The organism is Microbaculum mangrovi, from assembly GCF_051390635.1.
In the GTDB taxonomy this organism is placed as follows: domain Bacteria; phylum Pseudomonadota; class Alphaproteobacteria; order Rhizobiales; family Tepidamorphaceae; genus Microbaculum.
The window spans coordinates 1,074,107-1,131,777 of record NZ_JBPODT010000002.1; the positions used below are offsets into that span (position 1 = coordinate 1,074,107).

The 57,671-nt window shown below is 64.6% G+C and carries 47 protein-coding genes, 1 tRNA gene, 1 pseudogene and 1 other annotated feature (2 of these 50 running past the window's edge); of the genes and pseudogenes, 33 read left to right on the forward strand and 16 right to left on the reverse strand.

Translation table 11 applies throughout. The annotated features are described in order from the left end of the window. The 5 genes from ACSF9G_RS11445 to ACSF9G_RS11465 all read left to right on the forward strand — a co-directional run. Positions 1-10, forward strand: partial view of a sarcosine oxidase subunit beta family protein gene (locus tag ACSF9G_RS11445; RefSeq protein ID WP_436641601.1) — the 3' portion only. Its footprint begins 1,253 nt before the window's first position; the window shows 10 of its 1,263 coding nt (coding positions 1,254-1,263); the start codon falls outside the window, past its left edge; its stop codon occupies positions 8-10. A gap of 14 nt (positions 11-24) precedes the next feature. Beyond that, positions 25-297: a sarcosine oxidase subunit delta gene (locus ACSF9G_RS11450; RefSeq protein ID WP_436641603.1), complete on the forward strand. Its 273-nt coding sequence runs from the start codon at positions 25-27 to the stop codon at positions 295-297. Beyond that, positions 294-3,293: a sarcosine oxidase subunit alpha family protein gene (locus ACSF9G_RS11455; RefSeq protein ID WP_436641605.1), complete on the forward strand. Its 3,000-nt coding sequence runs from the start codon at positions 294-296 to the stop codon at positions 3,291-3,293. The genes ACSF9G_RS11450 and ACSF9G_RS11455 overlap by 4 nt, the downstream gene beginning before the upstream one ends. Continuing rightward, positions 3,286-3,861, forward strand: coding sequence for a sarcosine oxidase subunit gamma (locus tag ACSF9G_RS11460; protein ID WP_436641607.1), 576 nt, complete (start codon positions 3,286-3,288; stop codon positions 3,859-3,861). The genes ACSF9G_RS11455 and ACSF9G_RS11460 overlap by 8 nt, the downstream gene beginning before the upstream one ends. Before the next feature lie 184 nt (positions 3,862-4,045). Beyond that, the gene (locus ACSF9G_RS11465) at positions 4,046-6,481 is read left to right on the forward strand and encodes a mechanosensitive ion channel family protein (RefSeq protein WP_436641609.1); all 2,436 of its coding nucleotides are present in this window, start codon (positions 4,046-4,048) and stop codon (positions 6,479-6,481) included. A gap of 36 nt (positions 6,482-6,517) precedes the next feature. Here ACSF9G_RS11465 and ACSF9G_RS11470 read toward each other — a convergent pair whose 3' ends face one another. Then, a complete protein-coding gene (locus ACSF9G_RS11470) occupies positions 6,518-6,868 on the reverse strand; it encodes a transmembrane 220 family protein (RefSeq protein WP_436641611.1) in 351 nt (116 codons plus the stop codon). Between the two features lie 135 nt (positions 6,869-7,003). Here ACSF9G_RS11470 and ACSF9G_RS11475 point away from each other — a divergent pair, with 135 nt between their 5' ends. Genes ACSF9G_RS11475 through ACSF9G_RS11485 form a run of 3 tightly spaced genes read left to right on the forward strand, consistent with a single transcriptional unit; the run spans position 7,004 to position 10,271 of the window. Next, positions 7,004-8,206 (forward strand): 3-dehydroquinate synthase, encoded by a 1,203-nt coding sequence (locus ACSF9G_RS11475; protein ID WP_436641613.1) that lies wholly within the window; start codon positions 7,004-7,006, stop codon positions 8,204-8,206. Continuing rightward, on the forward strand, positions 8,206-9,408 hold the full coding sequence (gene eboE, locus ACSF9G_RS11480) for a metabolite traffic protein EboE (protein ID WP_436641615.1): 1,203 nt from the start codon (positions 8,206-8,208) through the stop codon (positions 9,406-9,408). Before ACSF9G_RS11475 ends, eboE begins: the two co-directional genes overlap by 1 nt. Further along, positions 9,405-10,271, forward strand: a complete 867-nt coding sequence (locus tag ACSF9G_RS11485) for a UbiA family prenyltransferase (RefSeq protein WP_436641617.1) — start codon at positions 9,405-9,407, stop codon at positions 10,269-10,271. The genes eboE and ACSF9G_RS11485 overlap by 4 nt, the downstream gene beginning before the upstream one ends. A gap of 6 nt (positions 10,272-10,277) precedes the next feature. Here ACSF9G_RS11485 and ACSF9G_RS11490 read toward each other — a convergent pair whose 3' ends face one another. Next, positions 10,278-11,660 (reverse strand): alkaline phosphatase family protein, encoded by a 1,383-nt coding sequence (locus ACSF9G_RS11490; protein WP_436641619.1) that lies wholly within the window; start codon positions 11,658-11,660, stop codon positions 10,278-10,280. Between the two features lie 19 nt (positions 11,661-11,679). On the opposite strand from ACSF9G_RS11490, the gene ACSF9G_RS11495 reads away from it, so the two are divergent. From ACSF9G_RS11495 to idi, 4 genes are all read left to right on the forward strand, one after another. Further along, complete coding sequence (locus ACSF9G_RS11495) at positions 11,680-12,657, forward strand: EboA domain-containing protein (protein ID WP_436641621.1); 978 nt, start codon at positions 11,680-11,682, stop codon at positions 12,655-12,657. Positions 12,658-12,731: 74 nt separating this feature from the next. Beyond that, on the forward strand, positions 12,732-13,658 hold the full coding sequence (locus ACSF9G_RS11500; protein WP_436641623.1) for a TatD family hydrolase: 927 nt from the start codon (positions 12,732-12,734) through the stop codon (positions 13,656-13,658). Then, positions 13,655-14,329, forward strand: coding sequence for a TVP38/TMEM64 family protein (locus ACSF9G_RS11505; RefSeq protein ID WP_436641625.1), 675 nt, complete (start codon positions 13,655-13,657; stop codon positions 14,327-14,329). Before ACSF9G_RS11500 ends, ACSF9G_RS11505 begins: the two co-directional genes overlap by 4 nt. Positions 14,330-14,391: 62 nt before the next feature. Next, on the forward strand, positions 14,392-14,913 hold the full coding sequence (gene idi, locus ACSF9G_RS11510) for an isopentenyl-diphosphate delta-isomerase (RefSeq protein WP_436641627.1): 522 nt from the start codon (positions 14,392-14,394) through the stop codon (positions 14,911-14,913). A gap of 17 nt (positions 14,914-14,930) precedes the next feature. Here the strand turns inward: idi and ACSF9G_RS11515 are convergent, their stop codons facing one another. The 5 genes from ACSF9G_RS11515 to ACSF9G_RS11535 all read right to left on the reverse strand — a co-directional run bounded on the left by ACSF9G_RS11515 (position 14,931) and on the right by ACSF9G_RS11535 (position 26,838). After that, positions 14,931-15,299 (reverse strand): c-type cytochrome, encoded by a 369-nt coding sequence (locus ACSF9G_RS11515; RefSeq protein WP_436641629.1) that lies wholly within the window; start codon positions 15,297-15,299, stop codon positions 14,931-14,933. Positions 15,300-15,446: 147 nt separating this feature from the next. Beyond that, a complete protein-coding gene (locus tag ACSF9G_RS11520) occupies positions 15,447-16,736 on the reverse strand; it encodes a PQQ-dependent sugar dehydrogenase (protein WP_436641631.1) in 1,290 nt (429 codons plus the stop codon). Between the two features lie 393 nt (positions 16,737-17,129). Beyond that, positions 17,130-18,395: a hypothetical protein gene (locus ACSF9G_RS11525; protein WP_436641633.1), complete on the reverse strand. Its 1,266-nt coding sequence runs from the start codon at positions 18,393-18,395 to the stop codon at positions 17,130-17,132. Continuing rightward, on the reverse strand, positions 18,349-25,212 hold the full coding sequence (locus tag ACSF9G_RS11530) for a DUF4082 domain-containing protein (RefSeq protein WP_436641635.1): 6,864 nt from the start codon (positions 25,210-25,212) through the stop codon (positions 18,349-18,351). Before ACSF9G_RS11530 ends, ACSF9G_RS11525 begins: the two co-directional genes overlap by 47 nt. 522 nt (positions 25,213-25,734) lie before the next feature. Next, positions 25,735-26,838: a LysR family transcriptional regulator gene (locus ACSF9G_RS11535; protein WP_436641637.1), complete on the reverse strand. Its 1,104-nt coding sequence runs from the start codon at positions 26,836-26,838 to the stop codon at positions 25,735-25,737. A 330-nt stretch (positions 26,839-27,168) separates the two neighbouring features. Here ACSF9G_RS11535 and ACSF9G_RS11540 point away from each other — a divergent pair, with 330 nt between their 5' ends. The 10 genes from ACSF9G_RS11540 (at position 27,169) to ACSF9G_RS11585 (ending at position 38,364) form a co-directional block, all read left to right on the forward strand. Further along, positions 27,169-28,233, forward strand: a complete 1,065-nt coding sequence (locus ACSF9G_RS11540; protein WP_436641639.1) for a metal-dependent hydrolase family protein — start codon at positions 27,169-27,171, stop codon at positions 28,231-28,233. Between the two features lie 45 nt (positions 28,234-28,278). Beyond that, a complete protein-coding gene (locus ACSF9G_RS11545; RefSeq protein WP_436641641.1) occupies positions 28,279-29,190 on the forward strand; it encodes a branched-chain amino acid transaminase in 912 nt (303 codons plus the stop codon). A 16-nt stretch (positions 29,191-29,206) separates the two neighbouring features. Further along, positions 29,207-30,364, forward strand: coding sequence for a M24 family metallopeptidase (locus ACSF9G_RS11550; protein ID WP_436641643.1), 1,158 nt, complete (start codon positions 29,207-29,209; stop codon positions 30,362-30,364). Between the two features lie 9 nt (positions 30,365-30,373). Continuing rightward, positions 30,374-31,354, forward strand: coding sequence for an ornithine cyclodeaminase family protein (locus ACSF9G_RS11555; RefSeq protein ID WP_436642136.1), 981 nt, complete (start codon positions 30,374-30,376; stop codon positions 31,352-31,354). 55 nt (positions 31,355-31,409) lie between these two features. After that, positions 31,410-32,396, forward strand: a complete 987-nt coding sequence (gene dctP / locus ACSF9G_RS11560; RefSeq protein ID WP_436641645.1) for a TRAP transporter substrate-binding protein DctP — start codon at positions 31,410-31,412, stop codon at positions 32,394-32,396. Between the two features lie 33 nt (positions 32,397-32,429). Next, positions 32,430-32,957, forward strand: a complete 528-nt coding sequence (locus ACSF9G_RS11565) for a TRAP transporter small permease (protein WP_436641647.1) — start codon at positions 32,430-32,432, stop codon at positions 32,955-32,957. 6 nt (positions 32,958-32,963) lie between these two features. After that, on the forward strand, positions 32,964-34,274 hold the full coding sequence (locus ACSF9G_RS11570; protein WP_436641649.1) for a TRAP transporter large permease: 1,311 nt from the start codon (positions 32,964-32,966) through the stop codon (positions 34,272-34,274). Positions 34,275-34,313: 39 nt separating this feature from the next. Next, entirely contained in the window at positions 34,314-35,603 is a 1,290-nt protein-coding gene (locus tag ACSF9G_RS11575) for a metal-dependent hydrolase family protein (protein ID WP_436641651.1), read from the forward strand. Between the two features lie 272 nt (positions 35,604-35,875). Then, positions 35,876-35,933: a sequence feature (sul1 is cis-regulatory element that is thought to sense ions involved in sulfur or methionine metabolism; They are found in Alphaproteobacteria), on the forward strand. A gap of 98 nt (positions 35,934-36,031) precedes the next feature. After that, entirely contained in the window at positions 36,032-37,489 is a 1,458-nt protein-coding gene (locus tag ACSF9G_RS11580; RefSeq protein WP_436642138.1) for a SulP family inorganic anion transporter, read from the forward strand. A gap of 14 nt (positions 37,490-37,503) precedes the next feature. Beyond that, positions 37,504-38,364, forward strand: a complete 861-nt coding sequence (locus ACSF9G_RS11585; RefSeq protein ID WP_436641653.1) for a universal stress protein — start codon at positions 37,504-37,506, stop codon at positions 38,362-38,364. Positions 38,365-38,451: 87 nt separating this feature from the next. Here ACSF9G_RS11585 and ACSF9G_RS11590 read toward each other — a convergent pair whose 3' ends face one another. After that, positions 38,452-39,432: a GlxA family transcriptional regulator gene (locus ACSF9G_RS11590; RefSeq protein WP_436641655.1), complete on the reverse strand. Its 981-nt coding sequence runs from the start codon at positions 39,430-39,432 to the stop codon at positions 38,452-38,454. Positions 39,433-39,634: 202 nt separating this feature from the next. Here ACSF9G_RS11590 and ACSF9G_RS11595 point away from each other — a divergent pair, with 202 nt between their 5' ends. Both ACSF9G_RS11595 and ACSF9G_RS11600 read left to right on the forward strand, forming a co-directional pair. Then, complete coding sequence (locus ACSF9G_RS11595) at positions 39,635-40,294, forward strand: HD domain-containing protein (protein ID WP_436641657.1); 660 nt, start codon at positions 39,635-39,637, stop codon at positions 40,292-40,294. An 80-nt stretch (positions 40,295-40,374) separates the two neighbouring features. After that, positions 40,375-40,659: pseudogene (locus ACSF9G_RS11600) on the forward strand (DUF3363 domain-containing protein); the annotation flags it as partial. A gap of 38 nt (positions 40,660-40,697) precedes the next feature. On the opposite strand, the gene ACSF9G_RS11605 reads toward ACSF9G_RS11600, so the two are convergent. Further along, on the reverse strand, positions 40,698-41,192 hold the full coding sequence (locus ACSF9G_RS11605) for an Rrf2 family transcriptional regulator (RefSeq protein ID WP_436641659.1): 495 nt from the start codon (positions 41,190-41,192) through the stop codon (positions 40,698-40,700). A 101-nt stretch (positions 41,193-41,293) separates the two neighbouring features. Here ACSF9G_RS11605 and ACSF9G_RS11610 point away from each other — a divergent pair, with 101 nt between their 5' ends. Beyond that, a complete protein-coding gene (locus ACSF9G_RS11610; RefSeq protein WP_436641661.1) occupies positions 41,294-41,767 on the forward strand; it encodes a carboxymuconolactone decarboxylase family protein in 474 nt (157 codons plus the stop codon). A gap of 342 nt (positions 41,768-42,109) precedes the next feature. Here ACSF9G_RS11610 and ACSF9G_RS11615 read toward each other — a convergent pair whose 3' ends face one another. Both ACSF9G_RS11615 and ACSF9G_RS11620 read right to left on the reverse strand, forming a co-directional pair. After that, the gene (locus ACSF9G_RS11615; protein WP_436641663.1) at positions 42,110-43,342 is read right to left on the reverse strand and encodes an acetamidase/formamidase family protein; all 1,233 of its coding nucleotides are present in this window, start codon (positions 43,340-43,342) and stop codon (positions 42,110-42,112) included. A gap of 400 nt (positions 43,343-43,742) precedes the next feature. Further along, positions 43,743-43,832 (reverse strand) — tRNA-Ser (locus ACSF9G_RS11620). 577 nt (positions 43,833-44,409) lie between these two features. Here ACSF9G_RS11620 and ACSF9G_RS11625 point away from each other — a divergent pair. From ACSF9G_RS11625 to ACSF9G_RS11655, 7 genes are all read left to right on the forward strand, one after another. Then, positions 44,410-45,252, forward strand: coding sequence for a septal ring lytic transglycosylase RlpA family protein (locus ACSF9G_RS11625; RefSeq protein WP_436641665.1), 843 nt, complete (start codon positions 44,410-44,412; stop codon positions 45,250-45,252). Positions 45,253-45,454: 202 nt separating this feature from the next. After that, complete coding sequence (locus ACSF9G_RS11630; protein ID WP_436641667.1) at positions 45,455-46,609, forward strand: D-alanyl-D-alanine carboxypeptidase family protein; 1,155 nt, start codon at positions 45,455-45,457, stop codon at positions 46,607-46,609. A gap of 9 nt (positions 46,610-46,618) precedes the next feature. Further along, positions 46,619-47,329, forward strand: a complete 711-nt coding sequence (gene tmk, locus ACSF9G_RS11635; RefSeq protein ID WP_436641669.1) for a dTMP kinase — start codon at positions 46,619-46,621, stop codon at positions 47,327-47,329. 3 nt (positions 47,330-47,332) lie between these two features. Beyond that, the gene (locus ACSF9G_RS11640) at positions 47,333-48,394 is read left to right on the forward strand and encodes a DNA polymerase III subunit delta' (RefSeq protein WP_436641671.1); all 1,062 of its coding nucleotides are present in this window, start codon (positions 47,333-47,335) and stop codon (positions 48,392-48,394) included. A gap of 52 nt (positions 48,395-48,446) precedes the next feature. Beyond that, positions 48,447-50,003 (forward strand): methionine--tRNA ligase, encoded by a 1,557-nt coding sequence (gene metG / locus ACSF9G_RS11645; protein WP_436641673.1) that lies wholly within the window; start codon positions 48,447-48,449, stop codon positions 50,001-50,003. 51 nt (positions 50,004-50,054) lie between these two features. Next, the gene (locus tag ACSF9G_RS11650) at positions 50,055-50,855 is read left to right on the forward strand and encodes a TatD family hydrolase (protein WP_436642140.1); all 801 of its coding nucleotides are present in this window, start codon (positions 50,055-50,057) and stop codon (positions 50,853-50,855) included. Further along, positions 50,852-51,664, forward strand: a complete 813-nt coding sequence (locus tag ACSF9G_RS11655; protein WP_436641675.1) for an MBL fold metallo-hydrolase — start codon at positions 50,852-50,854, stop codon at positions 51,662-51,664. Before ACSF9G_RS11650 ends, ACSF9G_RS11655 begins: the two co-directional genes overlap by 4 nt. Before the next feature lie 3 nt (positions 51,665-51,667). Here ACSF9G_RS11655 and ACSF9G_RS11660 read toward each other — a convergent pair whose 3' ends face one another. After that, positions 51,668-53,209, reverse strand: a complete 1,542-nt coding sequence (locus ACSF9G_RS11660) for a diguanylate cyclase domain-containing protein (RefSeq protein WP_436641677.1) — start codon at positions 53,207-53,209, stop codon at positions 51,668-51,670. Between the two features lie 398 nt (positions 53,210-53,607). Between ACSF9G_RS11660 and mazG the strand changes: the two genes are divergently transcribed. Next, the gene (gene mazG / locus ACSF9G_RS11665; RefSeq protein WP_436641679.1) at positions 53,608-54,462 is read left to right on the forward strand and encodes a nucleoside triphosphate pyrophosphohydrolase; all 855 of its coding nucleotides are present in this window, start codon (positions 53,608-53,610) and stop codon (positions 54,460-54,462) included. On the opposite strand, the gene hflX is transcribed toward mazG, so the two are convergent. The 4 genes from hflX to ACSF9G_RS11685 all read right to left on the reverse strand — a co-directional run. After that, positions 54,425-55,846: a GTPase HflX gene (gene hflX, locus ACSF9G_RS11670; RefSeq protein WP_436641681.1), complete on the reverse strand. Its 1,422-nt coding sequence runs from the start codon at positions 55,844-55,846 to the stop codon at positions 54,425-54,427. The genes mazG and hflX overlap by 38 nt on opposite strands. After that, complete coding sequence (gene hfq / locus ACSF9G_RS11675; protein ID WP_436641683.1) at positions 55,847-56,104, reverse strand: RNA chaperone Hfq; 258 nt, start codon at positions 56,102-56,104, stop codon at positions 55,847-55,849. A 154-nt stretch (positions 56,105-56,258) separates the two neighbouring features. Next, a complete protein-coding gene (locus tag ACSF9G_RS11680) occupies positions 56,259-57,119 on the reverse strand; it encodes a D-amino-acid transaminase (protein ID WP_436641685.1) in 861 nt (286 codons plus the stop codon). Between the two features lie 72 nt (positions 57,120-57,191). Further along, positions 57,192-57,671, reverse strand: the final stretch of a protein-coding gene (locus tag ACSF9G_RS11685) for a TrkH family potassium uptake protein (protein ID WP_436641687.1). The gene runs 972 nt beyond the window's last position; the window shows 480 of its 1,452 coding nt (coding positions 973-1,452); its start codon lies beyond the right edge, outside the window; its stop codon occupies positions 57,192-57,194.

The following is a 57,671-nucleotide window of genomic DNA, read 5'->3' on the forward strand; positions in this document are numbered from 1 at the left end:
GCATCACTGAGGGGCTGACGGACAATGCGCATCTCCTGTCCGGTTTGCGGCGAACGCAGCGTGGCGGAGTTCGCCTACGGGGGCGACGCGACGGTCCCGCGTCCAGCCCTCGACGCCTCCGCCGAAGAATGGTGTGTCGCCGTCTATGACCGCGAGAACCCGCGTGGGCCGCACACCGAGTACTGGCAGCACGCCCAGGGCTGCCGCTCCTGGCTCAAGGTCGAGCGCGATACCCTGACCCACGAGATCCTCGGCGTGACGCTGCTCGGCCGGTTCGCCGGAAGGGTGGCGGAATGAGCGGCTACCGGCTTTCATCCGGTGGCGCGCTGATCGACCGCGATCGGCCATTGGCCTTCACCTTCGATGGCAAGGCGATGCGCGGCGTGGAAGGCGATACCGTCGCCTCGGCCTTGATCGCCTCCGGCGCGCGCGTCGTCGGCCGCAGCTTCAAGTATCACCGCCCGCGCGGCATCGTCTCCTGTGGGGTCGAGGAACCCAACGCGCTGCTGACGATCGGGGAGGGGGCGCGTGCCGAACCGAACGTGCGCGCGACGGTCGCCGAACTCCACGAGGGCCTGGTCGCCACCAGCCAGAACCGCTGGCCGGGCCTCACGTTCGACGTGATGGCGCTCAACGGTCTGCTGTCGCCGATCTTCACCGCAGGCTTCTACTACAAGACATTCATGGGGCCGACGCGAGGGGCCTGGCGCTTCTACGAGCGTTTCATCCGCCGCGCAGCCGGCATGGGCAGGGCGAGCCGCAAGCGCGATCCGGATCGCTACGAGAAGTCCCATCTGTTCTGCGACGTGCTGGTGGTCGGCGGCGGCGCGGCGGGACTGTCGGCCGCGATCGCTGCGGCCCGATCCGGGGCCCGTGTCGTGCTGGCCGACGACGGGGGCGAGCCCGGCGGCTGGCTGTTCGCCGAGGCGGGCAGGATCAACGCACTGCCCGCGGGCCAGTGGGCCAGGGCGACGGTGACGGCGCTCGCGGCCTTCCCGAACGTTCGGGTGATGCCGCGCACCACGGTCTACGGCTACTACGACCAGAACCAGCTCGCCGCCGTCGAGCGGGTGACCGACCACTTGGCGAGCAAGCCCGCGCACCTGCCGCGTCATCGCCATTGGACGATCCGCGCGGCCGAGGTCGTGCTCGCAACCGGCGCCTTCGAGCAACCGGTCCTCGTCGACGGCAACGATCTCCCCGGCGTCATGCTCGCCGGCGCGGTCGGGCGCTACGCCCATGCCTATGGAGTCGGCGCGGGCCGAAGCGTCGTCTTCTTCGGTGGCCACGACGGCATCTGGGAAACCGCGCTGGCGGCGGCGGAAGCCGGCGTGGGTGTCAGCGCGATTGTCGATCCGCGCGACAACGCTCCGGCCGATCTTGCATCGCGAGCCGAGAAATCCGGGATTGCCGCACGAACCGGGGCCGCCGTCGTCCGCGTCGCCGGTTCACGGGGCGTATCCGGAGTGGAGATCGCCTCCGTCGACGGCGAAGGCCGCAGCGCCGGCAAGGTCGAAACGCTGTCCGCCGATGTCTGCGCGACGAGCGCGGGCTGGATGCCGGCCGCCCACCTGCACAGCCAGGCCGGTTCGCGCCCGGTCTTCGACAAGGATCGGGACATCTTCCTGCCCGGCGAGGCGCGCGAGCGTTGGCGCTCGGCCGGCGCCTGTCACGGTGTTTTCGGCCTTGCCGCCTGTCTTCAGGACGGCGCGAAGGTCGGACGGGACGCCGCCATCGCGGCGGGTTTCGACGTGGAGGCTGACGCAACGGCCGAGACCGAGCCCCCCCGAACGGACGATGCCCCGCTTTCCTTGCGTGTCGTGGAAAGCCCGCGCGGCGCCAAGGCCAAGATCTTTGTCGACCAGCAGCACGACGTGACTGCAGCCGATGTCAGGCTCGCGCACAGGGAGGGCTACCGCTCGGTCGAGCACCTGAAGCGGTACACGACACTCGGCATGGCGACAGACCAGGGCAAGACCTCCAACGTCGCCGGGCTGGCGATGATGGCGGCACTTCGTGGCGAGGCGATCGGTGCCGTCGGCACCACGACCTTCCGCGCGCCGTACACGCCCGTCAGCCTCGGCGCACTCGGCGGCCGCGAGCCCGGGCATCATATCCGCCCGGTGCGCAAGACGCCGATGCACGACTGGCATCTGGCGAATGGCGCGACGATGATCCCGGCGGGCATGTGGCTTCGTCCACGCGCCTATCTCCGACCCGGCGAAACCCTAGAGCAGGCCTATGTCCGCGAGGCCCGCAGCGTTCGCGACAGCGTCGGCATCGCCGACGTGTCGACGCTCGGCAAGATCGACGTGCAGGGCCCCGATTCAGCCGAGTTCCTCGACCGCGTCTACACGAACACGTTTTCCACGCTCGCCGTCGGCAAGGCGCGCTATGGGCTGATGCTGCGCGACGACGGCGTCCTGTTCGACGACGGCACGAGCTGGCGGCTTTCCGACTCCCGGTTCCTGATGACCACCACGACGGCAAATGCCGGCGCGGTCATGCAGAAGCTCGAATTCCTGCTTTCAGCCGTCTGGCCCGAGTTGAAGGTGAACCTCACGTCTGTGACCGACGTCTGGGCGAGCGTCGCCCTGTCGGGGCCGGACTCGCGCGCGGTGCTGTCGCGCATCGTTGAGGATGCCGACATGTCCGACGAGGGGCTGCCGCATCTCGGCGTTCGCAAGGCCACGATACTCGGCTGGCCGGGCATGGTCGCGCGGCTTTCCTTCTCCGGTGAGCTCGCCTACGAGGTCTATGTCCCGGCCCGCTTCGGAACCGCGCTGTGGGAAGGCTTGCTTCTGGCCGGAAAGGATTTCGGTGTCACGCCATATGGCCTGGAAGCACTGGGCACGCTGCGCATCGAGAAAGGCCACGTCGCCGGCTCCGAAATCGACGGCCGCACGACCGCCGCAGACCTGGGCCTGTCCGGCATGCTGTCGAAGAAGAAGGATTTCATCGGGAACGCGATGGCGAGCCGGCCGGGTCTTATCGGCGACAGGCGTCAGACACTCGTCGGACTCGTATCTCCCAGCCGCCAAAGCATTCCGAACGGGGCGCAGATCGTTCGTAGCTCCCGACCGAACGAGCCCGAACGCAGCCTCGGCCACGTGACCGCCAACGCCTACAGCCCCGCGCTGGAGCAATACATCGCGTTGGCACTCGTCGAGACCGGCCGGGAAATGCAGGGTGAAACGCTTTACGCGGCCGATCCCGTACGCGGCCGCCATCTGCCGGTAGAGGTCCGCGATCCGCGGTTTTACGACCCCGACGGGAGCAGGATGCATGTCTGAGCGTTTCCCGCTTGCTTCGCTCGCCGTTCCCGGCACAGGAAATCCGGTAGGCGGTACCGCTGCCATCACTCTCTCCGAGCGCCGTCCGGGCTCCGTCGTGGAAATCGCGCTCTGGAGCGAAAAATCGAATATTGCCGGCATATTGGGCGTTTCGGCACTACCCGAGCCTAGCCGCGTGGTCGCCGGTCCCGGCATTGTCTGCCTCTCGACCGCGCCCGGCCGAATTACCGTGATCGCTCAGCAATCCGGACTGGCGGGTCGCCTCGAAACGGGGATGATCCTGGACGAAGGCACGGTCGTTGACCACACCCACGGGCGCGCCGGCGTGCGCATTTCCGGCGAACCGGCCGCGACGCTGATGCAGAAGGGCGTCTCGTTCGACATTTCCCGGTTCGCGCCGATGTCGGCGACGAATGCCGGCATCCACCATATGGGCGCCACCATCATCCGCCTCGACGACGACAGGTTCGACCTGTTCGCCATGACGAGCCTTGCGAATTCGCTGTGGGACTGGGCAACGGACGCCGCCGTCGAATATGGCTGGCAGGTCGGTGCGCCGGTTGCATAGACGGCCCGGCTTGAATCGGCACGGCAATTGCCAAAAGGCGTCAATGCCGGAGGAAAGGCCAATTGCATCTTACGTCACGCGAGTCGCTGTTGTAGTTGTACAAACCAGCGCCTTGAATCCGAATGTAGGCGCCTAAAATTTTAATTGGTTGGCGGTTACAATAAGGTGCGGGAGGTCTGAACCGATGGTCACGCTTGGCAAGGTGAGCGAATTGCTCCTTCGCAGATTGGCTCCCGCGGCGATTTTCCTCGCTTTCCTGCTCGCCACACCGCTTCTCGTGTCCGCCCAGGAAGCGGCGTCCACGGACGCGAACGCGCCCCAGACGGTGGCTGACGAGCTCGCGCCGCTCTCGGTCAGCGAACGGCAAGCCCTGGTCGGCCGTCTGACCGACGCGCAGACAAGGGACCTTCTGCTGTATTATCTCAAGGTTTCGGCCCCCGCGGCCGACGCCGACGCAGGGCAGACCACGGCCGTCCTGTCGGTCGCCACCCTCAAGTCCAATATCACCCGTCTTCGCGACAACCTGGCGGCCGTCCTTTCTCGGTTCGACGACCTGGTCGACCAATACGTCGGCCATATGGAACAGAAGCTGGGGATCACCGTCGGCGCCGGCGGTGTCTGGTTCGTGATCCGGTTCCTCGTTCTCTTCGTCGCGGTCGGCGCCGCCGTCGAGTACGCCTATCGGTTCGTCACCCGCAAGATGGTGGAGCGCTACGAGGCGAACCCCGCCGACACGGAACGGCAAAAACTGACTCACGCGGGTGGACAGCTCCTCCACGGACTCGGCGCGATCATCGCGTTTGCGGTCGGCTACGTCGGTATGTTCTTCATGGTCTGGGATGGGGGGCTGGCCCGCCGCGACTTCGTAGTCGTGGTGCTTCTGGCGATACTCATCACCCGCATATCCGTCGCCGTCGTCCGGTTCATATTCCTGCCCAAGCATCCCGGCTGGCGCATCATGCCGGTCGACGACGAGGCCGCCGCCCATTTCGTTCGCGGCACACGGCGGCAACTAACGCTGGGCACGACCCTTCTGTTGTTCGCCACGCTCGGCCTTATGTGGGAGGTCGATCACGACGTCTGGCGGCTTTGGGCACTCATCAGTGCCGTCATCTTCACGGCCTCGGTGTGCGTGTTCATAACCCGGTATCGCAATCACCTGTTGCGCGCCGTCGAAACCGCGATCAAGGACGGATCGGTACCGCGCTGGGCCGAGGATGCCGCCGGATGGAGTTGGTTCGCCCTGGCCCTCGGCTACGTGATCGTGGCGTTCCTGATCGGGATCTACGACCTTCTTCTGGGGATCGGGTTCGATCCGGTCGACGCGGCCATCGGTTTCTTCATCCTGTTCGTGCTCAATCCGTATGTCACCGCCGTGGCGAGCGGCATTCTGGCCCCTGACAGGCCCGTGACCGTGAAGGCTAGGCCGGTCGTCTACGTCACCGATCCCGACGACGGCGAGCGGGTAAAAACGACGATCGAAGCGCAACCGTCCGAGCCGGCAGAACCTTCTGCCGAGGATATCGATGCCGCCGTCGAGTCCTCGCCTGCCGTTTTGCACGACCGGCGCGTGCTCAAACGGGTGATTTCGATCACGGTCCTGATCCTGTCGCTGGCGGCTTTCGCCATGGTGATCGGGGTCAACGTTTTCTCGAAGACGCAGGATTATCCGATCGCCCAGTTTGTACTGCGTGTCCTCCTGAACGTCGGCATCATCGCTCTGCTCGGCTATATCGGCTGGTCGTTCGCCGCCAGCTGGATCGACCGCAAGCTGGCCGAGGAACGGGTCAAGTCGCCGGAGCCCGAAGAGCAAGGGGAAGGGCCGATGATGTCGAGCGGCACGCGACTGCAGACGATCCTGCCGATCGTCCGCAAGTTCGTGCAGATCTCGATCGCCGTCATGGCCGTTATGGTGATCCTGGCATCGATGGGGGTGAATATCGCGCCGCTGATCGCGGGAGCGGGCGTTATCGGCCTTGCCGTCGGTTTCGGCGCCCAGACCCTGGTCAAGGATCTGATCTCCGGCCTGTTCTTCCTGATGGACGATGCCTTCCGCATCGGCGAGTACATCGAATGCGGCGACGTTGCCGGCACGGTCGAGAAGTTCAATGCCCGCTCGCTGGTGCTGCGCGGCTATCTCGGCGCGGTCTACACCGTGCCCTACGGCGATCTCGGCAAGGTCACCAACTACAGCCGCGACTGGGTGATCATGAAGCTGCGTTTCCGGGTTCCCTACGACACCGACATCGACCTGGTCCGCAAGATCTTCAAGAAGATCGGCCAGGAGATGCTCGACGACCCCGATCTCGGTCCGAACTTCATCCAACCGTTCAAGTCGCAGGGCGTCATCAAGATGGACGACTCCGCCTTCATCGTCTCCGGCAAGTTCATGACCAAGCCCAACAAGCAGTGGGGCGTGCGCAAGGCGGTCTACGAACAGGTGCAGCAGAAGTTCAAGGAATTCGGCATTAAGTTCGCGCCGAAACGCGTCATCGTCGACGTGCCGCAGGCCGAGGACATTGAAGACCACGAAGACGACAAGCAGGCGGGAGAAGCCGCCAAGCCCACGGCGGCCACCGCAACGGCGGCGGCTGGCGCAGCGTTTGCCGCGGAGAACTAAACCGGGGACTTATGGGCGCGGGCGGTCGATCGTCGATCATCCGCGCCGCAGCATCAATGGCAACGCCAGGATGAGCAGCCCGGCGGCCATGATCATCACGCCCAGGCCTTCGCGCGCCGTTTCCTCGACCCACCACACCTGCATGTTCCAGAAACCCGGCATCGTAGGCCAGTAGTAGAGCGTGCCGGCAACGGCCAGGCCGAGGCAGACGAGAAGGGCCGCCCGGCCGATCCCCTGGTGCACGATCGCCGGCCGCCATGCGGCCAGCCCCGCCAGGAGCGCCGGGACGCCGTAGATCAGCATCCACAACGGACCGTCCGGATCGTTGTACTGGACGCCCACGAACAGCAGCATGATCACACAAATGACGCCGTAGACGATCCGCATCGAATTCCTCCCGCTTTTGGCCAATCAGTTACGCCGCCGACGGCCATTGAGCCCTTATTTGATCTGGCATAACGTATTCATAATCGGTCGCGAAGACCACAAAGAACAAGGGCGGCGAGTAGGGAGAGAGCGCGGATGGGACGGGATCGGTCGGGCCTGATCGTTACGCCGGAAACGCATACCTACGAGCAGGACTTCACGGTCACGTTCCGCTATCCGGTGGTATTCACGAGCGGACTGTTCGATCCGGACAATCCGGTCCTGGCCGATACGCTTGCGCGCCAGGAACCCCAAAAGCGCCACCGTTGCATCGTTTTCGTCGATGACGGACTTCTCGCCGCGTGTCCCGCGATCTCGGACGATATCGTCGCCTATGCCACCCGCCACGGCGACCGCATCGATCTCGTCGCCAAGCCGTTTCCGGTGCCCGGCGGTGAGCGCATCAAGGTCGATCTGCATTTCGTCGAGCAGATCCAGCAGACCTTGTTCGACCACCATATCGACCGCCATTCCTATGTGCTGGCAATCGGCGGCGGCGCGGTACTCGACGCCGTCGGGCTCGTCTCCACCACGACCCATCGCGGCGTTCGCCATATCCGCGTGCCGACCACCGTGCTGTCGCAGAATGACTCCGGTGTCGGCGTGAAGAACGGCGTGAACCTGAACGGCGTGAAGAACTTCGTCGGCACCTTCGCGCCGCCGTTCGCCGTGCTCAACGACCTCGATTTCGTCGAGGCGTTGCCGGATCGCGAGAAGATCGCCGGCATGGCCGAGGCGGTTAAGGTGGCGCTGATCCGCGACAGGGAGTTCTTCGAGTGGCTCGAACGCCATTGCGACGATCTCGTCGTCTTCGAGCGCGCGGCCATGTCCCATATGATCCGGCGCTGCGCGGAACTGCACATGATCCAGATCGCAAAGGGCGGCGATCCGTTCGAGACCGGTAGCGCGCGGCCGTTGGATTTCGGACACTGGGCGGCACATCGGCTGGAGACGATGACCCGCTATCATCTGCGCCACGGCGAAGCGGTAGCGATCGGCATCGCGCTCGACACCCGGTATTCGGTGCTCTCCGGCATGCTGGAACCCGGCACCGACGTGCGCGTCGCCTGTCTGCTGGAACAGCTCGGCTTCCGGCTCTGGCATCCCGCGCTCGACAAACGCAACGCCGAGGACGGCCACGTCGTGATCGACGGCCTGCGCGAGTTCCAGGAACACCTGGGCGGCGAGTTGACGATCACGCTGCTCGAGGACGTCGGCGTTGGCGCCGAAGTGCACGAGATGGATCATGCGCTGATCGCCGGGTCGATCGATTGGTTGCGCGATAGGGCCTCCGGCTGATGCGGATCGAGGGTCGCCCGGACCTCGGGCTTCTGACCTACTGCACAAACATCCACCCCGGCGAGAGCTGGCCGGCGCTTCTCTACTCCCTGCACCTGCACGTGCCCGCGGTGAAGCGTATGGTCTCGCCCGATCGCCCGTTCGGCCTCGGCCTTCGGATTTCGGCGGAAGCCGCCGATGCGCTGGTCCATCCGCAGGCGCAGGAGGAACTGAGTGCCTTCCTGGCCGAAACCGACACCTACTGCTTCACCATCAACGGCTTTCCCTACGGCTCGTTCCACGGCGACCGGGTAAAGGAAAACGTGTACACACCGGATTGGTCGACCCCGGAGCGGCTGACCTATACCAACCGGCTCGCGGACATATTGGCCGCGATCCTGCCGGCCGATGTCCCCATGGGCTCTATCAGCACGGTGCCGGGCAGCTTCAAGGGCTGGATGGACGAGGAGGGCAGGCTCGATCGGATTGTCGAGAACTTCGTTGCTCACGTCGCCCATCTCGTCGACCTGGAACGGAAAACCGGCCGCCACATCGCCCTGGCGCTGGAACCCGAGCCATGCTGCTTGCTCGAGACCATCGAGGAGACCGTCGGTTTCTTCGAGGACGGCCTGTTCGCCGGCGCCGCGCGACAACACCTGGCCAATGCGACCGGCCTGTCCGACTCCGACTGCGAGGCGGCGCTGCGCCGTCACATCGGCGTCTGCTACGACGTCTGCCACGCCGCCATCGAGTTCGAGGATCCGCGCCAAAGCGTCATGGCGCTGAAGGACGCCGGGATTTCGATCCCGAAGCTGCAGCTCTCCTCCGCGCTGCGCATCCATCGCATGGACGACGGCATGGCCGCAGCGCTGATGCCCTTCGACGAGCCGACCTATCTGCATCAGGTCGTCGAACAGACGCCGGCCGGCCTCGTCCGCTATCTCGATCTGCCCGAGGCCCTTGCCAAGAGCGACAAGGCCGCCGGGCACGAGTGGCGCGTGCATTTTCACGTGCCGGTCTTCCTGCACGATCTCGCCGCCTTCTCGACGACGCAGGCATTCCTTGGCGAAATCCTCGCGCTGCACCGCGAGGAGCCTATCGCGCCGCATCTCGAGGTCGAGACCTACACCTGGGACGTTCTGCCCGACGAGTATCGCGCCGTTGCGGTAAGCGAGGCGATCGCCCGGGAACTCGATTGGGTCGCCGACGAGTTGCTCAGATGAGCTGGCAGATTGCGCTGAGGCTCGGCCGCGTCTCCAACGTGCCGACAGTCTGGACCAACACGCTCGCGGCAATCGTCCTGGCCGGGGGAGAGGCGACCGCGTGGAGTACGCTGGCGTTGCTGCTGGCGACGTCGCTTGCCTATGTCGGCGGCATGTATCTCAACGACGCCTTCGACGCTCGCATCGACGCGAGGGAACGGCCGGAGCGGCCCATTCCGTCCGGCGTCGTCTCGCGCGGAACGGTCTTTGGCGCAGGCTTCGCCATGCTTGGAGGTTGCATCGTCATTCTGGCCTTCGTCGGCATTTCCGGGCCGACAGGCTTTTGGCCGGCGCTCGGCGGCCTCGCGCTGGCGTCCGCCATCGTCTTCTATGACTGGTACCACAAGGCCAATCCGCTCAGCCCCGCCTTCATGGGGCTGTGCCGCGCGCTCGTCTATGTCGCGGTCGGTCTGGCATTCACCACGGCGCTGCCCTGGCCGCTGATCGCCGCGGCGATCGTCATGCTCTGCTACATCGTAGGCCTGACCTACGCTGCAAAACAGGAGTCGCTTGGCCGTGTCGAGAACCTGTGGCCTCTCGCTTTCCTCGCCGTGCCCTGGGTCTACGGGCTCTGGCTGTCGACAGCGATGCCGATCGCCATCGTGTTCTTCATCCTGTTTTCCGTGCTGATCGGCTGGGCGCTGCGGCTATTGTTGCGGCGCGGGAAGGGAGACGTGCCGACCGCGGTCGTCACCCTGATCGCCGGTGTCGCCTTGCTCGATGCGATCTATCTGGCCGGGGAGGGGGCAACCGGGTGGGCAGTCGTTGCCGTCGTCCTTTTCGCGGTTACGCGGGGCGCGCAGCGGTATATTCCGGGAACCTGACCGGCATCAGCCGAAGACGTGCTCCAGAACCAGCTGCTTGAAGTCGGTGGCGGCGACGGCGCCCTCCGGCAGCAGATCGCCTCGGCTGGAAATGACTAGCGGTCCGTCGTTCGGATCGTCCGTCAGCCGACCGTGCGAGCCCTTCACGAGCGTCACGTCATTCAGCGAGATGACGTCGAGCAGGCTTCGCATCCCGATCGCCCGCTTGGCAAGTCGCCAGCCGACCGCGAGCTTCGGATTGCGGATTGCCGGATCGACAAACAACTCGACCGGATCGTAGCCGGGCTTGCGATGGATCTCGACCAGCCGTGCGAAGTCCGGCGCGTGATCGTCGTCGAGCCAGTAGTAGTAGCTGAACCAGCGGTCGGCGCGCGAGACGGCAACCAGTTCTCCGGACCGCTCGTGATCGAGCCCGTTCTCTCGTTTGCCATCCGCGTCCAGCACGACCTCGACGCCGTCGAGGCTTTCGATCAGGGACTTCACCGAAGCGATATCAGCCGGATCGCGGACATAGACATGGGCAACCTGATGGTCGGACACCGCGAAGGCCCGCGACGCGCCGGCATCGAGCAGCTCGTGCCCGAGTTCGTCGCGCACCGCGAGCAAAGCTGCCTGCCGTAGCGCGCGGTTGATGTGAATGGCATCGCTCACCGGCGTAATGCCGTACTCCGACACGACGATCACCGACCGCCCGTCGCGTTCGGCCGCTGTGACCAGACCGCCGACGACGGCGTCGACCTCCTCCAGCGACGTCTGCACCGCCGGATGGGAGAGGTCCGGTCCGTAGCGCTGGATGTCATAGTCGAGATGGGGCAGGTAGGTCAGCGTCAGCGTCGGATCGCGCGTCGTCATCACATGCTCGGTGGAGCCGGCGATCCATTTCGACGCGGTGATGTCCGTCGCCGGTCCCCAGAACTTGAACAAGGGGAAACGGCCCAGCTTCGCGTCGAGTTCGTCCCGCAGCTCCGATGGATGGGCGTAGTGATCCGGGATCTTACGCCCGTCGGCGCAATAGATCGGCCTGGGCGTCGCGCTCCAGTCGGCCGACGCGTACATGTTGTACCACCAGAACATCTTGGCGCAGGTAAAGGCCGCATCGCGCTTCCGCCCGGCCTCCCAGATCTTCTCGCCGCCGATCAGCCGGTTCGACTGCCGCCAAAGCCAGACCTCGGAAAGGTCGCGGAAATACCAGCCGTTGGCGACGGCGCCGTGGCCGGACGGCATAAGCCCGGTCAGAAGCGTCGACTGCGCCGTGCATGTCACCGCGGGCAAAACGGTCGTCAGGGGCCGCATGCCGCCGGCCGCGGTGAGGCGTTTGAGGTTCGGCGTATGCTTGCCGACGAGCGACGGAGTCAGTCCGACAACGAGAATGACAAGGGTCGATTTCATCGGCGCAGGTTAATGGTGCTTGTCGGCGCGCGGCAAGGACACAGTCTTTCACCGGCCGAAACCCACCCCTATACTTCGGATCAATGCGGCGGCCATGGCAGGTGGATCGTCGGCAAAAACGACAAACGGCACCGGTATGGGCACACCGACGGATCTACTGCACGAGTGGCTGAGCCACCGTGTATCCGCGCAGAGCCTAGAGTGGCTCGACGGTCAGCTTAACAAGCTTGGCGATGCCAGCGGCGACCGCGAACTGGTCATTACGCTCGGCATGATCCCGCGACGCCTCGGCAAGGACGACCTGAACCTCTCTGCCGGGGACCTGGTGGCGGCCGACACGGCGCGATCCGGATGGGACCCGAGCCAATGGACGATCGAGACCGCGGCCCGGGTGTTGGCGTTGCTCGCGTTCTCCGGGAACGAAGCCGCGTTTCTCGATGCCTACAAAGAGCTTTGCCGGTCCGCCGACGTGGCCGAAGCGATCGCGCTGTACGCCGGCCTGCCGCTCTATCCGGCGCCGGAGAAACTCGTGGACCAGGCCGGGGAGGGCCTGCGCGGCAACGTCCGGGCCGTGTTCGAGGCCGTCGCCCACCGCAATCCCTATCCGCGCGAGCAATTCGACGAGAACCGTTGGAACCAGATGGTGCTGAAGGCGCTGTTCATCGGCTCGACGCTGGATCCCATCCAGGGTCTCGATGACCGCGCCAATCCCGTGCTCGCCCGCATCATGTGCGACTACGCCCACGAGCGTTGGGCGGCCGGCCGGCAGATAACACCGGAGATCTGGCGCTGCGTCGGCCCGTTCGCCGAAGGCGACATGATCGCCGATCTTGAGCGCGTCGCGGGCAGCCCGGATCCGCGCGAGCGGTCCGCCGCCGCCCTGGCGCTGACTGCAAGTGCGTCGCCCGAGGCCGAGGCGATCCTGGCGAAACTGGCCGACGAAACCGCCGGGATAGAAGCCGGAACGCTGCACTGGAGAGACGTCGTCCCGGTCTAACCGGGACGACGGCCTTGACCAACAGGGCTTCGCGGAAAAACGCGGGCCGAAAGGGAGTGGAGGAAGCGCGTACCATGATGTTCATCGATCCGCACGCCCACATGATCTCGCGTACGACGGACGACTACGAGGCGATGGCGGCCGCCGGAGTCGTCGCCTTGATCGAGCCGGCCTTCTGGCTCGGCCAGCCACGAACCTATGTCGGCAGCTATGTCGACTATCTTTCGCACATCGTCGGCTTCGAACGCTTCCGCGCGGGCCAGTTCGGCATCCGCCACTACTGCACCATCGGCCTCAATTCGAAGGAGGCCAACAACCAGGAACTGGCCGAAGGCGTGATGGAGATCCTGCCGCGCTTCGCGCTGAAGGAGGCGGTCGTCGCCATCGGCGAGATCGGCTACGACGAGCAGACGGAACTGGAGGACAAGTACTTCCGCCTCCAGCTCGACCTTGCCAAGGAACTCGCGTTGCCGGTGATGATCCACACGCCCCATCGCGACAAGAAGCGGGGCACCAGCCGGTCCATGGACGTCTGCCTCGAGCACGGGCTCGACCCCGCGATGGTCATTGTCGACCACAACAACGAGGAGACCGTCCGCGAAGTCCTCGATCGGGGCTTCTGGGCTGCGTTCTCGATCTATCCCTCGACCAAGATGGGCAACGCCCGCATGGTCGAGATCCTGCGCCAATACGGGGCGGATCGGATCATCGTCGATTCAGCCTGCGACTGGGGCATCTCCGATCCGCTCGGTGTGCCGAAGACGGCCAGGCTCGCCCTCGATAGCGGCGTCCCGGAGGAGCATGTCCGGCTCGCGTGCTATCAGAACGCACTCGACGCCTACGGGCAGAGCGGGCAGATAAAGGAAGACGACTGGCTCAATCCACCGGCGATCGACCAGCGAACCCTCTACGAGGGTAATTCGGTCCTTCGCGGAGGGCGTGATGCCAGGATCGAAGAGCCCGGAGCCCGAAGGGGCATGGACAAGCTGATCATCGAATGAGGACGTTCGCCACCCGTTTCGCCGGTATTGACGGGATGGTCCGCCTTCTCGCCCTGTTCGTCGGTCTGGCGGTCGTCATTGCCGCCCCCTTCGCCATATGGGGAGAGCATACGGACCGCCTGTGGTCGACGACGGCATTGGTGGAGTCCGCCACAGACAGCCTATCCTACGCTTGGCTGATCATCGTCGCGCTGCTTGTCGCCGATATCCTGATTCCGGTGCCGAACACGGCCGTTATCGCCGCCGGCGGCATTTTGTACGGTCCGTTTCTGGGTGGCACCGTGGCGACCGTCGGCCTCGTCCTGGCCGGGCTCGTCGGATACGGCGCGAGCCGCCGGTTCGGGCGCCCCGTGGCGCGCTGGCTGATCGGCGAGGACGGGCTTGCCGAAGGCGAGCGCCTGTTCGCGAATTCCGGTGGCTGGCTTGTCGCCGCCTCGCGTTGGCTACCCATCCTGCCCGAGGTGATTTCGTGCATGGCCGGTCTGGCCCGCATGCCGCTTCATCGGTTCGTTCTGGCGATGCTGTGCGGCGTCGTCCCGCTTGCGTTCGCCTTCGCGACGGCAGGGTACTACGGCGCCGACCGGCCGCTTTTGACCCTCGTGCTCGCGGCACTTCTGCCTTTGCCGGTCTGGTATGCCATCCGCAGCCTGCAGCCGAAGGCCAAACCATGACCGCACCGCCACGTCTCGATCCCAATGCACAAAGCCGGCCACGGCCCGCGGACGCCGACGACGTGATCGTCGCGGTCGACGCCGACGGTATGCAGCGCCAGGTGGGCAAACTCGACGCCCATCTGCACAACATCCGGCACATGGCCGTCTCCATCTTCGTCTTTCGCGACGGCAAGCTGCTATTGCAGAAACGCGCGGCCGGGAAATATCACTCGCCGCATCTTTGGGCGAACACGTGCTGCTCGCATCCACGCTGGGACGAGAGCGCTCACGACTGTGCCGACAGGCGGCTGCGCGAGGAACTCGGATTCAACGTCGACCTGACGCCCTTCGGGATCGTCGAATACCAGGCGCCGGTCGGCGACCTCTTCGAGAATGAGATCGTGCACCGGTTTCACGGGCGTTTGCCGGCCGACGGACCGCTCGTGGTCCCGGATCCGGACGAAGTGGAAGAAATCGCCTGGATGAGCCTTGACGAAATCGAGGCGGACATTGCCGCGCGCCCCGAGACCTACGCCCCCTGGTTCCGCATCTACATGCGCGAGCACCGGGGCGAGCTCCATGAACACGCTGACGCCATTTAGAGCTTATGGCGTGGAGATTACGGCGAGAACTCCTTGCTCATCACATAGGAGACGACGGCCATCCTCTCCTCGAGGCTGTAGACGTCCTTCCAGGGCGGCATACCCTTGAAGCCTTTCGTCACCCTGTAGAAAACGAAATCCGGCTTATATTTCCGGGGCTTCAGTTTCGGGGCCTTGCCGGGATACGCCTTCGACCCGTGGCAGTGCTGGCACTGCTCCAACCAGATTTCGTGCCCCTGTTTTATATTGCCGGGGTCGCTCATGTACGCGTCGGTGAACTCGACGTCTTCCACCACGATTTCGTCTTCGTCTGCCCAGCTCTGGGCTGCGACGAGCATGGCGGCGAGCGCTACTCCTGTGGCTGCCGCGATGACGCGGTTACGCATTCCGATGTCTCCCGTACCGTCTTGCCGGGATGACCGGTCGCTCGGCCGGCTCCCGTTGTCGCTCTTGTGTCCAGATGACTGTCCCGGCGCCCTAGGACGCCGGGACAGTCGGCCACTCATCCGAGTGGCGTCGAGCCGTCGCTCGGATCAGTTCGCCGGCACGATCTTGTAGATCGTGTCGAGGCTGCCGACCGGACCGGTCGTGATCGACGTCAGGGCGTAGACTTCCCCTGCGGCATCCTGCGCGAAGGCCAGGACGTACGGTATGCTGTCCATGCCCTCGACTTCGGCCACTTCCATCGTCCACGTGCCGTCGGACCCCTCTGAAGCGACAAAGATCTGGCCGTCCATCGCCCCGAAGTTCTTCGACCAGTCGCCGAAGATGTACTTGCCCTTCCACGGCTCGTGCGCGCCGCGGTAGACGAAGCCACCGGTCACCGAGATGCCCTTGCAGCCGTCCGGCTTGGCGGTGCAGTTGTTGTACTCGAGGATCGGCGGGGTGAACCCGGAGGTGTCACCGCATTCGGCCGGATGGTCGTTCGGATTGACGTAGTCGAAGCAGTGGTTGGCTTCCATCTTGCGCCAGCCGTAGTTCTTGCCGGCCTCGACGATATTGACCTCTTCGTAGGAGTTCTGCTGCACGTCGCCGCAGAACAACCGGCCGTCCGCCATGTCGAACGAGCACCGCCAGGGATTGCGGAAGCCCGTCGCCCAGATCTCCGGCGCGATGTCCGGATTGCCGGCCGCCAGGTTGCCGTCGGGAATGCCGTAGGGCCTGCCCTCGGACGGATTGTCGACGTCGACACGCAGGATCTTGCCGTGCAGCTGGCTGTTGTCCTGGCCGTTGCCCTCGGTCACGTTGTGACCGATACCCCAGTCGTTGGCGTAGCCGCCGTCGCCCGTCGAGACATAAAGCATGCCGTCCGTACCGAAGCCGATCCAGTGGCCGTTGTGGTTGAACTGCGGCCAATCGATCGACGAGATCTTACGCACGGTCGAACCGTCGGCGACGTTCGGGTCGTCTGAGGAGATCTGGTATTCCTCGACCACGTTGGTGTGGTCCCACCAAAACTCCTTGGCCAGATCGAGCTGGAAATCGACCGGCGTGCTGTGGGCCAGATAGAACTTGCCGTTGTTGGCGAAGTCGGGATGCAAGGCGATGCCGAGCAGGCCGCGCTCGTCGAAGTCCGAGTAAAGCTTGGGCAGCTTGTTGCGGATATCGATCAGCGGCTCGGGCAACAGCTCGCCGTTTTCGATAACCCGGACGCGGCCGAACTGCTCGATGACGAACATGCGGTTCTCGCCGGGCACCTGTACCATTGCCAGCGGCGTGTTCACGCCGGTGACGAAGGGCTCGAGTTTCACCTTGACCTGCGCCTGCGCCGGCAATGCCAGCGCGGCGACAGCGAAACTGCCTAGGATCAGTCTTTTCAGCATATTTCCTCCCCGTCTGACTTATGTGAGGGATCGCCCGATTTACGTGGCGACTGCCTCGTTTCCCCGCGATTCCGCTACCGCTTCGGACTTCAACCGTCCGTTTCACGCATTGTCTTTCGATGTCTGGTTGCGGCGGGGACCTGCCGTGACCCCGGGCCGGCCGGACATGGACGGTAAAGACCGATAAGGCTGGTCCGATCGCGAATTGAAAACGCTACCACAGCCCCCGGGGTGCGACAATCAGGCGCATGTTCACAGCACTATTGCCAAAAACAGCGGGTTATGCGGCGACTAAGCGCCGCCTCGACGAAGTAATGACGGCCGCTCATTGAGTTGGTCGCGTCCCGGATACATGGCAACCCGGCCGCAAACCGCGCAGGTGAAGACGGACCGTCAGTCGATCCTGTAGAGATGGACCGCGTACGGTTCGAATGTGTCCTTGAAAGTCGCTTCACTCGACAAGGTGATCGACCGCCCCTCGCCAATCACGTCCACATTGGACTGCTCGGCCTGCCGAAGCGAAAACGTGGCCTTGGCCCCGCGATCGCTCATGGCGACTGCGAAGAGATAGAGGACGCCGTCGTGCCGCTTGACCATCGCGGCTACCGCCGAAGAGCCCGCTTCCGTTTCGATCTCGACGGAATCGTCTATCGAGGGAGAGTTCAGGACAGGAGCAAGGTCCAGTATCTGCTTGTTGATCCCTGCGATGGCATCGAACAGTTCTCGATCCTGGAGCAGCGACGCCTCGACGAAATTCGGCTGGAACTGGTGAACGAAGTAGATCAGCCCCTTAGAGCCATGGACCAGCGCCATCCAGACCTCGGCCCGGATTTGCTCCGGTGATGGCTTTCTTTCGGTATTGCCGATGCGGCTGGCTTCGATGCAGGTCCACACGATTTGCTCGGGGCCCGTCCAGCCGCGGAGACGAGCGACGCCGCGGGCGACGAACTCGAGCTTTCCGGCGACCTCCGGGTGGGGACTGACCACGGGATAGATATCGAAGGAAACGATGTCGCCGCCCTTTACGTAGTGAGGGTAGTCCTCGGGATGGCCGCTTCGCGCACCGCGGCCGTACCAGCCATCCCAGGCGACCCCCTGACCGAGGTTCAGAAACACGGGCCTGGTCGGGTCGCGCCGCTTCATTTCGTCGTAGTCGGCTACGACCTCGTCCGGGGGGATCGGCTGCCCGTAGCCCAGTTTGAAGGGCAAAGGTTGCGCATTATCCGGTTCGTCGCCATGCATCCAGGCTATGATGATGTCTTTGTCGGGGCTCGAAAGGGCGATGTCGTTCTGCTCGGCGACAACGAACAGGCCGGCCCGTTTCAGCTCGGCGAGTTGCGCTGCCGTCGGTCCCCCCCAAAGGCCGACATAGGTATTGATGCCGGCGTCCCGATACGTGCGGGCATTGGCCGGGTTCTGCAGCCAGACGGCCAATGGAAAGAATGCCGGGTCGTCGAGCGGCGAGGGACGCCGCGGACCTCCCTCAGCCGCAACCGCGATTCCGCAAAAAATGAATGCGCTCAGGAAGATGGCGATGCGGTGGAGACAGTGCATCGAATTGCGCCCGGCATCGATGCTTCGACGCTGCCGCCGATCCCGATCCGTTGCCCGCTCAGTCCAGACTCGCACTCTGGCTCGAACTCTGTTCGAAAACCACATCTACCCAATAGTTCGCGGCGTTGTAGTTTTGCGTCGGGAACGCGCCCGAGCCGTAGAGATAGACGCCGTTTCCGCCCGACGATCCGCTCGACGGGGCGGTCAATGGACCGCTCGTACGCGCCGTCGTGAAATAGCTGAGCGTGGCAGCGTAGCCCCCATTGGAATGGTACGAGACGACGTATGTCGTGCCCGCCGTCAGCGGCACCGGGCTCGCCAGCGTCGCCTGCTGCCAGCCGGAGCTGCTTTCTCCGGTAAAGGTGACCTGCGCCAGTCGCGTCCCCGTGGATGTCCACAGCGAGCCGATATGCGTGCCGGTATCCTGGGCACCCTTGTAGTAGCGGATGGCGGTCACGGCCCCGGCGCTGGAGGTGGTGAACTTGACGCCAAGTTCGACCGGGCTCGGATCGTTGGCGGACAGGATGGCGGGTGTGTCGGTCGGCGCGAACAGGCTGATGCCTTCTCCTGGCGGCGTCACCGTCGTCACCGTCAGCGCCACCGCGGCCGACGCCGTTCCACCGCGCCCGTCGGAGATCGCATAGGTGAAGCCGGCAGGCCCGGTATAGCCGGTCGCCGGCGTGAAGGTGACCGTGCCGGAGTTGAGTGACACCGTGCCGTTCGACGGCGCAGAGACACCGGTGACGGTAAGCGGGTCGCCGTCCGGGTCGCTGTCGTTGGCTAACAGCAGCGCCGCCGACATCGCCAACGGCGTGTCCTGCGGCGTCGTGAAGCCGCTGTCATTCACCGCGACCGGCGGCTGGTTGGCGGCCGGCGAGACGGTCAGCGCCACTGTCGCCGATGCCGTGCCGCCGCGCCCGTCGGAGATCGCGTAGCTGAAGCCGGCAGGCCCCGTGTAGCCGGTCGCCGGCGTGAAGGTGACCGTGCCGGAGTTAAGTAACACCGTGCCGTTTGACGGCGCCGAGACACCGGTGACGGTCAGCGGGTCGCCGTCCGGGTCGCTGTCGTTGACTAACAGCAGCGCCGCCGACAGCGCCAGCGGCGTGTCCTGCGACGTCGTGAAGCCGCCGTCATTCACCGCGACCGGCGGCTGGTTGGCGGCCGGCGAGACGGTCAGCGATACCGTGGCTGACGCCGTACCGCCCTGACCGTCGGAGATCGCGTAGGTGAAGCCGGCGGGGCCGGAATAGCCGGCCGTCGGCGTGAAGGTGACCGTGCCCGAATTGAGCGCCACCGTACCGTTCGAAGCCGCCGAGACACCGGTGACCGTGAGCGTGTCGCCATCCGGGTCGCTGTCGTTGGCGAGCAAAGTCGATGTCGACAGCCCCAGCGGCGTGTCTTGCGACGTCGTGAAGCCGCTGTCGTTCACGGCGACCGGCGGCTGATTGCTGCCCGCCGCCGGGACGAAGACGATGTCGGCCCAATAGTTCGTCGCGTTGTAGGTCTGCGTCGGGAAGCCGCCCGAACCGTAAAGATAGACGCCATTGCCACCGGACGCCGCGCTCGACGGGGCGGTCAGTGGCCCGTTCGTATGGGCGCCGTTGAAGAAGTTCGCCGTGGCCGGATAGCGCCCGTTGGAATGGTACGAGACGACGTAGGTGTTGCCCGCCGTCAGCGGCACCGGGCTCGCCAGCGTCGCCTGCTGCCAGCCGGAGTTGGTCTCGCCGGTGAAGATGACCTGCGCCAGCCGCGTTCCGCCCGCTGTCCACAGCGAGCCGACATGCGTGCCGGTGTCCAGGGCGCTCTTGTAATAGCGGATCGCGGTCACCGTACCGGCGGTGGACGTGGTGAACTTGACGCCGAGCTCGACCGGGCTCGGATCGACGTCGGCCAGGATGGCAGGCGTGTCCGTCGGCGCGAACAGGCTGATGCCTTCGCCCGGTGGCGTCACCGTCGTCACCGTCAGCGCCACAGTCGCCGATGCCGTGCCGCCGCGCCCGTCGGAGATCGCGTAGGTGAAGCCGGCAGGCCCGGTATAGCCGGTCGCCGGCGTGAACGTGACCGTGCCGGAATTGAGCGACACCGTGCCGTTCGATGGCGCCGAAACGCCGGTGACGGTCAGCGGGTCGCCGTCCGGGTCGCTGTCGTTGGCGAGCAGCAGCGCCGCCGACATCGCCAGCGGCGTGTCCTGCGGCGTCGTGAAGCCGCTATCATTCACCGCGACCGGCGGCTGGTTGGCGGCCGGCGAGACGGTCAGCGATACCGTAGCCGACGCCGTGCCGCCCTGACCGTCGGAGATCGCGTAGGTGAAGCCGGCGGGGCCGGTATAGCCGGCCGTCGGCGTGAAGGTGACCGTGCCCGAATTGAGCGCCACCGTACCGTTCGATGGCGCCGAGACACCGGTGACCGTGAGCGTGTCGCCGTCCGGATCGCTGTCGTTGGCGAGCAGCGTTAACGTCGCCAGCGCCAGCGGCGTGTTCTGCGACGTCGTGAAGCCGCTGTCGTTCACCGCGACCGGCGGCTGGTTGCTGCCCGCCGCCGGGACGAAGACGATGTCGGCCCAATAGTTCGTCGCGCTGTAGGTCTGCGTCGGGAAGCCGCCCGAACCATAGAGATAGACGCCGTTGCCGCCCGACGCCGCGCTCGACGGGGCGGTCAGAGGCCCGTTCGTATGGGCGCCGTTGAAGAAGTTCGCCGTGGCCGGATAGCGTCCGTTGGAATGGTACGAGACGACGTAGGTCGTTCCCGCCGTCAGCGGCACCGGGCTCGCCAGCGTCGCCTGCTGCCAGCCGGAGTTGGTCTCGCCGGTGAAGATGACCTGCGCCAGCCGCGTTCCGCCCGCTGTCCACAGCGAGCCGACATGCGTGCCGGTGTCCAGGGCGCTCTTGTAATAGCGGATCGCGGTCACCGTACCGGCGGTGGACGTGGTGAACTTGACGCCGAGCTCGACCGGGCTCGGATCGACGTCGGCCAGGATGGCAGGCGTGTCGGTGGGCGCGAACAGGCTGATGCCTTCGCCCGGTGGCGTCACCGTCGTCACCGTCAGCGCCACAGTCGCCGATGCCGTGCCGCCGCGTCCGTCGGAAATCGCGTAGGTGAAGCCGGCAGGCCCTGTATAGCCGGTCGCGGGCGTGAACGTGACCGTGCCGGAATTGAGCGACACGGTGCCGTTCGACGGCGCCGAAACGCCGGTGACGGTGAGCGTGTCGCCGTCCGGATCGCTGTCGTTGGCGAGCAGCAGCGCCGCCGATAATGCCAGCGGCGTGTCCTGCAACGTGGCAAAGCCGCTGTCGTTCACCGCGACCGGCGACTGATTGACTGTGGGCTCGCTGGGCTCGAAGACCACATCGACCCAGTAGTTTTCGTTCTGGTAGCTGAATTGAGGGAACGTGCCGGAGGGACCGTAGGCATAGACGCTGCCGCCCGCCGGCACCGAAAGCGGCCCGCGATTATAGGTGGTGCCGAAATAGTTGCTGGTGGTGGAATACAGCCCGTCCGAGGAATAGGACGCCACGTAGGTGGTGCCCGCGTTGATCTGGACTGGAGTATCCAGCAATACGCTCTGCCAACCGCTATAGGGTTCGTTCGTTGACGTGCCCGTAGCGAGGAGCGTGCCCGTTCCGGTCCAGAGGCGAACGATGTGGGTGCCTATGTTCAACGGCCCCTTGTAGAAGCGTATTGCGGAAATGCTGCCCGACGTCGACGCGCTGAACCGCACGCCTAACTCCAACCGCGCATAATCCATCACGGCTTCTTCGTCGGGCTTGGCCGAAAGCGTCCAGAGGCTCGACGTCTCCGGCAGGTCGACGGTAACCTGTTGGCCAGCGGCCGGCGTCTCGACGCGGTAGCTGTCGTCGACGGCGCGCGACTGGATCGTGTAGTTGCCGGCCGCCTGGACCGCCCAGACATAGGACCACGCCTCGCGGCCGGTCGCCTTGTGCCAAGTCTCGCCGCCATCGACCGAGACCTCGACGCCGGCGACCCTGCCGCCACCGGAATCGGTGGCGGTACCAGTGATGGTGACGCGCTCGCCTTCGACAAAGCTCGCACCCGCCGTGGGCGTCGAGATCGTGGAAGCCGGGGCCTGCAGGTCGGTCGACGCAACCGCCGGAACCAGCGATGGGTCGAGCGTGGCCGGCTGCACATCCATGTCGGCGAACATGTTGACCATGGCCTGGCGGATGTCGGGATCTGCCGGCATCTGGTCGGCATCGTGCTCGGTATCCAGCCCGAAGGCCCAATAGACGGTCGCGGCGCTGAAGACCAGGGCTCCGCTGGGCGAACGGTACATGGTCAGGCTGTGTGGAACCGCCGGATTGTCGCCGGTCGTCAAACCGTAGTCACGAAGATAGGTGTTCACCGAGACCGTTGACGAAGACAGGTTGACGAGGCCGTCCGGGCGATAGCCGTTGTCGACGTCGGAATCCCATTCGTATCCGAGGAGCGGGGGCACAAGCGTCGCCGTCTGGCCGGGCTGCAGCCCGGCGATGGACGTGTTGTTCCAGAACCGGAACCGCGACATCTCGTAGGGAATATCGATCGAGTCGGTGCGGTAGCTGTCGACGGTGAACATCGTTCCCATCAACGCGTTCTCCGGCTCCTGGCCCGGATCCTGGAACCTTGGGTCGCGCCACGTGGCCGTCGCTATCGGGCTCGGATCGATATCGGTATTCGCACGGGTTTCCTTGTAGGTGATCAGCGTGCGGAAGTCGGTTCCCGAACCGTCGATGCTCGGTTCCCAGCGCGTTTTCCAGAAAGACGTGTTGCCGGACCAGAATGCGAGATTCACCCCTGCATCCCGGGCGGCCTCGACATTGGCGCGTTGTTCGGCCGACCAGTATTCATCGTGACCGACCGAGAGAAACACCTTGTGGTCTAGAAGCAGGTTGCCCGACCGCGCGACATCGACACCGGAGATGTAGGAGACATCGTAACCGTTTCGCTCCAGCCAACGGATCGCCGCATACTCGCCGGTGAAGATGTAGTCCCAGGGCCCGCCATAGACACTCGTATTGATCTTGTACGGCCGATTATAGGAGACGGCGTAGGCGCGGCTGTCGGTCCCGCCCTGCAGCTGGTTTTCATACAAGCTTGCGCCGCCCCAGGCATTGTACGCTTGCCAGGTGGTATCCGAGGTCTGGAACACGATATCCGTGGCCGCCCCGTCGTCGCGCACGACGAACGGAGTCAAGCTCACCCCGGGTGTCCCGTCCTGGCGCTCGAGCCGGGCGAAGTAGATGCCGGACACCGCATCCGTCGGAACCGTCCAACTCGCCGAAACGGCCCAGTTGCCCGCATCGACCAGCCCCCGGGCGGCTTCGACGAGCGGGGCAGGTTGCACCTGGGGCTGCGCCAGTTGCCTGACTATCGAGTCGACGAGCCTAGCGCCGTCGCCGCCGTAGTAGCCGATGCGATAGATGTCGATCCGGTAGTTGGTCGAATTGGTGTTGATCTTGAAGTCGACCGTTTCGCCCACATTGACGCTGATGTCGGTAGCGAAACCCTGGATGTTCTCGTCTCCGTCGCCATCGACGCCCCAGACCGAGCGGGGGGTTCCCGGAAGCTCGTTTTCCAGAACAATCCGGTTGACGTGGGACGCCTCGATCACGGAAACGATGCTGGCATCCGCGTCGTCGCGCGAACCGTCGTTCGTCCTCGCGCCCCTGGGCCCGCGTTTGCCGTCCTTGCCGGGATCCTGCAATCCGCCGAAGCGTCGCCCCTTGATTCCTTCACCCGACCACCAGACCGCGACGAAGCCGGTCTGTCCGTGGGCGGCGATGGCGGGAAGTGCCTCGGACGGAACGTCGGACTTGTTGATCTTGAAAACCTTGCTGGCTTTCCTGACCTTGCCATTGAAGATCCGGCCATGAACAACGTTCTCGCCGTCCCAAACAATGGCAAATCCGCCGTTGTTGAGACCCGTGACACTATGATTGCCCTGGAAACCGGCAGCTTTCTTGTTGACCACGACACGGTCGCCGAGCGGCCGTCCGGTCCTCTTGTAGCGCTGCGCCGACACGCCCGGGCGGGTGCCGTCACCGTCTGCGGTCAGCACCTCGCGGGTGACGACGAAGCGCTTCTTGGCGGTTCCGGCGACATCCGGAATTATCTGGGCGGCCTGGCGGGAACCGGCCTCGTCCGCAGGGCGGTCATCTAGATCGGGTAAGAGCCGGCCGATCGTCTCGGATGGGCTGACGAGAACGCTTTTGCCGCGCTTTTTGGCGTTCGATGTGTAGCGCTGGGCGCGAATCGCCCCGTTTGCATTCCATGCAACAACAAAACCGCCTTTGTTGAGCGCGCCAACGGCCGGATATTCGTGCGAAAAGTTCGGATAGGTCGTGTCGACGCGAAATTCGCCCCCCTTGGGGACGCCGGCCTTGGAAAACAGCCGCCCGATGATCGCCGCGTAGGCCTCGTCCTGATAGCGGGAACTCCAGACGACGGCGAAACCGCCGTTCTTCAGTCCCGCGATCGTCGGATAATACTGATCGTTCAGCCGATACGTATTCGCCCGGACAGGATTTCCGGCCTGCTTGCCGTCAGCCGTATAACGCTGAACGTAGACGCCCAGCCCGGATCCGTCATCGTACTCGTAGGCGACGACGAACCCGCCGTTTGCCAAGCCTGAAACGACCGGATTCAGGAATTCCTGGGAGTCCCTGATAACATCGATCGCGCCGCCGACTTTCTTGCCCTGGGAGTTGTAGCGCTGGGCCTTGACGCCATTTGGAGAGGCCGCACGCCAGACGACAACGAAGCCGCCGTCGTTCAACTCGGCCACGTCCGGGCGATACCCTTCCTTCGAAACCGTGAATTCGGCGCCGAATTTTTTCAATTCGACGGGCTTCTTCGCTTCGGCGGAAGCGAATATCAGCAACAGCGAAAAAAGCAGCCCGAAATACGTGAAAATTCGATGCCGCATTCTACGCTCCCTGAACCCATCTGGCGGCAGCCAATCCGTGGCCCATTCGAGCCGTGACATCAGCCGGTACCGGTCGGGGGGCGGTCGATCCAACCCGCAAACCACGCCGGGCCGATATGCCGACGCGTGAACGAACCCCGTTTTCTTGACAGGGGATCAAACTATGACACCCGAAGCTTCAGTACCGACATGTCGATTGGCGGCAAACAACGCCTGCAAATTGTGACCGATAGGCTCTTCAAAAACAGGGATGAATGCGATTGATCGAGCCTACCTTTCGCTACGGAAACGAACGAAAGGTGGAGGGTCCAACCGCATTCGGATGAGAGCGCGGTCAAATAAGGCTGAGGACCGAGATTGGTCCAAGTAGCATTCGGACCATGCTGGCGCCGCCGAACCACGGCGGCGCTCACGGATGCTTGCCCTTCCGGCGGCAAAACCGGAATCCGAGCCCGGTGTGGCCGCCGAGGCAACCGGGCTTCCGAATCGAAGGGGTGTAGATCGGCGCGTTACACCGACCGGTCAGCGCGGGTCGGCGTGCGGCAGACCATTGACGTAGGACACGCCCGGCCCGCGTTCCTTGGGTTGGCCCATGAAACCCTTGTCCGGCCGCACAAGGGGATCTTGCAGCGCCCCCTTGCCGGAGGCGACCAGGTCGCGGATCTCGGACAGGACGAGATTGGCAGCCGGCAGCAGCGGCCGCGCAGCACGGCGCAGGACACAGAGGTCGCGGAAAATATCCGGCAGCCCCGTCGTGACCGGCGCGAGCAGACCTTGCTCTTCCTCGTGCCGGATTGCCATCGCGGGCAGCATCGTAAGGAAGTCCGACGAAGCGACGGTCAGTTTCAGTGTGTGGACGGAATTGGACGCCACGCTGGCGCGTGGCGGCTCGACGCCGGCACGCATGAACATCTTGCGTAGCTCGAGGAGGATGGCGTTTCCCTTCTCCGGCACGATCCAGGGAAAGCGCATGAGGTCGGCGACCGTACACGGATCGCCCCCCGCCAGGGGATGGCCTCGGCGCGCGACGACGAACATCTGTTCCCTGAGCAGTTCGCTGACCGCGATCGTCTCGGTGTTCTGGGTCGGCAGCGCGCTGGCGATCGCGAAATCGATGGTGCCGTGCTCGAGGTCCGCGGTGAGCTGCATGCTTGGCGCTTCGACGACGTGGATCTCGATATCCGGTGCCCGCCGCAGGGCGCGCTCGAACACCGGCGGCAGCACAAAGCTCGCCGCGCTGGGCACGATGCCCACCCGTGCCACGCCGCGCGCGGCGCCCTTTAGCAGGTTCAGGTCGGCGATGGTGCGGTCGGCGTCGGCGCGCAGGATCCGCGCATGCGGCACGAATGCCTCACCGAAAGCGGTGAGGTCCATGCCGAGCGCATGGCGCACGAACAGTTCGCCACCGAGGCGGTTCTCGAGCCGCTTCAGCGCCCGGCTGAGAGCCGGTTGGCTGATTGCGAGCGCCGCGGCCGCGCTTCCGAGGCTGCCGAGTTCCGTAACTTTCAGAAAATAGGAGATTTCGCGCAGATTCAGATCCATGAGCACTCGCGGAGATTCAGAACCATGAGGAATTGTCGGTATAGCCCGACCAAAACGCAATAGTACCCCAGCGAGCAGATGCATGGCCGCAATCGCGCGACGGTTGTCCCGCCATCATTGACGTCTGGTCTCCCACCTCCCGCAGGTCATGCCGAACGGTTATGGCCTTGGCGACAAAAGGCATTATGCATCGTTCCCCCTTTTCGACAATATGGCGCGAAGAGCCAAACAAAAGCTCTTTAAAGAAAAGAATGGGAAAAGGGCAGGGATTTGTCGACCGCTTATACAAACGCAAAAATAATAGACGGCACCGGAAACAGTTTCCACGGCCACATTATTATAGAAGACGGAAAAATAACTACCGTTGGGGAAGGTTCCCCTTCGGGAGAGCTCGGCTCAATCGAGCAGCGGGATTTGGCTGGCCAGACAGTCTTGCCCGGCTTCATCGACTGTCATGTGCATCTGCGCAATGACGGCGTAAGCGACCCGAGAGCCCAGGCGGCAGCCGACAGCGACGCGGTCGCCGTGCTGCGCTCGGCGCGCAACGCGCGGCGCACGCTGGCAGCCGGCGTAACGACGATCCGCGATTGCGGGTCGCGCGCCGGCATCGATTTCGCCTTGCGCCAAGCCGCGGCCCAGGGGCTCTGCGCAACGCCGCGTCTGGCCCTCAGCGGCGTGATGATCTGCATGACGGGCGGCCACGGCTGGAGTCTCGGCCTGGAGGCGGACGGGCCCGATGGCGTGCGTCGGGCGGCGCGAGGCCAACTCAAGGCGGGCGCCGACAACGTCAAGCTGGTGGCCAGCGGCGGCATCCTGACGCCGGGCTCCGAGATTGGCGCACCGCAATTCACGGTCGAGGAGATGAGCGCCGGCGTCGAGGAGGCGCACCGCGCCGGCAAGACCGCCTGCGCGCATGCCCACGGCACGACGGCGATCAAGAATGCCGTTCGCGCCGGCGTCGACTCCATCGAGCACGGCTACCTGATCGACGACGAGGGCATCGAGATGATGCTCGAGCGGGGAACCTATCTGGTCGCGACCTCGTCTGCGGTACGCAACGTGGTGCGGCATGGCGTGGCCGCCGGAATCCGGCCGGAAGTGGTGGCGAAGGCGGAAGCCGCGATCGCTCACCACATCGATGGTTTCAAACGCGCCTACAAGGCCGGCGTCAAAATGGCGATGGGCACCGATTCGGGGGTTCCCTTCACCGACCACGGCAACAATCTCGACGAACTTGTCTACCTGGTGGAGATGGGCGTTCCGCCGATGGAGGCGATTTCCATAGCCACGCTCAACAGTGCACGGCTTCTGCGCATGGACGACCGTATCGGCAGCCTCGAAGCGGGCAAGCGCGCCGATTTCGTCGTCATCGATGGCGACCCTCTCGCCGACATCACGGTCCTGCAGGACCGCAGCCGCATCCGTCTGGTCGTCATCGACGGCCAGACCATGGTCGACGAAACCGGTTTCGCCGGCTGACGCCGGCTCCACCCCCCTCTTTCACTGCCACACCGGAGTCCGGCTATGGAAAAAGCGGAAAAAATCTGGATCAACGGCGAGGTCGTCCCATGGGACGCCGCCACGGTTCATCTGGTCAGCAACACGCTGCACTACGGATTCGGCGTCTTCGAAGGCATACGCTGCTACAAGACCGACAGCGGCCCGGCCGTCTTCCGGCTGCGAGAGCATATGGTGCGGCTCGCAAAGTCGGCCGACATCCTTGGATTCAGCCTGCCGTACACGCTCGACGAACTCATCGAAGGGACGCGGGATGTCATCAAGGCCAACGGCTTCGAGCAATGCTACATCCGCCCGCTCGCCTATGTCGGCGAGGGCGGCATGGGACTGTCTTACGAGGACTGTCCGGTGAGCGTCGCCATCGCTGTCTGGTTCTGGGGCGAGTATGTCGGCAAGGGCACGATCGAGAACGGCAGCCGCGCTCGGGTTTCGACCTATGCCCGCCACCACATCAACACCAACATGTCGAAGGCCAAGGCATGCGGCAACTACATGCTGTTCCAGATGGCCCGCACGGAGGCCCGCCGCGACGGCTATGACGAGGCGCTTCTGCTCGATAGCAACGGGCACGTCGCGGAAGGGTCTGTGGAGCACATCTTCCTGGTGCGCAACGGCGCGCTGGTGACGCCGCCGCTGACCCATCTGCTCGACGGCATTACGCGCGACACGATCATCGTGCTGGCGCGCGAGCTCGGCCTCGAGGTGCGCGAGGAACTGTTCTCCCGCGACCACGTACTGACCAGCGACGAGGCGTTCTTCGTCGGCACCGGTGCCGAGGTGACGCCACTGGTCGAGCTCGACCGGCGCCCGATCGGCAGCGGCAAGCCTGGCCCCGTCACCAAACAGGTCCAGGAAGCCTATTTCACCACGGTCTACGGCCGCAGCAACCGTCACGCCGAATGGCTGACGTTCGTTTGAGACAGTGAGAGACCGCATGTCAGCAATGCCCCCCGACGAGTACCCCAACCGCGTCGCACGGGCACGCGACCTGATGCGCGAGCGCGGGCTCGACGGCCTGATCGTCACCGATCCGGTGCACTACGGCTACTTCACCGGACAAAAGGTGCCGGCATGGATGAAGTCGCGGCCGGCGATCTTCGTCCTGCCGCTCGAGGGTGAGCCGGCGCTGATCACCTGGTCCGGTCCGGAGATGTTCTGCCGGCTCTACGACATGCCGTTTCCCTCCTGGGTGCAGGACCGCCGGATCTACCCGGAAGTCCCCTTCACCGACGCACCGCGGGTCGACTGGGGTGTTGCCGAGATCGTGCGCGAGCGCGGGCTGGAAAGCGGGCGGCTTGGGATCGAGCTCGGCCGCGAGACATGGCTCGGCATACCGTACGACGATTACGAGTTGCTGCGCGAGCAGTTGCCGAAAGTGCGCTTCGTCGATTCCGGTCCGGTTCTGTGGGGCTGCCGGCTCATCAAGTCCGAGTGGGAGATCGACTGCATGCGCCAGGCCTGCGCGATCGGCGGCCGGGCCTGGCAGCGCATGTTCGAAGGGCTGCGGCCGGGGATCTCCGTGCCCGAAGTGCAGCGCCAGGTGCTGGCGTTCTATACGGAGGAGGGGGCCGACATTACCTCCGAGCCGCCGATGGTGTTCGGCGCCACCGGCGAGGGGCGGACGTTTCAGAAAGGCGACGTCCTGTACATCGACGGCGGCTGCAGCGTCTCCGGCTACCGGATGGATATCACCCGCCGCGCCGTGTTCGGCAAACCGTCGCCGCGCCAACTGGCCGAGCACGACGGCATGTGGGACCTGCTCTGGGAGATCATCGAACGGATGGTGCCCGGCACGCCCGTCAGCGAGATCTTCGCCTTCTCGCAAGCACGCCTGGCCGCCCGGCCGGAATTCCGCAATTACTCCGACCACCCCGCGAAGAGAATCGGCCATGGGATCGGGCTGGAGAACGAGCCGCCGTCGATCTCCGGGACGGACAAGACGGTGCTCGAGGCGGGCATGGTCCTGACGCCCGAGCCGAAGATCGAGAGCGAGGACGGGCTCGTCAATCCAGAAGAGCAGGTCGTGGTCCGGGCCGGTGGCCCGGAAGTCATCTCGCCGGTACCCGACTGGCGACTCTACGAGGTGAATTGAACGGTGACGATGTCGACACAGCCGCTGCGGCTTCTCAGCGAGCAGGACATTCGCGCCCTCGGACTGTCGCTTTCCGAGGTGATCGACCTGACCGAGCAGGCCTACCGTCTGGATGCCGAGGGCCAGACCGAGGTTCCTACGAAGATCGGCGTACATCCCGACCGCGCGGACAGCTTCCTGCACGCGATGCCCGCATGGGTCGCGGGAAACCGGTCGCTCGGCATGAAGTGGGTGTCCTATTTTCCCGGTAACTTCGAGGGCGGCATGGCCGATTCCACTGGCCTGATCGTCCTCAACGATCCCGACCACGGCCACCCCGTCTGCATCATGGAAGGGATGTACATCACCTTCCTGCGCACGGCCGCTTGCGCGGCGGTCGCGGTGCGCGCGCTGATCGAGCGCGAGCCGGAGACGCTGACGCTCGTCGGCTGCGGCGGGCTCGGACGATGGTCGCTGCGGGTGATGGCGGCTGCCTTCCCGTCACTGCACACGGTCTACGTTTCGTCGAAAACCGCCGCTTCGCGCGAGCGGTTCGCCGAGGAACTGGCCGGGGAGGTTGCGCAGAAGATCGTCCCGGTCGACGAACCGGCCGAAGCAGCGCGCGCAAGCGACATCATCGTGTCATCGGTCCCGCCGGGTGGCGGCCAGCCGGTGACGGCGGACTGCCTGGCGCCCGGTAGCTTCTTCGTGCCGCTCGACCTGACGAACGCGTGGAAGGACGACGTGCCGGCGGCGGTGGACCGGATCGTTGCCGACAATCCGGAGAACCTGGCCGGGCTGCTCACGCGGGCTCGCCCCGCGGCGCGGCTCGACCCTGAACGGATTGAGCGCACCCAGAATCTGGTAGCCGGCAGGGGGACGAAGGCCGGCCGTCACGAGCGCACTTTCGTCGGTGTTTGCGGCATCGCGAGCACCGACGTGGTCATCGGTTGGGAAATCTTTCGGCGCGCGGTTTCGGCCGAAGCGGGGACGCTCTTCCAGATGACCTGACGAAAAACGGCGCGCAGCGCCGAAACATAGTCCTTAAAGCAGGGAGGAAATAAACGTGCGTGGACTTCGACAGACAATCAAATCGCTGACAGCCGCTTCCGTGGTGCTGGCCGGCGTCGCCGGTGCCCAGGCCGAGGAGATCGTCCTCAAGGCCCTGACCTATGCGCCGCCCTCGAAGGTCGAGGACAGCATCGCCGTCTTCAAGGCGTGGATAGACAAAGTCAACGCCAAGGGCGAGGGTAAGCTGCGTGTCGAGATCCTCGGCGGGCCGGAGGTGTTCGCCGTCGGCGACCAGGTCAACGCCGTGAGCAAGGGCCTGGCCGACATCACCATGACGTTCACGGCGCATACCGCGCTCGTGCCCGAGGTCGATACGCTCGGTCTTTCCGGCATCACGGTGGCGGAGGAACGCGAGAACGGCTATTTGGCGCTCCTCGACGACGCGCACAGCAAGATCAACCTCAAGGTGATCGGTCGCGCCGCCACGCAGTCGGGCTTCTTCATCTTCTCGAAGGAGCCGATCGAGAGCCTGGCCGATTTCGAGGGCATGAAGATCCGTTCCCATTCGGGCTATGACGGGTTCTTTCGGAAACTCGATGCCAATCCGATCGGCATGAACATTTCGGAGATCTACGGTGGCCTGGAACGCGGCATCGTGACTGCGGCGCCGTACAACATCTTCGCCTACGACCTCGGTCTGCACGAGGTCACCGACTACATGCTCGCGGACCCGTTCTGGGTCTCACACACGACAATCACGCTGATGAACCGCAAGAAGTTCGACAGCTTGCCGGCCGAGCTGCAGGCGGTGCTGATCGACGCCCAGATCGAGATCGAGGCCGAGATGGCCGACATCGTCGCCAAGATGGCAGAGGAAGAGCGCAAGCGTCTGGCCGAAGCCGGCATGACGTTTACGAACCTGCCGCCGGAGGAAGCGGAACAGTTCCGCCAGATGGCCACTGAAAGCCGCTTCGAGGTGCTCGAGGAGATCCTCGGTGCCGACCGCATCGCCGAAATCAAGGCGCTGATCGTACGCCAATAGTCGTCGGCGCAATCCTCGAAGGAGAACTCGGCCATGGGCATCGGCGCGCGCTTCGGGCGCAGCTTCGACCGGTTGCTCGATTGTCTCGCGCTGGTGGGGTGCGCGCTGATCATGTTCCAGGTGATCAGCGTCTCCTTCGAGGTGATCGTGCGCTACTTCTTCGGCTTCTCGTTCGGCTGGGTGACCTCGCTGAACGAATGGAGCCTGGTCTTCCTGACCTTTCTCGGCGTGGCCTGGTTGCAGCGTGAAGGCGGCCATACCAACGACGACTCCATCATGCAGAAGTTCCCGGCACCGGTGCGCGTTATGGCGCGCACCGCGGCTTGGGGGCTGGCGCTTCTCACGACCGCGGTTCTGACCTGGTACGGGACCAAGGTCGCCTGGCAGAACTACGTCAACGACAGCTACGACTTCTTCAAGATCCGCGAAGTCCCGCTCTTCTACATCTACGCGGTGATCCCGTTCGGCAGCCTCCTGTGGCTGATCCAGCTACTGCGGTCGATGCGCCGCGAGTTGCACGACAACCGCGCCGGCGCGCGCCACGACACGACGGACGTGTGAGGCAGCATGGAGTGGTATGTCGCATTCCTTTTGCTGATCGGGACCTTCTTTTTTCTGGTCCTGCTCGGCGTTCCCGTGGTGTTCGCGTTCTTCGGCGTCAACATCATCTATCTCGGCTACTTCATGGGCGAGGCCGGCTTCGAGCTGTTGATCGACAGCGTCTATGGCAGCCTTTCGGTCTTCGTGCTGTTGCCGATCACGCTGTTCATCCTGATGGGCGAGGTGCTCTTCCGCACAGGCATCGCCATGAAGATGATCAACACGCTCGACACGTGGATGGGGGCCATTCCCGGTCGACTGTCACTCCTGGCGATTGGCTCGGGGACGCTGCTGGCGACGCTGTCGGGAGCGAGCATCGGCACAACGGCGATGCTGATCCGCACCCTGACGCCGGTCATGCAGGAGCGCGGCTACAGCAAGTCGCTGAGCATCGGTCCGCTGCTAGGCAGCGGCGGCCTGGCGATCATGATCCCGCCGAGCGCGCTCGGCGTCATCCTTGCCGTCATCGCGTCGGTTTCGGTCGGCAAGCTGTTGGTCGCCATCATCCTGCCGGGAATTCTGCTGGCCCTTTCGTACGTCGTCTATGTCGTGCTCGCCAGTCGCTTCGACCCGAGCGCCGCACCGGCCTACTCCTCGGAGAGGGTCGCGATCGGCGAACGCCTGATGCTGACGGCGAAATACATCCTGCCGCTGTCCATCATCATCTTCCTGGTGATCGGCGTGGTCTTCCTCGGCGTGGCGACGCCGACGGAAGCGGCCGCCCTCGGCACCGCCGGCGCCTTCGGTCTGGCCGCCTGCTACGGCCGGCTGACCTGGTCGGTCACCATCGAGGCGCTGATGTCGACGCTGCGCATCTCGGTGATGGTGCTGGCGATCCTGGCCGCGTCGAAGGCCTTCACGCAATTGCTCGCCTACACCGGTGCGACGCAGCAGCTGATCGGCTGGGCCACCGATCTGCCGATTTCGCCGATCTGGGTGATCGTGATGATGCATCTGATCACGCTGTTCCTCGGCGGGCCGATCGGCGGCATTCCCCTGATCATGATGACCGTGCCGATCTTTATTCCGGTGGTCACCGCGCTGGGCTACGACCCGATCTGGTTCTGCGTGGCAATGCTCATCAACGTCGAGCTGGCGCAGATCACACCGCCCTTCGGCATCCTGCTCTACGTTGCCAAGGGCATATTGCACGACACGACGATGGGCGAGATCACGCGCGCCGCGGTGCCGATCATCATCTGCAACCTGATCGTGATGGCGCTGCTGATCGCGATCCCGGCCCTGTCGCTGTGGCTCCCCGCGCAAATGCTCCAGTGAGCAGGCGATCCGCGACGCAAGACCAAACGAGGAATGCCAATGCCGTCTTCCCACAGCACAGTCTATTGCAACGGCCGCATCGTCGACGGCGGCGGCAAGGTCTTCACCGGCTACGTGGCGCTGGAAGGCGCCCACATCCAGGCGGTGGGCGAGGGGGAACCTGTCGGGGCAGCCGCCCGGTCCGGCGCGGACGTCGTCGACCTGGCCGGACGCACGCTTCTGCCGGGTCTGATCGACTGCCACGTGCATCTGTCCATGGACGCGCTTGCCGCGCCGGTCGCGCTCAACTCGCCGCGGTCGCAACTCGTCGGCTTGATGACCGCGTCCAAGAACGCGCTCGCATCGCTCGCCGGCGGCGTGACGACGGTGCGCGATTGCGGGACCCCGGGGGAGATCGATTTCGCCCTGCGCCAGGCAGCCGCCGACGGGTTGTGCGTGACACCGCGGCTCGTGCTCAGCGGCCGTGCCCTGTGCATGACCGGCGGTCATGGATGGCAGCTCCTCGGTGTCGAGGTCGATGGCCCGGATGCCGCCCGCCGCGCCGCGCGCGCCCAGCTCAAGGCGGGCGCCGACAACGTCAAGCTGATCGCGACCGGCGGCATCCTCACGCAGGGAACGGAGATCGGAAGCCCGCAGCTCACGGTGGACGAGATGCGGGCGGCGGTCGAGGAAGCGCACAAGGCGGGCAAGATCTCCGCGGCGCACGCACACGGCGCGCAGGGCATCAAGAACGCCGCGATGGCTGGCGTCGACTCCATCGAGCACGCCTATTTTATCGACGCCGAGGGCATCGATCTGATGCTGGAGAACGGCACCACGCTGGTAGCGACCTCGGCGGCGGTGCGCAACGTCGTGCGGCACGGCACGGAAGCCGGCATCCCGGCCCATTCCGTCGCCAAGGCGCAGTCGGCCATCGAGCGCCACGTCGACGGCTTCAAGGCGGCGCACAAGGCCGGTGTGAAGCTCGCGATGGGTACCGACTCCGGTGTTCCGTTCACGCGCCACGGCCGGAACCTCGACGAGCTCGTCTATCTGGTGGAAATGGGGCTGACGCCGCTAGAAGCGATCCAGGTGGCGACGCGCGACAGCGCCCGGATGCTGAAACTCGATGATCGCGTGGGCACGCTCGAGCCCGGCAAGCTGGCCGACCTCGTCGTTGTCGACGGCGATCCGCTGGCCGACATCTCGGTTCTGAGCGATCCCTCCCGCATCCGTCGCGTCGTCCTCAACGGACGCACGGTCGTCGATCGCGACTCAAGCCGCTTCGTCGTCGGCAGCGCCTTCGCCGGTGCGCTCGTAGGCGGCGCTGCGGAGGTCGCCGCACGCTGAAGGTCTAGCGATCGGCGTCTGCGCGGCTCGCCATATAGGCAAACGCGGCAGCCGGATTGAGTCCGCGCTCGCGAGAAGCGCGATTGCGCCTATGGCGTTGCGCGTTCCAAACGGCCGTTCTGTCCCTGACTATTTTGCGCTCCAGCCCTGGCGGAGCAATAACGCCCCTGAATAGCGCCAGCGGATCGGAAGCCGTTGACGGCCCGGCGACAGTATCTCTGCATTGACGGTTGGCATTCGCAACCGGACTGGCTAAGAGCGTGGGCAACGAACATGGAGCCGGGTGAGATTCCCGGCTGGCTATTCCGGCCGCCGATCCGCCGGACAATTCCAAACAGACAAAACCCGTCGAGACCGCGAGCGGAAGCTTGCGGCCTAAGGATATTGAATTGTTCACGATCTCGCTTTCCCAATACAGGCATCAGTGGATGCACAACATCCGCGGTGACCTGCTATCCGGCCTCGTCGTCGCCCTGGCGCTCATTCCCGAAGCCATCGCGTTTTCCATCATCGCGGGGGTGGACCCCAAGGTCGGGCTCTACGCGTCCTTTTCCATCGCCGTGATCGTTGCCATCACCGGCGGCCGGCCGGGCATGATTTCGGCGGCGACCGCGGCCACGGCCGTGCTGATGGTGACGCTGGTGCGGGACTACGGGCTGGAATACCTGCTCGCCGCGACCGTTCTCGCCGGCCTGCTGCAGATCGGGGCCGGCTTTCTGAAACTCGGCTATGTCATGCGCTTCGTGTCCCGGTCGGTGATGACCGGCTTCGTCAATGCGCTCGCGATCCTGATCTTCGTCGCGCAGTTGCCCGAGCTCGATCCCTCGAAGGTGCCGATGCTCACCTATCCGCTCGTCGCGGCCGGGCTTGCCATCATCTATCTGTTTCCGATGGTGACCAAGGCGATCCCGTCGCCGCTCGTCACGATCGTCGTGCTGACGATCCTGACCGTCGCGATGGGTTGGGACGTCCGCACCGTGGGCGACATGGGCGACCTGCCCGACACGTTTCCGGTGTTCCTGATCCCCGACATTCCGCTGAATTTCGAAACGCTGTCGATCATCTTCCCGTATTCGCTAGCCGTCGCGGTCGTGGGGCTTCTCGAAAGCCTGATGACCCAGCAGATCGTCGACGACCTGACCGACACCGCATCCGACCGCAATCAGGAGTGCATCGGGCAGGGCATCGCCAACACCGCCACCGGCTTCATCGGCGGCATGGCGGGCTGCGCCATGATCGGCCAGTCGATCATCAATGTGAAATCCGGCGGACGCGGACGATTGTCGACCTTTGTCGCCGGAATCTTCCTGCTGATCATGGTGGTGGCGCTCGGCGACATCGTGGCGATCATTCCGATGTCCGCCCTGGTCGCGATCATGATCATGGTCTCGATCGGCACCTTCTCCTGGTCGTCGGTCAAGAACCTCCGCGAGCACCCGAAATCCTCCTCCGTCGTGATGCTGGCGACGGTCGTCTTCGTGATCTACACCCACAACCTTGCCATCGGCGTGCTCGTGGGCGTCCTACTCTCGGGCATATTCTTTGCCTGGAAGATCGCGCAGCTCTTCCGCGTCACATCCGACATCACGCCGGACGGCAGCCATCGCACCTATGTGATCGAAGGCCAGCTTTTCTTCGCGTCTTCCGAGGATTTCATGAAAGCCTTCGATTTCAAGGAGGCGCCGGAAAAGGTCACCATCAACGTCAGCCGCGCCCATATCTGGGATATCTCGTCCGTTGCCGCGCTGGACATGGCGGTGCTCAAGTTCCGCCGGGAAGGGGCCGACGTCGAAATCATCGGGCTCAACGAAGCCTCCGAGACCATCGTCGACAGGCTTGCCGTCCATGACAAGCCGGGCGCGATGGATCAACTGATGGGTCACTGAGGAAGGATCGAGCGATGACAACCGACACACTGATCGCTCTCGTGGATGGCTCGGTCTATTCCGAAAGCGTTTGTCGCCATGCGGCCTGGATCGCCGGCAGGAACGGCTGGAAGGTCAAGATCTACCACGTCATGGGCCGCCGCGACGGCATCGGCGAGCAGGACCTGAGCGGCGCGATCCGGCTGGGCGCGCGCACGGCGCTGCTGGAGCAGCTTTCGGACCTCGACGCGGCGCGGGCCAAACTGGCGCACGAGCTCGGGCGCGCGATCCTGGATGACGCGAAAGCCATCATCCAGGGCGATGGCGGCGTCGCTGCCGTGGAAACCCGCCTGCGCCGGGGCGACCTGGTGGAAACCGTCACCGCCAAGGAAGAGCAGGGCGAGATGATCGTCATCGGCAAGCGCGGAGAGGCGGCGGGCCACGCGATGGACCACCTGGGCTCCAACCTGGAACGCGTCGTGCGGGCCAGTCGCAAGCCGGTCTTCATCGCCAATCGCGCCTTCAGGCCGATCGAGACGGTTCTGGTGGCCTTCGATGGCGGCGCCTCGTCGCTGAAAGCGATCGACTACATCTCGCGCAGTCCACTGTTCGCAGGGCTAGAGGTTTCGCTGGTTTATGCCGGCAAGGAAACGCCGGAGATCCGCGCGTCGCTCGATTCAGCGGCGGCGACGCTGAGGGAAGGGGGCTTCGAGGCGAAGCTCCTGGTTCGCAGCGGCGAACCGGAAACGGTGCTCGCCGACCTGACGCAGGCCTCGGGACACGAACTGCTCGTGATGGGCGCCTACGGGCATTCGCGCGTCCGCTCCTTCATCATCGGCTCCACGACAACCGAGATGATCAGGTCCTGCCGCGTGCCGGTACTGATCATGCGCTGAGTGCGATCATAGCGCCGTGGCGCAATTCGCGCGTCGTACGGCGATGGCGTTCCTGCCGATACCAGCCTCCGATTCCGGAGAAGTGTCTCAATCCGCACAGGGCCGCCCCGTCCGGAAACTCTCGCGATAGCGAAGCGGGCTTAGCCCGAGACGGCGCTGGAAGACGCTCCGCATCTGTTCCGGACTGCCGAAACCGCAATCGAACGCGATTGCCTTCAAGGCGAGATCGGACGCCTCGAGCAGGTTGCGCGCATGATCCAGGCGGATGTTTTCTATGAATTCGTGCGGGGTTATGCCAAGTTCCTGCACAAACAGCCGGGCAAGGCTGCGTGTGCTCGTGCCGGCGATGGCGGCGAGACGCCGGACCGGAAAAGGCTCATCCAGGTTTTCCATGACATACGCCTGAACCTTCCCCAGCGGCGTTGCCGGATCGCTCCGCGGAAGCAGGAACGGGCTGAACTGGGATTGCCCGCCTTGGCGCTGCGCCGCGACCACGAGGCGCTTCGCGCAGGCAAGCGCGACATGCTCTCCATGATCCTCGCCAACAAGCGCAAGCGCGAGATCGATACCCGCCGTCACGCCGGCAGACGTCACCAGCCGGCCATCGCGGGCGAAAATGCGATCATGTTCGACACGCGCGGCGGGAAACGTCTCGGCCAGGCAGGCGGCATTCTGCCAATGTGTGGTGACGAGACGGCCATCCAGCAGCCCGGCACGGCCGAGCGCGAAGGCACCCGTGCAGATCGATCCGTATCGCTCGGCCCTTACACCCCAATCCCGGAGCCAGGCCGACATGGTTGCGTCCTCGCTCCCCTCAGGAAGTCCGGGCCCTCCGGCGACGAGCACGGTGTGAAAAACGCGCGCTGCGTCTCCGAAACTCAAATGCGCGGCCATCGGGGTTCCATTGGATGCCCGGATCAGCGCCGTGGTGCCGGCGAGCAATAGGCAGCGATACCCTTCGCCCTCGGCCAGAAAGCCGTTTGCTTCCGCGAAAACATCGAGGGGACCAGCCACGTCGAGGGATTGCACCCCGTCATGGATGACCAGCGCGATATCCCGTTTCGCCATCGCCCACCCCTTTCACAAAAGGCTCCGGATCAGGAGCCGGGCAGCATATATGGCGCGACTGGCAGAAAATCCACGGTCATGCAGATTGCCGCCAAACCGGCTCGCAGCAATAAACGGGGAGCCAAGACAAGCCAGGCGCCGCGACGCCGCTCTTCGCGGGGCGCGGGCAGCCAGGCGCCCATTCCGCACAGGAGAAATGATGATGCCGGACACCCTTGCGCCCTCGACCAGGATCAACGGAGTAGCGGTTCCGGACAGTCGTCTCGGTCAAGCGATCACCGAGTTCATCAGGGATACGGAGAGCGCGCTTCTCTTCAATCATTCCAGCCGCGTTTTCTTTTTCGGTGCGATCGCCGGCCAACAGCGCGGCCTCAGCGTCAACCATGAGCTGCTCTACGCCGCTGCGATGTTTCATGACATCGGGCTCATGCCCTCTCATGCCAGCGCCGATCTCCGTTTCGAGGTCGACGGCGCCAATGCTGCCCGGGACTTCCTCCAGAGCTATGGCGTGGACCCGGCCGACATCGAAAAGGTCTGGACAGGAATAGCGCTGCACACCACGCCCGGCGTGCCGGAGTTCATGCATCCCGTGATTGCCTTGACCACGGCCGGCGTGGAGATGGACGTGCTCGGCCTGACCTATGGCCAGTATCCGGAAGAGATCCGCGAGGCGGTCGCTGCGGCATTCCCGAGGACACCGCAGTTCAAGGAGGACATCATTCAGGCGTTCTACGACGGCATCAAACACAAGCCGCACACAACTTTCGGCAACGTCAAGGCAGACGTGCTGGCTGACAAGGACGCCGGATATCGTCGCGACAACTTCTGCTCGATCATCCGCTGCTCACACTGGGTGTCCTAGCGGTACACACCGGGCGTATGGCGGGCCGGAGCCGATGAACCGGAGAATCACGTCCACGCTATAGCCCTCCAAAATGATAGATGAAAACGGTCCCGGTGCTTTCGCGCCGGGGCTTTGTCGCTGGCGGCAGCGCCTATGACGCGGGCCGCGACCGTCAGGCCAGCGTTCGCGTCCTGTCTTCGGTCGATCTAGGCAAGCAGATCGGATCGGACGGCGCGACATGGCTGGACCGACGATTGATCCGTGGCGAAACGGCCGACCTTGCCCCGGTCGGATACGGCCAGAAGGTGCGCGAGGCCATCGACCAGAGCCGCGAGCATCATATCGAACAGCGCGCCGTCACCGGAGAGCGGAATGGGCGGATTGTTGTCGTGGCAACCCGGCTTATGGCATCGGGCCGCGTTTAACGCTGCGATTTCATCATGAAATCTGCAATTGCCTGCTTGTTGTGGTCGCTGATCAACGTCTCTCCATCGCTCACCAGATCAGCAAGTGTTTGAGCACGCAAAGCGTCCCGCCAGGCGTCCTCCGCAGCGAGCATACGAGACTTGATGAAGCAGTCCGTTTTGTAGACGCATGGGTCTTTAGCGTGGCGCGGCCCACGGCGGCGAAGCTCCCGGCAGACGAACGCTGGTTCACGTCCGTCAATGGCCTCAACAATATCGAGTAACGTTATGCTCGCTGGCTCTCGCGCCAAGCGATATCCCCCCCGTGGCCCCGGTAGTGCGTCAATGACACCGGCAGCCGTGAGCGCGCGGAGATGCTTCAGCAGGTAGGACTCGGAAACTCCGTGAAGCTCGGCAAGGCTCTTGCCCGCGAGAACCTTGCCATCTGGCAGGAAGGCAAGTGCTAGGGCGCAGTGCAGCGCCGCCTCGACTCCATCGCTCAATCGCCGCATCGGGCTTCCCCCCGTTTTCGCAGTATTGGGGTGGCATCTTCTTATCGTGGATATATTATATCCACGATTCGACGCCAACCCTCATCTGACAGGGCCTTACCATGCAACCGAGAATGAACATCGCCCACCTTGCGCCTGACCTCTATCGTGCGGTTGCGGCCCTCGACGGTGCGGTGAAGGCCTCGGGGATCGACGCTCGCCTTCTGCACCTCGTCAAGCTGCGCGCCTCGCAGATCAACGGTTGCGCGTTCTGCGTCGATCTTCATGTGAAGGAGGCGCTGGCTGATGGGCTAAGCGCACAAGTGCTGCACCTCCTGCCTGTATGGCGTGAATCCCCCTTCTTCGACGACAGGGATCGCGCGGCCCTAGAATGGACTGAAAGTGTGACGCTGGCCGCCCAAACCGGCATTCCGGACGCCGCGTTTGAAGTGGTCAGAGCCGCGTTCTCCGAGACCGAGATTGCGCAACTGACCATTGCCATCGGCACAATCAATATCTGGAACAGGATTGCCGTGAGTTCGCGCTTGCAGCACCCGTTGGAAATGGGGCCGCAAAGTGTGAGGAAAGCAAAGTGATGGGTCAGTCATCGAGATAGCGGACTGCAATGCGTGGTGGACGAGCCCAAGACTCGCCCACGATGCACCCGCCCGTCCGCCACTCCGGCATAAAACCGGGGAAACTGCATCGACATCTTGGAATGCACCGCGCGATGCCGGGCGCCTTGCCGTCAACTCATCCTGAGCCCGGCGAGCAGGGCAACCATGCCGGTGCCGTCGCTTTTCTCGCCGACGCGGCTTCCACCCCGACCCGGTTGTCCGTGCCGATGGTGGGCTGGCAGATTCGAATATTGCCAGTGTTAGGGCTTCTATCCCTCAAGTCTCCCCCCACGGCCGATACCGGCCGTGGGGGGGCGGGCCCTAGAGGCCGTATTGCTCGCGCGCGTAGTCGCCGAGGCCGACGGCATCGAGCTTGGCAAGAGGCGCAAGGAACGTGACCTGGATGACGCCGGGTGCGCGGCCGATCTCGATGGCGCCGTTGACCGTGGCGCGGTTGCGCACTTCGGCGACGCTTACGTCGAGAAGCTTGGCGGCGCGGGCAAGGCCGTTCTCGATCGCATCGTTGAGATTGGCGGCTGTGCCGATCACCGAGATCGGCGCGAGCACCTCGATCTCCGATACATCCCATTTGGCGGCGAGGCGTTTGCCCTTCGCTTTTTCGGTCTCGGAGAACGGTCGCGCGAGGGGCGGCAGGTCTTCAAGGAGCGGGAACAGCACCGGTCCGTCAAGCGGGTAGCCTTTCACGACCTCGACCTGGAGCGTGACGCTGCCGGCGACATCCATGGTGTGTCCGGCGATCTCGCCGTCGCCCTGGCCGGCGTGCATGTCGCCCATGTAAAGGCCCGCGCCCGGCACCTTCACCGGCGCAATGAGGATCGCGCCGGCCCGCACCGCGTCAATGTCCATATGGCCGTCGGTCTTGTGCTCCGCCAGCTCCTCTGCCGTGATGGCGTAAGCATGCGGCGCGCCGACGAGAAAGGCGCCGAAATCTCCGGCATTGTGGCTGTCCGGCATCGCTTTCGACGGGCAGGTGCCGAGCTGGCCGAGGAACGGGCGCATCCGCACCAGCGTGCCGGGCATGTCGGAGGGCGCATAGGTCAGGATGGAGTGCTGGTGGCTTTCATCGGGCAGCGCGGCATAGTGATTGGCGCTGTGGGCAATCGTCTCCGCCGCTTCGCGCGGCAGGGTGAGGCCAACGGTGCGTGTCTCGTCGAAAGTGACCGTGTAGCCGTGAACGATCTCGAACGGCTTCACCGGGTTGCCGCAGACATTACATTTCACCGCGTCCTGGCCGATGCCTTCCACATGGGTTTCCGGCCAGACAGTGTCGCAGGTCGGACAGCGCGCAGCGACATAGGGGTCGCCCAGGCAAAAGCCTTCGGGCGAGCTGTCATGCCCCGAGGCGGTGGCAATCGAGGTGACGGTGATGTCGCGAATGCGGATGGCCAGCCCGTCGCCGGGAGCGGCGCCCTCGATGCGCACCGGCCGGGTAACCTCGTGCCCGCCGCGAAGGCTCGGCGTGATCATCGGCCCCCAGCATCCAGGTGCGGTGTTGGCGATGATTGTTCCGCCATCCTCAACTGGGCCGAGCATTTCGTCGTTCGGGTCAAGGACGCTGTTGGTAAAACCATCGACGACGAGGCTCCGGTGCGCCCGATTTGCTATTTTCACGCCATCAGCCATATGTGCGACTCCTGTTTCCTGTCGGCTTTCCAGGCGGATCATAGGACGGTTGGCGCGGATGTCATGACCCTTATCCCCCTTTGGTCGGGGGCCACACATCTTCGCTCGGTTTGAGACTGGTTTTGCCCCGCCGGCAGGCTACGACGGGTGCTCAGTTGGGGCCGACAGCGGCATGCCGGGCCGCCCTCTAGGAGATCAGGCCGGACAGCCTGTTTCGCACGGCCGCGCTGTCGGTCGAGGGCGAACAGGCCGTAGTTCTGCGAGCTTCCAAGCCTTCCGCAGTGTCCCGGCCCGTTCGGTCAGGGGAAAATGGCGGATGGGGTGGGATTCGAACCCACGAGACGGTTGCCCGCCTGCCGGTTTTCAAGACCGGTGCCTTCAACCACTCGGCCACCCATCCGTCGGACGCCGCACCATCGCCGAAGCCGCCGTCGGCTTCAACAGGCTTTGTACCGGGTAGAACGCAATTTTGTCGGTGAGGCCCTCAGACCCGTTTTCGCCCCCGGTATCGGCCGCATATGGCAAGCCAGACACGGCGAACCGGTCTGGGAGGACGGTCCGCCGCGCAATTCGGGGCAGGAAGGCCCCATTAACGTCACATTTCGACCGCACTGCGATCCCAAGGTTCGCGTCGTAGCGAGCGCCGGTAGCAAACGCTTAACCATGACGCCCGGTGTGGCATGGCCTTAACGCCGGTGTAACGTGCGGGGACACACAGTCGCGGGTAACGGGGGTGTTGCGTCGACTGTCGAGAACCGGAATCAAATCCGGCTCGGGACGAAGTCTCGCGGACAGGAACGGCGCACCGCGACGGACGGGGTAAGATGACGGGACGGGGTTCGAGTACGCGTATATCGGCTGCTTCTGCCGCAGCACGGGGCATTGCCGTCCTGTCGCTGGCGGGGATTGTTGCGGCCTGCAGCTCGCCATCTGGCGGGCCCGACAAGAAGTACGGCGTCACAGCGAGCCCGCGCCTCGTGCCTTTCGGCAAGCCGGTGCCCGAAGGCGGCGGCTACTACAAGGTCGGCAAGCCCTACAAGGTCGCCGGCCGCTGGTATCGGCCCAAGGAAGACGCCAGCTACGACCAGGTCGGCCTGGCATCGTGGTACGGCCGCGATTTCCATGGCCGGAAAACCGCCAACGGCGAAGTCTTCGACATGGCGGACCTGAGCGCGGCGCATCCGACCTTGCCGCTGCCGACCTATGCCCGCGTCACCAATCTCGAGAACGGCCGCTCTGTCGTCGTCCGCATCAATGACCGCGGCCCGTTCGCCCATAACCGCCTGATCGACGTTTCCAAGCGCACCGCCGAGTTACTCGATTTCCATCAGGACGGCACAGCCAAGGTGCGTGTCCAGTATGTCGGCATGGCCCCGCTGGAGGGCAACGACGGCCAGTGGCTGACCACCACCGTTCGCCACGATGGCCAGCCGGTCGGCCCGGTCATGCTCGCCGGCCTTTCGGCGCCGGCGGCGCAGCAGGTTTCGTCAGGCGCGATGCAGCCGCCGCCTCCGCCGCCGGGCACATCGGCTCCCTATCCGCAGACGACGGTGGCCTTCTCGCCGTCGACCTATGCCGCAGAGGTGCCGTCCACGCCCGAACCGGTCTCGGCGTCCTTCGCCTCGTCGACCGACGGACCGGTCCCCAAGGTGCCCGTCGGAACGGGGAAGGTCACCTATCGATGGGTGCAGGGCTTCGCGGACCAGGGCGGAAATGCCGCGGTGGCACGGGCTTTCTCGATCTTCGACACCGAGCGGGACATCGTCCTGGTCTTCACCGGACAACCGACGAAGACGAGCGACAGCCGCACTTTCCGGTGACTTCGCAGAAGCGAAATCGGCTAACCCTCGGTCAACCGCGTTCTTTACCCGTCCCGAACCGCTTGGTATCAGAGATAGAATCTCGACACCGAGCGATTGCGATATGGCGTATTTCGGCGTGATTTTACACCGCCTGCCGGCTCCTTCATCCCTGCCGCGACTCTGGCGATGCGCCATCTCGGGGCTTGCCCTGGTGGCCGGCATGGTCGTCACGCCCGTCGCCCCGGCACTGGCGCAGGCGATCGAGACCGCCGCGCCATACGCCTACATGATCGACGACCGGACCGGCACGATCGTCCTGTCGAAGGAGTCCGAGACGGGACTCGCGCCCGCCAGCATGGCGAAGCTGATGACGCTGGAGATCGTCTTCGAGGCGATCAAGGAAGGCCGGCTGTCGCTAGACGACGAATTCGTGGTCAGCGAGAACGCCTGGCGCAAGGGCGGCGCGCCGTCGCGCACCTCCACCATGTTCGCCGGCCTGAACACGAGCATACGGCTCGAAGATCTGCTGAAGGGCATCATGGTGCAGAACGCGAACGACGGCTGCATCGTGATCGCCGAAGGCATGGCCGGCAACGAGCAGGCCTTCGCGGTGTTGATGAACGAGCGCGCCAGGATGCTCGGGCTGTCGGACAGCACGTTCGTCAACTCGACCGGATTGCCCAATCCCGACCTGCCGAAGCAGACCATGTCGATGCGCGATCTGGTGACGCTCGCCCGGCATGTCATCACGGAGCACCCCGACCTCTACCGGTATTTTTCGGAACCGGAGTTCACCTGGAACAACATCCGTCAGCTCAACAAGAATCCGATCATCGGCAAGACCCCGGGCGCGGACGGCCTGTTCACCGGCTACGACGAGGAAGACGGCTACGGCATGATCGCCTCCGCCGATCAGGACGGCCAGAGGATGATCGCCGCGATCCACGGGCTGTCGTCGAACAACGAGCGCATCAACGAGATGCAGAAGCTGCTCGCCTGGGGCTTCCGGTCGTTCGAGAAGGTCACGCTGTTCCAGGCGGGAGAACCGGTCGCCGAGGTGGGCGTCTTCGGCGGCACGGAGGGCTGGGTCCCGCTCGCCGGCCACGAACCGATCCAGATCCTCATTCCCAGGGGCGCCAAGTCCAAGTTGCGCGCCCGCATCGTCTATCAGGGGCCGCTCCGCGCTCCGGTCGAGGAAGGCCAGCAGGTCGGCGAGCTCGAAGTCATGAACGACCAGGAGCTGGTCAGCCGCATTCCGCTCTACGCCACGCGCGCCGTCGAAATCGGACCGCTCTACAGTCGCGCGCTTGACGCGGCCTACGAGCTGATGGTCGGTCTGGTCCATAGCGGCGTCGAAATGGCAACGAAGAACTAGGCGCGCACGATGGGGGCGACGCCGGGCAAGTTCATCAGCTTCGAGGGCGGCGAGGGAACCGGCAAGTCGACGCAGATCAAGCGGCTCGCCGGGAAGCTTCGCGAACTCGGGATCGACGTCGTCGAGACCCGTGAGCCGGGCGGCACCAAGGGCGCCGAGATCGTGCGCCGCACGATCCTGTCCGGACGCGTCGAGGCGCTGGGGCCGTTCGCCGAGGCGCTGCTGATGAATGCCGCCCGCGACGACCACCTGAACGAAGTGATCCGTCCCGCGCTGAAAGCGGGGAAATGGGTCCTGTGTGACCGCTTCGCCGATTCCACGCGCGCCTATCAGGGTACGCTTGGCGGTGTCGACCGGCGGCTGCTCGAGGCCTTCGAGACGGCGGTCATCGGCGATGACTGGCCGGATCTGACCCTGATACTCGACCTCGATCCGCGCATCGGCCTGGAGCGCGCCCGCGCCGTGACGCGCGCCGAGAACGGCGGCCCCGGCGGCGACCGTTTCGAGGACGTGGACCTGGAGAGCCACCGCAAGCTCCGCGACGCCTTTCTGGCGATCGCCCGCAGGGAGCCGGAGCGCTGCGTTGTCATCGACGCATCCGAGTCGATCGACGCGGTCGGCGGGGCGATCTGGACGGCCGTCGCGGATCGGATTGCCTTGCCTGGCACGGAAAACGCCGGGACAAAGGCTTCCGGAACACGAACCAACGCGGCCTCCTGACAGATGACTGCAACGATCCCGCCGGATTTCTCCATCGCCCCACCAGAGGCCGCCGCGTGCCTGATCGGCCAGGACGACGCGGAATCTGCCCTGTTGAGTGCCTACAAGTCGGGCCGGCTGCATCACGCCTGGCTGGTCGACGGGCCGGAAGGCGTCGGCAAGGCGACGCTCGCTTACCGGTTCGCCCGCTTCCTGTTGGGCCATCCCGATCATGGCGAGGACGCGGTCCAGGCCGCGCGGGATCTCACCGTTCCGGCCGACGACCCGGCCGCCCGGCAGATCCGCGCCCGGTCCCATCCCGATCTCATCGTCCTGCAACGCCCCCGCGACGAGGACGGGAGGGCGACGGCAACCGTCATTTCCGTGGATCAGGTCCGCAAGGTCGCCCGCTTCCTGTCGACCACATCGGCGACGGGGGGATGGCGTGTCGTGATCGTCGACACCGCCGACGACTTCAACCGCTCGTCCGCGAACGCGCTTCTGAAGATGCTGGAGGAGCCGCCGCAGCGCGCGGTTTTCCTGCTCCTTTCCGGTTCGCCGGGCCGTTTGCTGCCGACGATACGGTCGCGCTGCCGGCGGCTTGCGCTGAAGCCGCTCGATACCGCGACGGTCGCGGAGACGCTTCGTATCGCCGGGGTAGGACAGGACGACGACGCCCGCGAGACGGCGGCCGCGCTGTGCGGCGGCAGTCTCGGCAAGGCCATGGAGCTCGCCACCCAGGAGGCGGTCGAGACCATCCATGCGGTCAACAAGCTTCTCGCCGACATGCCGCGGCACGATCCGGTCGCCGCGCAGAAGCTGGCCGAAGCGCTTGGACGGCGCGGCGCCGAGGAGCGCTTCCGTATGGCGACCTCGCTGCTCACCGACGCGATCGCGGGCCGGATGCGCGAGGCGGCCCGCGCCGGCGCCCAGCCCCACGTTCTTGCGCCTTGGGCGGAGGTATGGGAAAAGGTCACGCAGGCGCTCGCCGAGGCCGAAAGGCTCAATCTCGACCGCACGCTAACCCTTCTGTCGGTGTTCCGTATCGTATCCACCGCGACTTCGCTCGACGCGGCTCGCGTCTGAAAGGACGCCGCGGAAACGAACGGCGCGCCGGCACTTGTCCGTAAGGCCAGTCATGACGTCCAAATTCTACATCACGACCGCGATCTCCTATCCCAACGGCGCCCCCCATATCGGGCATGCTTACGAGGCCATGGCGACGGACGCGATCGCGCGGTTCATGCGGCTGGACGGGCGCGACGTCTATTTCCTGACCGGCGTCGACGAGCACGGCATGAAGATGGCGCAGACTGCGGCCAAGGAAGGGCTGACCCCGCGCGAACTCGCCGACCGCAACACGCCGCTTTTCGAGAAGATGGTCACGTCGCTCGAATGCTCGAACGACGACTTCATCCGCACGACCGAGCCGCGCCACCACACCTCGTCCCAGGCGATCTGGGAGCGCATGGTCGAGGCAGGCGACATTTACCTCGGCACCTATTCCGGCTGGTACTCGGTGCGCGACGAAGCCTACTACGCCGAATCAGAGACGACCGTTCGCGAAGACGGTGTTCGGATCGGCCCCAATGGCACGCCCGTCGAGTGGACCGAGGAGAACAGCTATTTCTTCCGTCTGTCGGCGTTCCAGGACCGGCTGCTGAAGCTCTACGAAGACCATCCCGACTTCATCATGCCGAAGGAGCGCTACAACGAGGTCGTCAGCTTCGTGAAGGGCGGCCTGCAGGACCTGTCGGTCTCGCGCACGACGTTCGACTGGGGCGTGAAGGTTCCCGGCGACGAAAAGCACGTGATGTACGTCTGGGTCGACGCCCTGACGAACTACATCACCGGCGTGGGCTATCCCGATACCGACGGCGAGACGTTCCGGAAGTGGTGGCCTGCCGACCTCCATGTCATCGGCAAGGACATCGTGCGGTTTCATACAGTCTACTGGCCGGCATTCCTGCTCTCGGCCGGTGTCGCGCCGCCGAAGCGCGTCTTCGCGCACGGCTTCCTGTTCAACCGCGGCGAGAAGATGTCGAAGTCGGTCGGCAATGTCGTCGATCCCTTCGCCCTGATCGACCACTACGGCGTCGACCAGGTGCGCTACTTCTTCATGCGCGAGGTGCCGTTCGGCCAGGACGGCAACTACAGCCACGATGCCATCGTCCAGCGCATCAACGCCGATCTCGCCAACGACCTGGGCAATCTGGCTCAGCGCTCGTTGTCGATGATCGCCAAGCACTGCGATGCGACGCTCCCGCAACCGGGAGCGTTCACGGCCGACGATACCGCGATGCTCACCGCCTGCGACGACCTGATCGGCAAGGCGCGCGCTGCCATGGCCGACCAGCAGCTGCATATCGTGCTGGCGGATATCTGGTCGGTGGTCGCCGACGCCAACCGCTATTTCGCGGCCCAGGAGCCCTGGGCCCTGCGGAAATCCGATCCCGAGCGGTTCGCAACCGTGCTCTACGTGACGGCGGAGGCTTTGCGCCAGATCGGCATCCTGATCCAGCCCTTCGTTCCCGCGTCGGCGGACGCGCTGCTCGATCTCGTCGGCGTGCCCGCGGACAAGCGTAATTTCGCCGAACTCGGGGAAGGGGGGCGTCTTGCCGCCGGCACCGCCCTGCCGGCGCCGAAGCCCGTGTTCCCGCGCTACGTGGAAGCCGAGGCCGGCGAGGGCGCCTGACGGAATGCCCGCCAAAGGAATATGGTCCCGGAAGGAATGCGTCCTGACGCCATGATCGTCGACAGCCACTGCCATCTCGACTTTCCCGATTTCGCCGAGGAACGCGACGCCATCGTCGCGCGCGCACGGGCGGCCGGCGTCGTCCGCATGGTCACGATCAGTACCCGCTTCCGACAGTTCGACCGGGTGCGGGCGATCGCGGAAAACTACGACGATGTCTACTGCTCGGTCGGCACCCATCCGCACAACGCCGGCGAGGAACCCGACGTGCCGGTCGCCGACTACATCGCCGCCGCCGCCCACCCCAAGGTCGTCGCGATCGGCGAGGCGGGCCTCGACTATCACTATGACAAGGCGCCGCGCGATCTGCAGGCCCAGAGCTTCCGCACCCAGATCGCGGCGGCGCGCGAGACTGGACTGCCGCTCGTCATCCACACGCGCGAGGCGGAAGCCGACACCGAGGCGATCCTGCGCGACGAGATGGCGAAGGGACGCTTCGACGCGATCCTGCACTGCTTCAGCTCGAAGGCCGGCCTCGCGACCGCGGGAATCGAACTCGGCCTTTACGTGTCGTTCTCCGGTATCCTGACCTTCAAGCGCTCCGAGGAGATCCGCGACATCGCCGCCGCGCTGCCCGCCGACCGCCTTCTGGTCGAGACGGATGCGCCGTATCTTGCGCCGGTGCCGTATCGCGGCAAGCGCAACGAGCCGGCCTATGTGGTTGAAACCGCGAAGGTTCTGGCCGAAACCCGCGGTGTCTCCTACGACGAGATCGCCCACCGGACGACAGACAATTTCTTTCGCCTGTTCTCCAAGATTCCCCGCCCTGCCGAGGTTTCGGCCGCTCCATGACGGCGGTCGCGACGATCCTCGGCTGCGGGTCATCCGGTGGCGTGCCGCGTGTCGCCAGCGGCTGGGGTGCCTGCAATCCGGACAATCCCAGAAATCGCCGCCGCCGCTGCTCGATCCTTGTCGAGAAGACCGGCGCGGAGGGAAAGACCACCGTTTTGGTCGACACGTCACCGGACCTGCGCGACCAGTTGATCGGCGCCGAGGTAACCTGGATCGACGGTGTGCTGTTCACCCACGACCATGCCGACCACACCCATGGCATCGACGATCTGCGCCCGGTCGTGATCCACAATCGCCGGCGCGTTTCGGTCTACATGGAGCCCGAAGCCGGCGAGCGCCTGCGGGAGCGCTTCTCCTACTGCTTCGATTCCCCGCCAGGCAGTCCCTATCCACCGATCCTCGACTCCCACGACATCCTGCCGCCGACGCCGGTAGTGATCGACGGGGAGGGGGGCGCCATCGTCGCCGAGCCCTTCCCGGTGATCCACGGCCCGATCGCCGCTCTCGGCTTCCGCTTCGGCGGCCTCGCCTATACGCCGGACGTCAGCGACATCCCGGAAGAAAGCGTCGAACTGCTGCATGACCTCGACGTCTGGATCATCGACGCACTGCGCGAAAGCCCGCATATCAGCCATTTTACCGTGGACGAGGCGTTGACCTGGATCGACCGGGTGAAGCCGCGCCGCGCGATCCTCACCAATATGCATGTCGACCTGGACTACGACGCCCTGAAGACCTGGCTGCCCGACAATGTCGTTCCCGCCTATGACGGGATGCAAATCGCCTTCGAGGACGAACAGCGCGACTGACCCTTAGGCCGCGTCGGGCGCGACGAACCGGTTTCGGCCCGACCGCTTCGCACGGTAGAGCGCCGCGTCTGCCTGGCGGATGACGTCATCCGCCGTGGTGCCGTTTCCGGACCAGAAGGCGATTCCGACGCTGCCGCTGATCGATTCCCGGGTGCCATCAGGCAGCGTGATCGGACGCCCCAGCCGCTCGAGCACGCGCTTCGCAACCTGCGAGGCCGCCTCGGCGCCTCCGTCACCATCGGTCGCAATGCCCGCGAGAAACTCGTCACCGCCGGTGCGTCCGATGAAAAGGCCGTCTCCGAACTCGGCCTTCAACCGGTTCGCGGCTTCGGCGAGGACGAAATCGCCGACGGCATGGCCATATGTGTCGTTGATCGGTTTGAAGCCATCCAGATCGACGGCCAGAATGGCGAACGGTTCGCCCTCCTGCAGCAACCCGGCCATACGCTGCTCGATATAGCGGCGGTTCCCAAGCCCAGTGAGCTGGTCGTGGAACGCCTGAAACTCGAGCTTGTCCTTCATGTCGTTGAACGCGTGCGCCAGTTCGCGCAGTTCGACGGGACCATCGGAAATATCGACACGATCGCTCGTTTCTCCGCGGGCGGTCGCAACTGCCGCATCGCGCAGCTTGCGAACCGAACGCAAAACCATGCGTTCGAGGGTAAGCCAGGCCAAGAGCCCGGACAGCGTCAGCGCGGCACCGAAAAGCGCGAGATCGGCCAGCAGATCCTGCTTCGCCTTCGACAAAATCACGTCGTGCGGCAGACCGACCATGACGGTGTCGCCGGTGCCTGGAACCGGCGCGGAACCGTAGATGCGCGGCACGCCGTCAATGTCCACAACCGTGGACGCCCCGATGAACGTGGCCGCGCGAAATGGAGGGGCAGGGCGCAGCTTTCCGTCCGGCGCGGTCGCCAGATCTGCCCCTGGCCCGAGCCGATGATAGATCTGGCCTTCGGCATCGACGGTCATCACCACGAAGTCGGCCGGCCCGCCGAGATCCTCGTCATAGACCGGCCGCCAGGCCAGATCGATCGCCTGGATGATGTGCCAGGTGCTGCCATCGGCAGCCCGCATCGTGAGTGCGCCGAACAGTTGCGCCCGCCCGGCATCGGACAGATACGGTCCCGTGACCGCGAATCCGGGATCGTCTACATCGTCCAGCAGGCCCTTGATAACGGACCCGGACAGTGGAAATCCGGACGCCTTGGAACAGACAATCTCGCCTCCGGCGGTGATCATCCAGACGATCTCGTCATTTCCGGCCGCCGCCACCGCGCAGGATCGCGCACGCGCCGGGGCATCCAGTTGCGCCGCGGTCGCGGTCAAGATCGTGCGCGTCGTCGAGATCACCTGGCGGCGCCGTTCAGCGACTTGGGTGGCGGCGCTCTGTGTCCATTTCTCGGCGTCCTCGATCGCCTCGCGCCGCTCAGAATCGATGAACTCGATGATCAGTAACGACGTCGGGATGGCCGCCAGGGCGACGACGACCGCCAGATGGGCGCCAAGGCCCAATCGTCGCAAGAACGGATATTTCAGACGCATATAAGCCCACCCAGAACACGCGTGCCCGCCGGAACGGTTTCGAAGTGTCTCAGATGGCCGTTAAAATTAGGCCCGCCGCGTTGGATCAAATTGTATCTTTCGCGCGCCTGGCCGTTCGCGGCCGTCCGCGATGAGCCACATTGCCGGACGGGCATCCGTCGGTGTCCGCACGAGCGCAATCCTGTAGCTCATTGATTTCAAACGGCTTCACGGCCGGAACCACAATTCCCCATCTCACGGTATTTGGTTCCATAATATATCTTATGCGACACATCTTAACCGGTGTGCGGCCGCGGGGATCCGTTCCGGCTTGCGGACAACGCCGTTCGCGTTTGCCCGCGCGTACCATTTCCCTCTGCTATGCTGCGTCCGTCTCCGAACCGATTCCGGGATTGCCAATGCGTCCGTCCAAAGACATCCGTACGCTCCTCGACATCATGACGGCGCTGCGCACGCCGGTGACCGGGTGTCCCTGGGATCTGGAACAGGATTTCGCGACTATCGCGCCCTACACGATTGAGGAAGCCTACGAGGTCGCCGACGCCATCGCCCGCGACGATCTGATGGATCTGAAGGACGAGCTCGGCGACCTCCTGCTCCAGGTCGTCTTTCACGCCCGCATGGCCGAGGAAATCGGCGCGTTTTCCTTCGGCGACGTCGTCGAGGCGATCACCGCGAAGATGATCCGCCGCCATCCACATGTCTTTGCGACGGCCGACGCCGCCACGCCGGAGGCGGTGAAGCGCAATTGGGAAGACATCAAGGCGCAGGAGAAGGCCGACAGGCACGCCGAACGCGAAACGCCCGGACCGGCCTCGCTGCTCGACGACGTGCCACTCGCCCTGCCCGCCCTGCAGCGCGCCGTGAAGCTGCAGAAACGCGCAGCCCGTGTCGGCTTCGACTGGGACGACTCGGCCCAGGTGATCGCCAAGATCCACGAGGAAATCGACGAGGTGTCCGAAGCCGCCGAATCCGGCGACCAGGCCGAATTGGCGGACGAGATCGGCGACGTCCTGTTCGCCGTTGCCAACTTCGCCCGTCATTTCGGCGTCGATCCGGAGGACGCCCTGCGCGGGACCAACGACAAGTTCCGCCGCCGCTTCGCCCACATCGAACATCAGGCGCGCGCCGAAGGCACGCCTCTGGAAGCCGTGACGCTGGAGCGGATGGAAGGCTGGTGGCAGGACGCCAAGAAAACCGAAGGCGCGCCCGCCGTCAGTCCGGGCGAAGCGCTTTCGCGAACCGCCGATTGAATTCCGGCAGCCGCTTCATCGGCACGTCGACGTCCAGAAGGACGGCGCCCGTGTCGTCGTCATGCCGCCGCCCGGTAACGGTGCAGCGTTCGTAGATCCAGTTCATGCCGGCGCCGTCCGCCGGATCGAGCGCGACGGACCGGTGTGCGATCTCGCCTTTCAGGCGGGTCTCGATCGCCGCGAGCAACGCGTCGACCCCCTCGCCCGTCATGGCCGATATCGGGATCGGCCGTTCGATTTCGGGAAGACGCTCTGCGGCCGCTTTCAGGCTGTCTCGCTCTTCCTCTCCGAGCAGGTCGATCTTGTTCCAGACCTCGATCATGTGGCCCCGGTCCTCGGTGTCGACGCCGAGCGACGACAGAACGTCGACGACGTCGGCCGCCTGCGCCTTCGTGTCCGGGTGCGAGATGTCCCGCACATGCATCACGAGATCGGCTTCGATGACCTCTTCGAGGGTCGCGCGGAACGCCGCGACGAGATCGGTCGGGATGTCCGATATGAACCCGACCGTGTCGGACAGGATGGCCATATGGCCGTCGGGAAGCTTCAGGCCGCGCAGAGTTGGATCGAGCGTCGCGAAAAGCAGGTCCTCGGCGAGCACCTCCGCCTTGGTCAACCTGTTGAAAAGCGTTGACTTTCCGGCATTCGTATAGCCGACAATGGCGACGATCGGATACGGAACCCGGCGGCGCGTCTCCCGATGCAGAGCTCGGGTCCGGCGAACCGACTTGAGCTCCTTCTCGATGCGGGTGATCCGCTCCTGGATAAGCCGCCGGTCGGTCTCGATCTGGGTTTCGCCCGGCCCGCCCATGAAACCGAAGCCGCCACGCTGGCGCTCCAGATGGGTCCAGGACCGCACCAGGCGGCTCTTCTGCCACGTCAGATGCGCCAGCTCGACCTGCAACCGCCCTTCCCGCGTGCGCGCACGCGCGCCGAAGATCTCGAGGATCAGGCCCGTCCGGTCGATAACCTTGGTATCCCAGGCCTTCTCGAGATTGCGCTGCTGCGCCGGGGTTAGCGCCGCGTCGACAACGACGAGCTCCGCATGCTCGCCACGCACGATGGCGGCGAGTTCCTCGACCTTGCCACTGCCGATAAGCGTCGCCGGCCGCGGTGCGGAGACGCGGACGATGCCCTGCCCGACCACGTTGAGGTCGATGGCGCCGGCCAGACCGACGGCTTCGTCGAGCCGCGCCTCGGCCGACCGCGCCACGGCGGCCTTGGAGCCGCCGCGCGCGTCGTCCCGTCCCTTCCGTTCGCCTGCCTCGAGAACCGGCACAAGGACATACGCCCGTGTCGGTTCCCGCGCGGTGCTGTGTCCAGAAGCCCGCTCCGAGTCCCGGCCGGTCTCTCGACCATGCCGTGGAGGATCGACCGGCCTCAATCAGTCACCAGCGGCTGCGCCTTCCTCGGCCTGCTCGAACAGTTGAATCGGCCCGTTCGGCATGACCGTGGAGATTGCGTGCTTGTAGACAAGCTGAGAGTGTCCATCGCGCCGCAACAATACGCAGAAATTATCGAACCAGGTGACTACCCCCTGAAGTTTAACCCCGTTTACGAGGAAAATCGTGAGAGGCGTCTTGTTCTTGCGTACGTAATTGAGGAACGTGTCCTGTAGATTTTGATTTCGTTCCGCCGCCATTCCTTTACCTCTTGCCCCGCCATATCCTTTCAGGGCGGGTCCCTTCTCTTCCGACCAAGACTGATCGGCAAACCGTTGACCGGTCCCGGCTACAATTAGATGGCAACTCGTGCCGCCGGGGCAAGGTTCTATTCTGCACCGCTCTATTCCTTTTTTACGGCGCAATCTCCGCCTGCGTGTAGAAAAGCTCACGCAACTTTCCGGCGATAGACCCCGGTTTACCGTTCCCGATGACCGCATCGTCGATCTTGACGACCGGCATCACCAATTTCGTCGCCGACGTTACGAACGCCTCACGCGCCTTCCTCGCCTCTTCGGCGGTGAAAGGCCGTTCGACGATTTCGACGCCCTCGCGATTGGCGAGGTCGACGACAACGGTTCGGGTGATGCCGCGCAAGATCCCGAATTCCGCTGGGCGCGTGATCAGTCGGCCATCCTGATCGACGATCCACGCATTCGTCGCCGACCCCTCGGTCACATAGCCGTCCTGATCGACGAACCATGCCTCCGACGCGCCGGCGTCTTCCGCCGCTTGCCTGGCAAGCACATTGGGAAGCAGCGAAACCGACTTAATATCGACCCGGTCCCAGCGATTTTCGGGAACCGTAATGACACTGATACCGCTTTCTGCCGATTTTGCACTCTTTTTCGGATCGATCGTGCGCGCCGTCACAACGACGGCCGGCGCCACATCGTCCTTGGGGAACGGATGGTCGCGCTTGGCGACGCCTCGGGTAACCTGCAGATACACGAGCCCGTTGCGAACCCTGTTGCGCCGCACCGTCTCGCGCAGCACATGGCCGAACGCCTTCACCGACATAGGCTCGCGAATGCGCAGTTCCTTAAGCGAGCGGCTGAGTCGCGCCATATGCCGCGTTTCGTCGACGAGGTGCCCGTCATGCACTTCGCAGACCTCATATACGCCGTCGCTGAACTGATAGCCGCGGTCCTCGACATGTACCTGAGCATACGCATGCGGGACATACCGGCCGTTGACGTAGGCGATGCGGGACATGTTCGAGACTGCTCCGAGTCGTTTTCTTGTGATTCGCATCAGAATGAAGGCGGATTGGAGCCGAAACAAGGATTATCCGCGACGCACCATGTAAACCAGAAGACCTAAAGCGGCAACGACCTCCAGACGCCCGAGAATCATGCCAAGGCACAACGCCAGCAGCGCTCCTGTATCCATTTCCGCATAGGAAGGCCAATCATTGGAGATCGCCCAGTCGCTCGCATAGATCGGCCCGGCATTGGACACCGCGGACAGGGCGGCAATGACCGCGCCTTCGTATGGGATTCCCTCGCTCGCCAGCAGCAGCGACAGCGCGACCGTGGCGAATACGAAAGCGAGGAAGGCCGTCCAGATCGCCTTCATCACCTGAATGTCGTAGGGCTGACCGCCGAGTCGTGAGGGACGGATGCCATGCGGATAGACGAGCCGATTGAGCTCGCGCCCACCCTGCACGACCATCGCGCCGATACGGAAAAGCTTGATGCCGCCCGCGGTCGAGAAGCTGGCCGCGCCAATCGCCAGCAGGATCACGACCAGCGGGATCGAAAAGAT

Bases quoted from the DNA above. Each gene is read 5' to 3' on its own strand.
- ACSF9G_RS11450 (WP_436641603.1), top strand. From the start codon at position 25: ATGCGCATCTCCTGTCCGGTTTGCGGCGAACGCAGCGTGGCGGAGTTC.
- ACSF9G_RS11455 (WP_436641605.1), top strand. From the start codon at position 294: ATGAGCGGCTACCGGCTTTCATCCGGTGGCGCGCTGATCGACCGCGAT.
- ACSF9G_RS11460 (WP_436641607.1), top strand. From the start codon at position 3,286: ATGTCTGAGCGTTTCCCGCTTGCTTCGCTCGCCGTTCCCGGCACAGGA.
- ACSF9G_RS11465 (WP_436641609.1), top strand. From the start codon at position 4,046: ATGGTCACGCTTGGCAAGGTGAGCGAATTGCTCCTTCGCAGATTGGCT.
- ACSF9G_RS11470 (WP_436641611.1), bottom strand. From the start codon at position 6,868: ATGCGGATCGTCTACGGCGTCATTTGTGTGATCATGCTGCTGTTCGTG.
- ACSF9G_RS11475 (WP_436641613.1), top strand. From the start codon at position 7,004: ATGGGACGGGATCGGTCGGGCCTGATCGTTACGCCGGAAACGCATACC.
- eboE (WP_436641615.1), top strand. From the start codon at position 8,206: ATGCGGATCGAGGGTCGCCCGGACCTCGGGCTTCTGACCTACTGCACA.
- ACSF9G_RS11485 (WP_436641617.1), top strand. From the start codon at position 9,405: ATGAGCTGGCAGATTGCGCTGAGGCTCGGCCGCGTCTCCAACGTGCCG.
- ACSF9G_RS11490 (WP_436641619.1), bottom strand. From the start codon at position 11,660: ATGAAATCGACCCTTGTCATTCTCGTTGTCGGACTGACTCCGTCGCTC.
- ACSF9G_RS11500 (WP_436641623.1), top strand. From the start codon at position 12,732: ATGATGTTCATCGATCCGCACGCCCACATGATCTCGCGTACGACGGAC.
- ACSF9G_RS11505 (WP_436641625.1), top strand. From the start codon at position 13,655: ATGAGGACGTTCGCCACCCGTTTCGCCGGTATTGACGGGATGGTCCGC.
- ACSF9G_RS11515 (WP_436641629.1), bottom strand. From the start codon at position 15,299: ATGCGTAACCGCGTCATCGCGGCAGCCACAGGAGTAGCGCTCGCCGCC.
- ACSF9G_RS11520 (WP_436641631.1), bottom strand. From the start codon at position 16,736: ATGCTGAAAAGACTGATCCTAGGCAGTTTCGCTGTCGCCGCGCTGGCA.
- ACSF9G_RS11525 (WP_436641633.1), bottom strand. From the start codon at position 18,395: ATGTGGTTTTCGAACAGAGTTCGAGCCAGAGTGCGAGTCTGGACTGAG.
- ACSF9G_RS11530 (WP_436641635.1), bottom strand. From the start codon at position 25,212: ATGCGGCATCGAATTTTCACGTATTTCGGGCTGCTTTTTTCGCTGTTG.
- ACSF9G_RS11535 (WP_436641637.1), bottom strand. From the start codon at position 26,838: ATGCATCTGCTCGCTGGGGTACTATTGCGTTTTGGTCGGGCTATACCG.
- ACSF9G_RS11545 (WP_436641641.1), top strand. From the start codon at position 28,279: ATGGAAAAAGCGGAAAAAATCTGGATCAACGGCGAGGTCGTCCCATGG.
- ACSF9G_RS11550 (WP_436641643.1), top strand. From the start codon at position 29,207: ATGTCAGCAATGCCCCCCGACGAGTACCCCAACCGCGTCGCACGGGCA.
- ACSF9G_RS11555 (WP_436642136.1), top strand. From the start codon at position 30,374: ATGTCGACACAGCCGCTGCGGCTTCTCAGCGAGCAGGACATTCGCGCC.
- ACSF9G_RS11565 (WP_436641647.1), top strand. From the start codon at position 32,430: ATGGGCATCGGCGCGCGCTTCGGGCGCAGCTTCGACCGGTTGCTCGAT.
- ACSF9G_RS11570 (WP_436641649.1), top strand. From the start codon at position 32,964: ATGGAGTGGTATGTCGCATTCCTTTTGCTGATCGGGACCTTCTTTTTT.
- ACSF9G_RS11575 (WP_436641651.1), top strand. From the start codon at position 34,314: ATGCCGTCTTCCCACAGCACAGTCTATTGCAACGGCCGCATCGTCGAC.
- ACSF9G_RS11580 (WP_436642138.1), top strand. From the start codon at position 36,032: ATGCACAACATCCGCGGTGACCTGCTATCCGGCCTCGTCGTCGCCCTG.
- ACSF9G_RS11585 (WP_436641653.1), top strand. From the start codon at position 37,504: ATGACAACCGACACACTGATCGCTCTCGTGGATGGCTCGGTCTATTCC.
- ACSF9G_RS11590 (WP_436641655.1), bottom strand. From the start codon at position 39,432: ATGGCGAAACGGGATATCGCGCTGGTCATCCATGACGGGGTGCAATCC.
- ACSF9G_RS11595 (WP_436641657.1), top strand. From the start codon at position 39,635: ATGCCGGACACCCTTGCGCCCTCGACCAGGATCAACGGAGTAGCGGTT.
- ACSF9G_RS11605 (WP_436641659.1), bottom strand. From the start codon at position 41,192: ATGCGGCGATTGAGCGATGGAGTCGAGGCGGCGCTGCACTGCGCCCTA.
- ACSF9G_RS11610 (WP_436641661.1), top strand. From the start codon at position 41,294: ATGCAACCGAGAATGAACATCGCCCACCTTGCGCCTGACCTCTATCGT.
- ACSF9G_RS11615 (WP_436641663.1), bottom strand. From the start codon at position 43,342: ATGCTCGGCCCAGTTGAGGATGGCGGAACAATCATCGCCAACACCGCA.
- ACSF9G_RS11630 (WP_436641667.1), top strand. From the start codon at position 45,455: ATGGTCGTCACGCCCGTCGCCCCGGCACTGGCGCAGGCGATCGAGACC.
- tmk (WP_436641669.1), top strand. From the start codon at position 46,619: ATGGGGGCGACGCCGGGCAAGTTCATCAGCTTCGAGGGCGGCGAGGGA.
- ACSF9G_RS11640 (WP_436641671.1), top strand. From the start codon at position 47,333: ATGACTGCAACGATCCCGCCGGATTTCTCCATCGCCCCACCAGAGGCC.
- metG (WP_436641673.1), top strand. From the start codon at position 48,447: ATGACGTCCAAATTCTACATCACGACCGCGATCTCCTATCCCAACGGC.
- ACSF9G_RS11650 (WP_436642140.1), top strand. From the start codon at position 50,055: ATGATCGTCGACAGCCACTGCCATCTCGACTTTCCCGATTTCGCCGAG.
- ACSF9G_RS11655 (WP_436641675.1), top strand. From the start codon at position 50,852: ATGACGGCGGTCGCGACGATCCTCGGCTGCGGGTCATCCGGTGGCGTG.
- ACSF9G_RS11660 (WP_436641677.1), bottom strand. From the start codon at position 53,209: ATGCGTCTGAAATATCCGTTCTTGCGACGATTGGGCCTTGGCGCCCAT.
- mazG (WP_436641679.1), top strand. From the start codon at position 53,608: ATGCGTCCGTCCAAAGACATCCGTACGCTCCTCGACATCATGACGGCG.
- hfq (WP_436641683.1), bottom strand. From the start codon at position 56,104: ATGGCGGCGGAACGAAATCAAAATCTACAGGACACGTTCCTCAATTAC.
- ACSF9G_RS11680 (WP_436641685.1), bottom strand. From the start codon at position 57,119: ATGTCCCGCATCGCCTACGTCAACGGCCGGTATGTCCCGCATGCGTAT.